Source organism: Microbacterium sp. 67-17, assembly GCF_001898325.1.
Taxonomy (GTDB): Bacteria; Actinomycetota; Actinomycetes; order Actinomycetales; family Microbacteriaceae; genus Microbacterium; species Microbacterium schleiferi.
The window spans coordinates 1-57,112 of the sequence record NZ_MKTR01000034.1 but is presented as its reverse complement, the minus strand read 5'-3'; the positions used below and the strand labels follow the sequence as shown (position 1 = coordinate 57,112).

At 66.3% G+C, this 57,112-nt stretch carries 55 protein-coding genes (1 of these 55 cut by a window edge); 39 read left to right on the top strand and 16 right to left on the bottom strand.

The genetic code is table 11. The features are described from left to right. Positions 1-980, bottom strand: the 5' portion of a protein-coding gene (gene cofD / locus BGO47_RS13405) for a 2-phospho-L-lactate transferase (RefSeq protein ID WP_292712649.1). It extends 31 nt beyond the left edge of the window; 980 of the gene's 1,011 nt are visible here — the first part of the coding sequence; it begins with the start codon at positions 978-980; the stop codon falls past the left edge of the window. A gap of 106 nt (positions 981-1,086) precedes the next feature. Between cofD and BGO47_RS13400 the strand changes: the two genes are divergently transcribed. The 8 genes from BGO47_RS13400 (at position 1,087) to rplI (ending at position 7,241) form a co-directional block, all read left to right on the top strand. Continuing rightward, the gene (locus BGO47_RS13400; RefSeq protein WP_292712647.1) at positions 1,087-2,451 is read left to right on the top strand and encodes a GAF domain-containing protein; all 1,365 of its coding nucleotides are present in this window, start codon (positions 1,087-1,089) and stop codon (positions 2,449-2,451) included. A gap of 148 nt (positions 2,452-2,599) precedes the next feature. After that, positions 2,600-4,150 carry an aldehyde dehydrogenase family protein gene (locus BGO47_RS13395; protein WP_292712644.1) on the top strand — a complete coding sequence of 517 codons (1,551 nt, stop codon included), beginning with the start codon at positions 2,600-2,602 and terminating at the stop codon, positions 4,148-4,150. A 115-nt stretch (positions 4,151-4,265) separates the two neighbouring features. Then, positions 4,266-4,664 carry a DUF779 domain-containing protein gene (locus BGO47_RS13390; protein ID WP_292712642.1) on the top strand — a complete coding sequence of 133 codons (399 nt, stop codon included), beginning with the start codon at positions 4,266-4,268 and terminating at the stop codon, positions 4,662-4,664. A gap of 85 nt (positions 4,665-4,749) precedes the next feature. Continuing rightward, positions 4,750-5,412, top strand: a complete 663-nt coding sequence (locus tag BGO47_RS13385) for a TMEM175 family protein (protein ID WP_292712640.1) — start codon at positions 4,750-4,752, stop codon at positions 5,410-5,412. 190 nt (positions 5,413-5,602) lie between these two features. Beyond that, positions 5,603-5,980 (top strand): 30S ribosomal protein S6, encoded by a 378-nt coding sequence (gene rpsF, locus BGO47_RS13380; protein WP_292713175.1) that lies wholly within the window; start codon positions 5,603-5,605, stop codon positions 5,978-5,980. A 5-nt stretch (positions 5,981-5,985) separates the two neighbouring features. Then, positions 5,986-6,480: a single-stranded DNA-binding protein gene (locus BGO47_RS13375; protein WP_292712638.1), complete on the top strand. Its 495-nt coding sequence runs from the start codon at positions 5,986-5,988 to the stop codon at positions 6,478-6,480. A 44-nt stretch (positions 6,481-6,524) separates the two neighbouring features. Further along, the gene (gene rpsR, locus BGO47_RS13370) at positions 6,525-6,779 is read left to right on the top strand and encodes a 30S ribosomal protein S18 (RefSeq protein ID WP_292712636.1); all 255 of its coding nucleotides are present in this window, start codon (positions 6,525-6,527) and stop codon (positions 6,777-6,779) included. Between the two features lie 9 nt (positions 6,780-6,788). Then, entirely contained in the window at positions 6,789-7,241 is a 453-nt protein-coding gene (gene rplI, locus BGO47_RS13365; protein WP_228179191.1) for a 50S ribosomal protein L9, read from the top strand. A 64-nt stretch (positions 7,242-7,305) separates the two neighbouring features. Here rplI and BGO47_RS13360 read toward each other — a convergent pair whose 3' ends face one another. Then, the gene (locus tag BGO47_RS13360; protein WP_292712633.1) at positions 7,306-8,262 is read right to left on the bottom strand and encodes a hypothetical protein; all 957 of its coding nucleotides are present in this window, start codon (positions 8,260-8,262) and stop codon (positions 7,306-7,308) included. An 86-nt stretch (positions 8,263-8,348) separates the two neighbouring features. Further along, entirely contained in the window at positions 8,349-9,365 is a 1,017-nt protein-coding gene (locus tag BGO47_RS13355) for a hypothetical protein (RefSeq protein ID WP_292712631.1), read from the bottom strand. 569 nt (positions 9,366-9,934) lie between these two features. Here BGO47_RS13355 and dnaB point away from each other — a divergent pair. The 5 genes from dnaB to BGO47_RS13330 all read left to right on the top strand — a co-directional run bounded on the left by dnaB (position 9,935) and on the right by BGO47_RS13330 (position 15,913). Continuing rightward, entirely contained in the window at positions 9,935-11,308 is a 1,374-nt protein-coding gene (gene dnaB / locus BGO47_RS13350) for a replicative DNA helicase (RefSeq protein WP_292712629.1), read from the top strand. A 109-nt stretch (positions 11,309-11,417) separates the two neighbouring features. Continuing rightward, positions 11,418-13,160, top strand: coding sequence for a P-loop NTPase fold protein (locus BGO47_RS13345; RefSeq protein ID WP_292712627.1), 1,743 nt, complete (start codon positions 11,418-11,420; stop codon positions 13,158-13,160). Continuing rightward, positions 13,160-13,915, top strand: coding sequence for a hypothetical protein (locus BGO47_RS13340; protein ID WP_171006166.1), 756 nt, complete (start codon positions 13,160-13,162; stop codon positions 13,913-13,915). Before BGO47_RS13345 ends, BGO47_RS13340 begins: the two co-directional genes overlap by 1 nt. Beyond that, the gene (locus BGO47_RS13335; protein ID WP_292712624.1) at positions 13,915-15,180 is read left to right on the top strand and encodes a hypothetical protein; all 1,266 of its coding nucleotides are present in this window, start codon (positions 13,915-13,917) and stop codon (positions 15,178-15,180) included. Before BGO47_RS13340 ends, BGO47_RS13335 begins: the two co-directional genes overlap by 1 nt. Beyond that, positions 15,158-15,913 (top strand): TatD family hydrolase, encoded by a 756-nt coding sequence (locus BGO47_RS13330; protein ID WP_137878374.1) that lies wholly within the window; start codon positions 15,158-15,160, stop codon positions 15,911-15,913. Before BGO47_RS13335 ends, BGO47_RS13330 begins: the two co-directional genes overlap by 23 nt. Here BGO47_RS13330 and BGO47_RS13325 read toward each other — a convergent pair whose 3' ends face one another. After that, positions 15,914-16,222 (bottom strand): MarR family transcriptional regulator, encoded by a 309-nt coding sequence (locus tag BGO47_RS13325; RefSeq protein WP_137878373.1) that lies wholly within the window; start codon positions 16,220-16,222, stop codon positions 15,914-15,916. A gap of 280 nt (positions 16,223-16,502) precedes the next feature. Here BGO47_RS13325 and BGO47_RS13320 point away from each other — a divergent pair, with 280 nt between their 5' ends. Genes BGO47_RS13320 through BGO47_RS13295 form a run of 6 tightly spaced genes read left to right on the top strand, consistent with a single transcriptional unit; the run spans position 16,503 to position 23,579 of the window. After that, the gene (locus tag BGO47_RS13320) at positions 16,503-17,228 is read left to right on the top strand and encodes a TnsA-like heteromeric transposase endonuclease subunit (RefSeq protein ID WP_171006165.1); all 726 of its coding nucleotides are present in this window, start codon (positions 16,503-16,505) and stop codon (positions 17,226-17,228) included. Further along, positions 17,225-17,527 (top strand): hypothetical protein, encoded by a 303-nt coding sequence (locus BGO47_RS13315; protein WP_137878371.1) that lies wholly within the window; start codon positions 17,225-17,227, stop codon positions 17,525-17,527. Before BGO47_RS13320 ends, BGO47_RS13315 begins: the two co-directional genes overlap by 4 nt. A gap of 25 nt (positions 17,528-17,552) precedes the next feature. Further along, positions 17,553-19,706, top strand: coding sequence for an integrase (locus BGO47_RS13310; protein WP_292712621.1), 2,154 nt, complete (start codon positions 17,553-17,555; stop codon positions 19,704-19,706). Then, positions 19,703-20,887 (top strand): TniB family NTP-binding protein, encoded by a 1,185-nt coding sequence (locus BGO47_RS13305; RefSeq protein WP_137878369.1) that lies wholly within the window; start codon positions 19,703-19,705, stop codon positions 20,885-20,887. The genes BGO47_RS13310 and BGO47_RS13305 overlap by 4 nt, the downstream gene beginning before the upstream one ends. Next, positions 20,887-23,307: a TniQ family protein gene (locus tag BGO47_RS13300; protein ID WP_137878368.1), complete on the top strand. Its 2,421-nt coding sequence runs from the start codon at positions 20,887-20,889 to the stop codon at positions 23,305-23,307. The genes BGO47_RS13305 and BGO47_RS13300 overlap by 1 nt, the downstream gene beginning before the upstream one ends. Beyond that, positions 23,304-23,579, top strand: coding sequence for an antitoxin Xre/MbcA/ParS toxin-binding domain-containing protein (locus BGO47_RS13295; RefSeq protein WP_137878367.1), 276 nt, complete (start codon positions 23,304-23,306; stop codon positions 23,577-23,579). The genes BGO47_RS13300 and BGO47_RS13295 overlap by 4 nt, the downstream gene beginning before the upstream one ends. Positions 23,580-23,754: 175 nt before the next feature. Here BGO47_RS13295 and BGO47_RS13290 read toward each other — a convergent pair whose 3' ends face one another. From BGO47_RS13290 to BGO47_RS13250, 9 genes are all read right to left on the bottom strand, one after another. Continuing rightward, the gene (locus tag BGO47_RS13290) at positions 23,755-24,555 is read right to left on the bottom strand and encodes a metallophosphoesterase (RefSeq protein WP_171006164.1); all 801 of its coding nucleotides are present in this window, start codon (positions 24,553-24,555) and stop codon (positions 23,755-23,757) included. A gap of 83 nt (positions 24,556-24,638) precedes the next feature. Then, positions 24,639-25,100 (bottom strand): zinc ABC transporter ATPase, encoded by a 462-nt coding sequence (locus BGO47_RS13285; protein WP_137878365.1) that lies wholly within the window; start codon positions 25,098-25,100, stop codon positions 24,639-24,641. Between the two features lie 357 nt (positions 25,101-25,457). Beyond that, the gene (locus BGO47_RS13280) at positions 25,458-26,291 is read right to left on the bottom strand and encodes an aldo/keto reductase (RefSeq protein WP_137878364.1); all 834 of its coding nucleotides are present in this window, start codon (positions 26,289-26,291) and stop codon (positions 25,458-25,460) included. Between the two features lie 43 nt (positions 26,292-26,334). Then, positions 26,335-27,123, bottom strand: a complete 789-nt coding sequence (locus BGO47_RS13275) for an IclR family transcriptional regulator (RefSeq protein WP_137878363.1) — start codon at positions 27,121-27,123, stop codon at positions 26,335-26,337. A gap of 47 nt (positions 27,124-27,170) precedes the next feature. Next, on the bottom strand, positions 27,171-28,406 hold the full coding sequence (locus BGO47_RS13270) for an FAD-dependent oxidoreductase (protein WP_137878362.1): 1,236 nt from the start codon (positions 28,404-28,406) through the stop codon (positions 27,171-27,173). Further along, positions 28,403-28,600, bottom strand: a complete 198-nt coding sequence (locus tag BGO47_RS13265) for a ferredoxin (RefSeq protein ID WP_137878361.1) — start codon at positions 28,598-28,600, stop codon at positions 28,403-28,405. Before BGO47_RS13265 ends, BGO47_RS13270 begins: the two co-directional genes overlap by 4 nt. 27 nt (positions 28,601-28,627) lie before the next feature. After that, complete coding sequence (locus BGO47_RS13260) at positions 28,628-28,936, bottom strand: hypothetical protein (RefSeq protein ID WP_137878360.1); 309 nt, start codon at positions 28,934-28,936, stop codon at positions 28,628-28,630. Continuing rightward, positions 28,933-29,520 carry a 3-phenylpropionate/cinnamic acid dioxygenase subunit beta gene (locus BGO47_RS13255; RefSeq protein WP_212742814.1) on the bottom strand — a complete coding sequence of 196 codons (588 nt, stop codon included), beginning with the start codon at positions 29,518-29,520 and terminating at the stop codon, positions 28,933-28,935. The genes BGO47_RS13260 and BGO47_RS13255 overlap by 4 nt, the downstream gene beginning before the upstream one ends. Next, a complete protein-coding gene (locus BGO47_RS13250) occupies positions 29,517-30,956 on the bottom strand; it encodes a Rieske 2Fe-2S domain-containing protein (RefSeq protein ID WP_137878359.1) in 1,440 nt (479 codons plus the stop codon). Before BGO47_RS13250 ends, BGO47_RS13255 begins: the two co-directional genes overlap by 4 nt. Before the next feature lie 125 nt (positions 30,957-31,081). On the opposite strand from BGO47_RS13250, the gene BGO47_RS13245 reads away from it, so the two are divergent. The 15 genes from BGO47_RS13245 (at position 31,082) to BGO47_RS13175 (ending at position 48,541) form a co-directional block, all read left to right on the top strand. Further along, the gene (locus BGO47_RS13245; RefSeq protein ID WP_137878358.1) at positions 31,082-31,810 is read left to right on the top strand and encodes a class II aldolase/adducin family protein; all 729 of its coding nucleotides are present in this window, start codon (positions 31,082-31,084) and stop codon (positions 31,808-31,810) included. Between the two features lie 13 nt (positions 31,811-31,823). Next, entirely contained in the window at positions 31,824-33,290 is a 1,467-nt protein-coding gene (locus BGO47_RS13240; RefSeq protein ID WP_137878357.1) for an aldehyde dehydrogenase family protein, read from the top strand. A 16-nt stretch (positions 33,291-33,306) separates the two neighbouring features. Further along, positions 33,307-33,852: a hypothetical protein gene (locus BGO47_RS13235; protein WP_137878356.1), complete on the top strand. Its 546-nt coding sequence runs from the start codon at positions 33,307-33,309 to the stop codon at positions 33,850-33,852. Between the two features lie 134 nt (positions 33,853-33,986). Beyond that, positions 33,987-36,086: a hydantoinase/oxoprolinase family protein gene (locus BGO47_RS13230; RefSeq protein WP_137878355.1), complete on the top strand. Its 2,100-nt coding sequence runs from the start codon at positions 33,987-33,989 to the stop codon at positions 36,084-36,086. Between the two features lie 11 nt (positions 36,087-36,097). Next, complete coding sequence (locus BGO47_RS13225) at positions 36,098-38,083, top strand: hydantoinase B/oxoprolinase family protein (protein ID WP_212742813.1); 1,986 nt, start codon at positions 36,098-36,100, stop codon at positions 38,081-38,083. After that, the gene (locus BGO47_RS13220) at positions 38,080-38,370 is read left to right on the top strand and encodes a hypothetical protein (RefSeq protein WP_137878353.1); all 291 of its coding nucleotides are present in this window, start codon (positions 38,080-38,082) and stop codon (positions 38,368-38,370) included. Before BGO47_RS13225 ends, BGO47_RS13220 begins: the two co-directional genes overlap by 4 nt. After that, a complete protein-coding gene (locus BGO47_RS13215; protein ID WP_137878352.1) occupies positions 38,367-39,158 on the top strand; it encodes an SDR family oxidoreductase in 792 nt (263 codons plus the stop codon). The genes BGO47_RS13220 and BGO47_RS13215 overlap by 4 nt, the downstream gene beginning before the upstream one ends. Before the next feature lie 350 nt (positions 39,159-39,508). Beyond that, the gene (locus BGO47_RS13210) at positions 39,509-40,594 is read left to right on the top strand and encodes a LacI family DNA-binding transcriptional regulator (RefSeq protein WP_137878351.1); all 1,086 of its coding nucleotides are present in this window, start codon (positions 39,509-39,511) and stop codon (positions 40,592-40,594) included. Beyond that, positions 40,591-41,883 carry a sugar ABC transporter substrate-binding protein gene (locus BGO47_RS13205; RefSeq protein WP_137878350.1) on the top strand — a complete coding sequence of 431 codons (1,293 nt, stop codon included), beginning with the start codon at positions 40,591-40,593 and terminating at the stop codon, positions 41,881-41,883. Before BGO47_RS13210 ends, BGO47_RS13205 begins: the two co-directional genes overlap by 4 nt. A 53-nt stretch (positions 41,884-41,936) precedes the next feature. Continuing rightward, on the top strand, positions 41,937-42,818 hold the full coding sequence (locus BGO47_RS13200; protein ID WP_137878349.1) for a sugar ABC transporter permease: 882 nt from the start codon (positions 41,937-41,939) through the stop codon (positions 42,816-42,818). A 1-nt stretch (position 42,819) separates the two neighbouring features. Then, entirely contained in the window at positions 42,820-43,674 is an 855-nt protein-coding gene (locus BGO47_RS13195; protein WP_137878348.1) for a carbohydrate ABC transporter permease, read from the top strand. Continuing rightward, complete coding sequence (locus BGO47_RS13190; RefSeq protein WP_137878347.1) at positions 43,671-44,675, top strand: nucleoside hydrolase; 1,005 nt, start codon at positions 43,671-43,673, stop codon at positions 44,673-44,675. The genes BGO47_RS13195 and BGO47_RS13190 overlap by 4 nt, the downstream gene beginning before the upstream one ends. A gap of 111 nt (positions 44,676-44,786) precedes the next feature. Further along, a complete protein-coding gene (locus BGO47_RS13185) occupies positions 44,787-45,710 on the top strand; it encodes a ribokinase (protein WP_212742812.1) in 924 nt (307 codons plus the stop codon). A gap of 615 nt (positions 45,711-46,325) precedes the next feature. After that, a complete protein-coding gene (locus BGO47_RS13180; RefSeq protein WP_228179189.1) occupies positions 46,326-47,399 on the top strand; it encodes an ImmA/IrrE family metallo-endopeptidase in 1,074 nt (357 codons plus the stop codon). Beyond that, complete coding sequence (locus tag BGO47_RS13175) at positions 47,396-48,541, top strand: hypothetical protein (protein WP_138174616.1); 1,146 nt, start codon at positions 47,396-47,398, stop codon at positions 48,539-48,541. The genes BGO47_RS13180 and BGO47_RS13175 overlap by 4 nt, the downstream gene beginning before the upstream one ends. Here the strand turns inward: BGO47_RS13175 and BGO47_RS13170 are convergent. The 3 genes from BGO47_RS13170 to BGO47_RS13160 form a co-directional block, all read right to left on the bottom strand. Next, on the bottom strand, positions 48,492-49,130 hold the full coding sequence (locus BGO47_RS13170) for a hypothetical protein (protein ID WP_171024261.1): 639 nt from the start codon (positions 49,128-49,130) through the stop codon (positions 48,492-48,494). The two genes, BGO47_RS13175 and BGO47_RS13170, sit on opposite strands and share 50 nt — an antisense overlap. Further along, complete coding sequence (locus BGO47_RS13165) at positions 49,120-49,446, bottom strand: helix-turn-helix domain-containing protein (protein WP_138174612.1); 327 nt, start codon at positions 49,444-49,446, stop codon at positions 49,120-49,122. The genes BGO47_RS13170 and BGO47_RS13165 overlap by 11 nt, the downstream gene beginning before the upstream one ends. Positions 49,447-49,623: 177 nt before the next feature. Beyond that, a complete protein-coding gene (locus BGO47_RS13160) occupies positions 49,624-49,947 on the bottom strand; it encodes a hypothetical protein (protein ID WP_138174610.1) in 324 nt (107 codons plus the stop codon). 290 nt (positions 49,948-50,237) lie between these two features. Here BGO47_RS13160 and BGO47_RS13155 point away from each other — a divergent pair, with 290 nt between their 5' ends. The 5 genes from BGO47_RS13155 to BGO47_RS13135 are packed head-to-tail and all read left to right on the top strand — an operon-like array spanning position 50,238 to position 56,696. Further along, positions 50,238-50,951 carry a TnsA-like heteromeric transposase endonuclease subunit gene (locus tag BGO47_RS13155; protein WP_212743498.1) on the top strand — a complete coding sequence of 238 codons (714 nt, stop codon included), beginning with the start codon at positions 50,238-50,240 and terminating at the stop codon, positions 50,949-50,951. Then, positions 50,948-51,259 carry a hypothetical protein gene (locus tag BGO47_RS13150; protein ID WP_138174608.1) on the top strand — a complete coding sequence of 104 codons (312 nt, stop codon included), beginning with the start codon at positions 50,948-50,950 and terminating at the stop codon, positions 51,257-51,259. The genes BGO47_RS13155 and BGO47_RS13150 overlap by 4 nt, the downstream gene beginning before the upstream one ends. Before the next feature lie 45 nt (positions 51,260-51,304). After that, positions 51,305-53,455, top strand: coding sequence for an integrase (locus BGO47_RS13145; protein ID WP_292712592.1), 2,151 nt, complete (start codon positions 51,305-51,307; stop codon positions 53,453-53,455). After that, positions 53,452-54,609, top strand: coding sequence for a TniB family NTP-binding protein (locus BGO47_RS13140; protein ID WP_138174604.1), 1,158 nt, complete (start codon positions 53,452-53,454; stop codon positions 54,607-54,609). The genes BGO47_RS13145 and BGO47_RS13140 overlap by 4 nt, the downstream gene beginning before the upstream one ends. Beyond that, positions 54,606-56,696 carry a TniQ family protein gene (locus BGO47_RS13135; RefSeq protein WP_138174602.1) on the top strand — a complete coding sequence of 697 codons (2,091 nt, stop codon included), beginning with the start codon at positions 54,606-54,608 and terminating at the stop codon, positions 56,694-56,696. Before BGO47_RS13140 ends, BGO47_RS13135 begins: the two co-directional genes overlap by 4 nt. Positions 56,697-57,112: the final 416 nt, after the last annotated feature.

Below are 57,112 nucleotides of genomic sequence, written 5' to 3'. Positions count from 1 at the left end.
TCGCCGGCCAGGGCGGCCGAGGTGTCGGCATCCCGCATCCACAGCGGAACCGCGCGGGTCGGGATGCCGTCCGCGACGAGTCCGTCGACGGATGCCGCGTCCTCCTCCGCGACGAGCCAGCCGTCCAGCACGCCACCGGCGCCGCGGGCGCCATCCGCGCCGCGAGCTGCGTAGTGGCGGGCGACGGCTGCGGCATCCGTGTCGACGCCGATGGCGGTGAGGCAGGCATCGGCCATACCGCGTACGACCCTGCCGCCGATGACCGGCGCGACCCCGACAACCGGAGCGGATGCCGTTCGGAGCGCGTCGCGCATCCCCGGAATGCCGAGGATCGGCCCGATCGAAACGACGGGGTTTGAGGGGGCGATCAGGATCACGTCGGCATCAGCGATGGCTTCGAGGGCCCCGGCGGCCGGTCGCGCCGTCTCGATTCCGGCGTTCTCGAAGCGCACCGCCGGGATTGTGGCACGGTGCCGGGTCCACCATTCCTGAAAGTGCATGCGCTGACCGTCGGCGGTGTGCACGTGGGTGTCGATCTCGTCCTCGGTCGCCGGAAGGAGCGTCGCTCCGAGAGGCCAGCGCGTCCCGAGCCGGCGGTACACCTCGCTGAGCGGCACCCCGCTTCGAAGCCAGGCGGTGCGCGCGATGTGCACGCCGAGGTCGAGGTCACCGAGGGTGAACCAGTCGGGTGTCACCCCCCAGGCCTGAAGCTCCGAGGCGACTCGCTCGGTCTCGTCGCGCCGACCCCATCCCCGGTCCTGGTCGTTCTGACCGCTCAGCGAATACAGCAGTGAGTCGTGGTCGGGCGCGATCCGCAGACCCGCCAGCCACCAGTCGTCTCCGGTGTTCACGACGACCCGGATGTCGTGGGCGGCATCCTCGGGAAGGCCTCGCGCTGCGGCATCCCGGCGTGCCCACTCGCGGACGCCGCTCACGAAACGCGCTCCGCCGACACCGCCAGAAAGCACCGTGATCTGCACGCAGCCACGCTACCCGGCGACAGCGCGTGCCGCCGCGCCTACACTGGACGGCACCGGCGCGCACAGACGCTCGCGCCCATCACGATCAGTGCCGATCGGAGTCCGCATGCCCTCGCCGTGGTCCCCCGGGTCGGGTACCACCCCCGACGCCTCGAGGCTGATCATCGAGCGCGCCCGCGAGGAGTTCGTGCTCGGAAACGACACTGACGCGCGGGTCGGTGATGTGCGAGGCGTCGTGCGCGAAAGCTGGCGGCGTTCGCGCGACGGACGTGTCGGCGTCGAGGGTCTTCCCCCGCTCGCGCTGAGCGCCGAGGAACTCGAACTGCTTCGGGCGCAGCATCCGCTCGGTTCGGTCATGGACATGATCCGGGGACTGCTGATCCCGGGAGCGGCCGAGGACTCGGGCGTGATCGTCGCGGTCGGGGATGCCGCCGGACGGCTGCTGTGGGTCGAGGGAGACCGCACGTTGCGATCCCTCACCGGTGACATGGGGTTCGTGCCCGGCGCCGACTGGTCAGAGAAGGCTGTCGGGACCGCCGCCCCCGGGACCGCGCTCGCGCTCGACCGGTCGGTGCAGATCCGCGGCGCAGAGCACTTCAACCGACTCGTCCAACCCTGGTCGTGCACCGCGGCGCCCGTCCATGACCCTGAGACGCGTCGGCTCCTCGGGGTCATCGACGTCACCGGAGACGACCCAGCCGCGTCGGCCCAAGCCCAGCTTCTGGTGGACGCGACAGCCCGCGCCGTCGAGGGTGAACTGCTCCTTGCGCGTCTCCGGGAGCGGGCTTCCGGCGCGCGGCGCACGGGGGAGACGGCCGAGGTCGAGGCACCCAAGCTTCGGCGAGCCCGGCCGGCTTCGGCATCCGTCGTGGCAACCCTTCGCGTGCTCGGTCGAGATCGCGCCCTTCTCGAGACCCTCTCAGACGGACACCTGCGGGTCAACGAGCTCACCACGCGCCACGCCGAGATCTTGCTGTGCCTTGCGACCCACCGCCAGGGCGTCTCGGCCGAAGCCCTCGGTGAACTCGTGTACGGCGATCCGGATGCGGGAACGACCCTGCGTGCCGAGATGGTGCGGTTGCGCAAGATCCTCGAGCGGATCGCGCCCTCGCTCGCTCCGCAATCCCGTCCCTACCGCCTCACGATGCCACTCGAGACCGACGCGCATCAGCTGCTCTCGCTTCTTGACCGGGGCGCGCACCGGGTCGCGCTCGCTGCCTATCGCGGCGATGTGCTCCCCGACTCGGCAGCGCCGGGCGTCGAGGAGTTCCGAGACACCGTGCGGGTGACGCTCCGAGAAGCGCTGCTCGCGGAGGCGAGCCTGGATGTGTTGCTCGCCTTTGCCGACACGGATGCCGGAGCCGACGATGTCGAGGTGCTTCGCCTGTGCCTGTCCATGCTCCCAGCGCGTTCCCCCAAGCGCGCTGGCCTGGTTGCCCGCATCGATCGTCTCGAGCGCGCCGAACCCTGACGCGCCACGCTCGGCAACGCCGGGAGCGCGGCATCCGTTTCACGTGCAACGGATGCCGGCAGAAGGCCTGCAACGGAATGCAACCTTGCCTCACCTACCGTCGACCCATCGCGACGACGGCCGTCGCGCGCAGTCGAAGGAGACTCACATGACGATTGTTGAAGAGGGCGTCTCAAGCGTGTACGCCGCCCCCGGCCAGCGCGGGGCGCTCGCCGACTACCGGGCCCGCTACGGCCACTACATCGGCGGCGAGTTTGTCGAACCGCTCAAGGGCCAGTACTTCGAAAACATCACCCCCGTCACCGGCAAGCCGTTCTGCGAGGTCGGCCGCGGCACCGTCGAAGACATCGACCGGGCTGTGGATGTCGCATGGAAGGCGTTCCAGAGCTGGAAGCGCACCACTCCCGCCGAGCGGGCGAACATCCTCAACAAGATCGCCGACCGCATGGAGGCGAACCTCGAGTCCATCGCGGTGGCCGAGACCTGGGAGAACGGCAAGCCCGTCCGCGAGACGCTCGCCGCCGACATCCCGCTCGCGATCGATCACTTCCGATACTTCGCCGGGGTGCTCCGGGCACAGGAGGGATCGCTCAGCCAGATCGACGAAGACACCGTCGCCTACCACTTCAACGAGCCGCTGGGCGTGGTCGGTCAGATCATCCCGTGGAACTTCCCGATCCTCATGGCCACATGGAAGCTCGCCCCTGCGCTGGCTGCCGGCAACTGTGTCGTGCTCAAGCCCGCCGAGCAGACGCCGGCGTCGATTCTGTTCCTGTTCGACATCATCGGTGACCTGCTGCCGGCAGGTGTCGTGAACATCGTCAACGGCTTCGGTATCGAGGCAGGTGCCCCGCTCGCGCAGCACAAGGGCATCCGCAAGGTCGCCTTCACCGGTGAGACCACGACCGGGCGCCTGATCATGCAGTACGCCTCGCAGAACCTCATCCCGGTGACCCTCGAGCTCGGTGGCAAGAGCGCGAACGTGTTCTTCGAGGATGTCGCCCGCGAACGCCACGACGACTATTACGACAAGGCTCTCGAGGGCTTCACGTTCTTCGCCCTCAACCAGGGTGAGGTCTGCACCTGCCCCTCGCGCGCGCTGATCCAGCGCTCGATCTACGACCAGTTCCTTGGCGACGGCCTGGAGCGGGTCGGCAAGATCGTGCAGGGCAACCCGCTCGATCCGGCCACGATGATCGGCGCGCAGGCATCCAACGACCAGCTCGAGAAGATCCTGTCCTACATCCAGATCGGCAAGGATGGCGGGGCCAAGCTTCTCGCCGGTGGCGAGCGCGTCGACCTCGGCGGCGAGCTCAGCGGCGGCTACTACGTCGCCCCGACGGTGTTCGAGGGCACCAACGACATGCGGATCTTCCAGGAAGAGATCTTCGGCCCGGTCGTTTCGGTCACCTCGTTCGACGGGTTCGATGACGCCATCCACATCGCCAACGACACCCTCTACGGTCTGGGTGCGGGCGTGTGGAGCCGGTCCGGTGACACCGCGTACCGCGCCGGCCGCGCGATCGAGGCAGGACGTGTCTGGACGAACACGTACCACCAGTACCCGGCTCACGCCGCGTTCGGTGGCTACAAGCAGTCCGGCATCGGTCGCGAGAACCACCTGAAGATGCTCGACCACTACCAGCAGACCAAGAACCTCCTGGTCTCCTACGCCGAAGGCCCCATGGGCTTCTTCTAAGCCGGACACGAGTCGTGAGACGGGACCTCGCGCGACGGACGGAGGTGAGTCTGTCGCGCGAGGTTACGTTTCACGCGCGTGGGCTGGTCGGGAGAGACAAGGGAGAGGAGACACCATGGTCAGTATCGGAACCTACGAACGGGTCGACGTCACCGACGAGGCCGCCGCGCTGCTGCGCGAGCTCGCGGGCCAGCACGGCCCGCTCATGTTCCACCAGTCGGGCGGATGCTGCGACGGGAGCGCGCCCATGTGCTACCCGGTCGGGATGTTCATGACCGGGCCGAGCGACGTGAAGCTTGGCATCCTCGAGGTGGACGGCATCGATCCGATCGACTTCTTCATGTCGCAGTCGCAGTTCGAGTACTGGAAGTACACGCACCTCACGGTCGATGTGGTGCCGGGTCGTGGTGCCGGCTTCAGTGTCGAGAGTCCGACGGGGATGCGGTTCATCATCCGGTCACGGATGCTCAACGAGGCCGAACTGGACTACTTCGGCCTCGGCCCGACCCCGTAGCTCCGCGGCCCGCTGCATCCACCGAGCCCCGCTGTCGTCTCAGCCAGAGCGCAGCGGGGCTCGGGGTGGGTAGTACGGTGTCGGCATGACGGATGCCGAGCCTCGCGCCACCGAGGAATCGAACGCCAACGACGAACTGCCGTCGGCGGAGCGCCTGAAGGCGTTCACCGACGCCGTCGTCGCCATCGCGATGACGCTGCTGATCCTTCCGCTCATGGACAGCGTCACGGACGCAGACGAGACCAGCACCGCTGCCTGGCTGGCGCAGGAGTGGCCGAGTCTGCTCACGTTCATGCTCAGCTTCGTGCTCATCGCGAACTTCTGGCTCACGCACCATCGGATGTTCGCCCGGGTCGAGCGCGTCGATAAGGGCCTGCTGTGGCTGACGATCCTGTGGATGTTCACCATCGTCTGGCTCCCGGTGGCCACCGCGATCACGAGCACCTTCGACGCAGACCCGATCGAGAAGCTCGTCTACGTCGGCTCGCTCGCCTTGACCAGCCTCGTTCTCACCCTCACCAGGATCTACCTGATTCGGCACCCGAAACTGCACCACGAGAAGCCGCAGCTGCTGTCCGAGGGGCTGGTCGTCGGCATCATCATCACCTCGCTGTTCGCGCTCTCGCTCCTGGTGATGCTCGCGATCCCCTCGCTCAACTACTGGGCGCTGTTCCTGCTCTTCCTCACGTGGCCGCTGCATTCGGCGATCATGCGTGCGCGGGGGCGGGTGCCCGGCCCCCGCGCATAGCCCGGAGCGCGGAATTCGCGCGGTTGGGCGCCGGATGCCGCATCCGATACACTGTGAAGGTTGTCCGGCATCCGCTCCCGCGGAATCCGTCCGGGCACGTGCACACACCCTCCTGCTGTCGGGAAATGCCCGACAGCCGTTCTAGTCCGAAGGAGGTGGGTCAGTGACGCACACACACCAGTACGAACTCATGGTGATCATCAACCCTGAGATCGACGAGCGCCAGGTCCCCACGACCCTCGACAAGTTCCTCGCGGTCATCACCAACGATGGTGGCTCGATCGACAACGTCGATGTCTGGGGCCGCCGCCGGCTCGCATACGAGATCCAGAAGAAGACCGAAGGCATCTACGCCGTCGTCAACTTCACCTCGACCAGCGACGCCGCGCAGGAGCTCGACCGCCAGCTCAAGCTGAACGAGCAGATCATGCGCACGAAGGTGCTGCGCGCCGAAGAGGCCATCGCCATGGTCGCCTCCGAAGCGAAGCGCGCCGAGGAGAAGGCCGCTCGCAAGGCTGCCGCTCCCGCTCGTGCCCGCCGCACCGAGACCGCTGACGCGAAGGCCTGACGATCATGGCCGGCGAAACCGTCATCACCGTTGTGGGCAACCTCACGGCTGACCCCGAACTGCGGTACACGCAGAACGGGCTTCCGGTCGCGAACTTCACGATCGCATCCACGCCGCGCACTTTCGACCGTCAGGCCAACGAGTGGAAGGACGGCGAAGCGCTGTTCCTCCGCGCGAGTGTCTGGCGTGACTTCGCCGAGCACGTCGCCGGCTCGCTGACCAAGGGATCCCGCGTCATCGCGACCGGGCGCCTCAAGCAGCGCAGCTACCAGGACCGCGAAGGCAACAACCGCACCGCCATCGAGCTGGAGGTCGACGAGATCGGCCCCTCGCTGCGCTACGCGACAGCTCAGGTCACGCGTGCCGCGAGCAGCGGTGGCGGCGCCGGCGGTGGCCAGTCCCGCGGCCAGGTCGCCGACGAGCCCTGGTCGACCCCCGGTTCCTCGAACGCCGACGCCTGGGCTGCCCCCGGCAGCTACGGCGACGACACCCCGTTCTAAGCACCACGGATGCCGCGGCATCCGTTCACACGTAAGGAAAACCCATGGCTGGAAAGTCAAGCGGCGATCGCCGCAAGCCGCGCAAGGGCGGCAAGCCGGTCGCCCCGGCAAAGGCAATCCGGGTCGGCCTCATCGACTACAAGGATGTCGCCACCCTCCGCAAGTTCATCTCGGAGCGCGGCAAGATCCGCGCCCGTCGTATCACCGGTGTCTCGGTGCAGGAGCAGCGTCTGATCGCCCGCGCGATCAAGAACGCGCGCGAAATGGCGCTCCTGCCTTACGCCGGCGCTGGCCGCTAAGGAGTCCCCATGTCGAAGCTCATTCTCACGAACGAGGTCGCCGGGCTCGGTAGCGCCGGTGACGTTGTCGAGGTCAAGGACGGGTACGCCCGCAACTACCTCATCCCCCAGGGATTCGCCGTGGCCTGGAGCCGCGGTGGCGAGAAGCAGGTCGCCTCGATCCGCGCCGCCCGCGAGGCGCGTGCGATCCACGACCACGAAGAGGCTGTTTCGCTCAAGCAGAACCTCGAGTCGAACAAGGTCAAGCTCGCCATCAAGGCCGGCGCCGAAGGCCGCCTGTTCGGTTCGGTCAAGCCCGCGGATGTCGCAGACGCCGTCAAGGCCGCCGGTTTCGGTGACCTCGACAAGCGCAAGATCCACATCACCTCGCCGATCAAGTCGGTCGGCGAGCACGAGGCCACGATCCGTCTTCGCGACGACGTGACCGCCGTGATCACGCTGCAGGTCGTCGCCGCGAAGTAATCGCGAGACGCCACGCCGGGGCGGATGCCGCAGACACGCAGTCTGCAGCATCCGCCCTTCTGCGTCAGCGGCGAGCAGGGCGTCGGGCGAGCAGTGTCGCGGCGACACCCGCGACGAGCAGTGCCGCCGCAATGCCCCACAGCGGCGCGGTGCCGCCGGTGCTGGCAAGGCCCGTTGCGCTCAGCGCTGCGGACTGGCCGCCGCCGGTGATCCCGCCACCCGGGTTACCGGGTTGGCCAGGGCTACCCGGGGTGCCGGGGTCACCGGGGTCACCGGGGTCGCCAGGGTCGCCAGGGTCACCAGAACCGGCAGGAGTCGTGGAACCGCCGGTCTCCGAGTCGCCGATCACCGAGATGGCGTTCCCGCCCAGGGTCACGGGGACGGACAGCGGAAGCGCGAACTGCGTGCCGCCCAAGATCCCGTCCTGCCCCGAGCTCAGCGGGGTAGCGGTCCCGCTGCCCGTGGGTGCGGTGGTGTCGGCATCCGTGCTCTGGCTGTCGCCGATGACCGAGATGGCGTTGCCCCCCACCGTCACCGGGACCGTCGCGTCGACGAGGGCCTGGGTGCCGCCGAGAATGCCATCCTCGCCGGAGGTCTGCGGGTTCACCGCGACCTCGGGCCCTGTCGGCTCTGTCGGCGCCGTGGCAGCATCTGTGCTCTCGCTGTCGCCCGCGACCGAGACGGCGTTGCCACCGACGGTGACCGGCACCACAACCGACACCAGAGCCTGGGTGCCGGATGCCGCACCGTTGTCTCCGTCAGTCGTGGCCGCAGGCGCGGAGCCCGCGTCGGTGCCGCCCGGGGCTGTGGTGGCAGAGTCGGTGCTCGATGAGTCGCCGAGCACCGAGATGGCGTTGCCACCCACGGTGATCGGCACCTCGATGCTCGGCAGGATCTGGCTGCCCGAGAGCAGACCGTCCTCGCCGTCGGTTTCGGCAGCTTGAGCCATTCCGGCCCCAGCGATGGCGATGCCGCCGCCGATGAGAACTCCGAGGAGCGCTCGCTTGATGAAAGTACGCATGAGAATCTCTCCTGATCGATGAATGGGGGAACGCGTGCCGGATGGCGCGCGTGGTCGCCTGCCGCACGAATGCGGCGCGACCCCCGTCAATCAGGAGAGACGTCGGTGGGGTAGACCGGGGCTGCCGGGACGGCATTCGAAGACACGGATGCCACGGCTCCGGCGCACAGCGTTGTCAGGGGTCGAGCAGGAAGGGCAGCGTGAAGGGCCCCGGCACCGGCGCTGGCTGAGCCGCCACCGACGGTGCAGGATCCGGGAAGGGTGGTTGTTCCGCCGCCGGGTGGAGTTGCGACGGCGGGTGGATGGCTCAGACCGGCAGGTGGATCTGTCGCGGACCCGCCCGCGCTCGCCCCGAGGGCACGCACGGATGGATCCCGGCTGTCACCCGGGGGCCTCAGCGCTGTGATGACAGAGGACTCCGCCGAGTCAGCGCCCGGGCCGGCGCCGGTCGGGACGGGCGCGGAGCCGGGAGCCGTCGGAGACACGGGAACGATGACACCGACGATGCCGTCAAGAATGCCGGTGGGGACCTCGGGAATAATCACCGCCGGACCCACGGAGTCGCCCACCACAGCCTCCAGGGCGCAGTCGAGTCGAGATGAAACGCTCGACACGACATCCATGACGGTCGACGCGAGGCTGGTGTCCACAATGACACCGGCGATCGGCACCTCAGCGGCGCCCGAAACCACGCCATCAGTGACCGACGCGACGGGCTCCGACTCAACCACCTCATCAACGGCGGTGACGGCGGTATTCGCCGCAGACCCCAGCTGGTCGACGGCCGACTGGGTCACACTCTCCGCACTCTCCACGACGGGCGGCACGACAGCTGCGGCCGGGGCAGGAGCGACAGTCTGCACCACCGTGAGCACCGGCTCGGCGACTTGCGCCGTCGTAGCGACGACATCAGTCAGCGTCGCGTCGATATCAGCGACTGTCGAGCTCACGGCATCCGTGACGCTGGCCACCGCGCCGAGCAGTCCTCCGGAGTCGGTGTCGTCATCGGCGGCGCTCGCGGCGCTCGCGCCCACGAGCGAAAGAGCGAAACCCGCGGCCAGCGATGCTCCGCCGAGCAGGAGCGCGCGACGGAGGGACCCCATCCGCCGATGCTGCGTGTCCATCACTCACCTCCGTTTGCCGAATGGGCCGGCCTGTGGACGCACGATTTGCGAGGCATGGTACGCCGATTCGCTTCGAGTGCAACCCCCTTGCTTCTGCAGGGTGCTGCACTTTTCGGTCGTCCTACTTGCACGTTCACGGGGTGGCTGGTATGAGAATCCCCCGCAGTTTGTACACAGTGAACGGTCCTCGGCTGAACCTTCAATCCCAGGTTCAACCACAACCTTGTCCACACTCTGTGTGAAAAACAAAGACCAGATCAGATGGATATTCGGAGGCCGATATCCGATAACCCCCAGGCTTTATCCACAGGCACTTCTCACAAGCTCCACGGCGTTTCCCGCACCTTATCCCCAAAGTTATCCACAGGCCGTGTTGCGGGTGTCGGACCCCATCCCTAGCGTGGTCCTGCCCGGTGGGGAGGCGATCCGTATTCGGCGCGGAAACCGGATGGCGGCACGGCCTCGGCACCCAGCCCAAGACGGTGTTCCCATCGAGCTGCGGGCAGTTAACGCACGACGGTCAACGTCATCACAGCGAAGGGGGACACATGTCGATTGCGGACATCTCGGAGGATCGGCTCGGCGGACCCCGCGAGCACGAGCGCACTCCGCCGCACGACATCCTCGCCGAGCAGAGCGCACTCGGCGGCATGCTGTTGTCGAAGGATGCCGTCGCCGATGTCATCGAGACCCTGCGGGGTGCTGACTTCTACATCCCCAAGCACGAGCTGATCTTCGAGGCGATTCTCACCCTCTACTCGCACGGTGAGCCGACGGACGTCATCACCGTCACCGACGAGCTCATCAAGACGGGTGAACTGCAGCGTGCTGGCGGCGCCGACTACCTGCACACCCTCACCTCGATCGTCCCGACCGCCGCCAACGCCGCCTATTACGCGTCGATCGTCGCGGAGCGCGCGCTGCTGCGCCGTCTCGTCGAGGCCGGGACCCGCATCGTTCAGATGGGTTACGCCGGGCAGGGCGAGGCGGTAGACCTCGTCAACAGTGCGCAGGCCGAGATCTACTCCGTCACCGGCGCCGACGCCGCTGAAGACTACGTGCCTCTTGAGATCGCGGTGGATGCCGCGCTCGAAGAGATCGAGGCTGCTCGAGGCCGCGATGGCAAGATGACCGGCATCCCGACCGGGTTCCAGGGCCTCGATCAACTCACCAACGGGCTGCACCCCGGGCAGATGATCATCATCGCGGCGCGTCCCGCTATGGGTAAGTCGACGCTCGCCCTCGATTTCGCACGGGCCGCGGCGATCAAGAACAACATGCCGACGATCTTCTTCTCGCTCGAAATGGGTCGCAGCGAGATCGCGATGCGTCTCATGAGCGCCGAGGGCGCTGTGCCCCTGCAGAACATGCGCAAGGGCACGCTCGACTCCCGCGACTGGACGACGATCGCCGCGACCCGCGGCCGTATCAATGAGGCGCCGCTGTACATCGACGACAGCCCGAACATGACCCTCGTCGAGATCCGCGCGAAGTGCCGTCGACTCAAGCAGCGCGCGGGCCTGAAGATGGTCGTGATCGACTATCTGCAGCTGATGACCAGCGGCAAGCGCGTCGAATCCCGTCAGCAGGAGGTCTCGGAGTTCTCGCGGGCCTTGAAGCTGCTCGCCAAGGAGCTCGGTGTTCCCGTGATCGCCCTGTCGCAGCTGAACCGTGGTCCCGAGCAGCGCGCCGACAAGAAGCCCGCGCTGTCTGACCTGCGTGAATCGGGCTCGATCGAGCAGGACGCCGACATGGTCGTGCTGCTGCACCGGGAAGCCGCCTACGAGAAGGACTCACCTCGTGCGGGCGAGGCTGACCTGATCGTCGCCAAGCATCGTAACGGCCCCACCGACACGATCACCGTCGCCTTCCAGGGCCACTACTCGCGCTTTGCCGACATGGCCCCTGGCGACTTCGGGTAGTGTAGGTTCCACGCCGAGATGACAGTTTCCACGGGTAGTTGGCAGACATCTGGCAGTTCTGCCATTTGCTGTGGACGACGTCACGCTCAACGCAGAGGAGGGAGGGGCGGTGACGAGGTCGGACTACCTGTTCGATGACAACCCTGCAACGCAGGATCTGACTGGACTACACGCGGTGGCGGTCGCAGTCGCGGATGTTGCCGTTGATGACCGGTTTGAGACGCTCACGGTTGGCCTGAACTCCCCTTGGGGCGGCGGCAAGAGCACGGCACTCAACCTGATCGAAGTGGAACTGCGGCGCCGCGACGACGTTGTCGTAGTCGTTATCGATCCATGGGAGTTCGTGGACTCTGGCGATCCGCGTGGCACGCTGATCAATCGTGTTCTGGAAGGTATCGCGGCAGAGCTGACCGCTGAGCGCCTCGCGAAGCGGCAGGGCGGTTCGGCGAAACTCACGGGTGTGGCCTCTGACCTGATCGACAAGCTGAACGATCTCCGCAAGCGAGTCTCCTGGAGCAAGGTCGCTCAGGTCGCGATCACATCCGCCGTGACTTTGACGCCGAACATCGCCGACTTGGTCAACGCTCTCACGCCTGAGCCAGCCAAGGCACCGGCCGCGAAGGGGATGCGCGACTTCCGCGCGGACTTTGGAAAGCTACTCGCTGGGATGGGTGATGGGTGGCGTGTCGTCGTGCTCATCGATGATCTCGACCGCTCGCTCCCCGACGATGTGCTCGGAGCGCTTGAAGCGATCAAGCTGTTCCTGAGCGTGAAGGGCATGTCCTTCGTGATTGCTGCGGACGACGACTTCATCCGGGAGAGCCTTCGCGACGCCCTCGATCGCAGTGGAGGAAGTCGAGGGCGTTTCGCCGACCGCTACACGGAGAAGATTGTTCAGCTGCCTTTCACATTGCCGCGATTGTCGTCGGCCGACGCCGTCGCCTACCTCGCAGCGCTCTTCGTTCAGGCGGACGCGGGCAGGGACTGCGCGGCGGCCGTTGCGGAGAAGGCTGCCCTCCGACGCATCAAGGGCGAGGTGCCCTATGTCGCAGCAAACCTTCACGAGTCGTTCCCGACGGAAGAGCACATACGGCTGGCGAACCAGATCGTTCGCGGAATGAGTACTTCACGTCGCGAGACCCCGCGGCAGCTCAAGCGGTTCCTTAACAACTTCGCCGTGCGTGCCGAGATGCTGGGGGCCCAGTTCGAGGGATTCCCGGTCGAGATCCTCATGAAGCTCTGGCTGCTCGAACAGAACCACCCCCATCAGTTCCGGGAGCTTGTCGGAACGAGCGAAACGCAGAGGCGACAGCTTCTCGGCGGGTGGGAGAGCGGAGCTATCGAGGCACCGGCAGAGATCACAGCATGGGCCAACGAGGAGCCAAAGGCGTCCGACGTCGGGGCATGGGTTGACCGGTATGTCTCATTCGCCACCGCCACCGTCGCAACGCTCCAATCCGCCGCGGTGCTGGACGACGAGCAGAGTTCCCTCCTCGCGCAACTCACAGATACGAGTGGCCTTATCAGGACGGAAGCTGTCAGCAGGCTCACAACGATGCCCTCCAGCGGAGACGAGGACGTTGCGCGGCACCTTGCGACGGCGATCGTCGGAGACCGCTCCTCGGCAGCTCTGGAGTCGTTGCAGGCGTTGGGCGTCAAGCGGCCCGATCTCCGTCCGATCATGAGCGCCGTGATACTGGACGAGTTCGTTCTGAACGCGCTCGATGCAGAGCACGTCCCGTGGCTGGCGGCATCCTTCCCAGAGGTCGTTGCCGCGCTTCGTACGCGGCCCGGTGCGACACCCGAACTGTTGGCGGCGATCAATGAAGAGTCCGATGGGGTTGCGCTCTAGTGGGTACGTCGGGAGCGTTCGGTGGGTCCGGCGCATGGTCGGGCACGGTTGATTCTCTGTATGACGCCGCAGACGCGTTGAACGTCTCGCCCGCAGCACCGATTGCGGGTGGCGTGCTGTCCGCCCTCGGCAAGTCGCTGTCTCGCGGCGACAAACAGGGCAAGTCCTACAAGGTCCAGGATCTACTTCGGGGCCGACGCAGCGACGGATCCTCGAGTTCCGGAGATGGGCGCGACAGCGGCGGTGCGACGTTCTCGCGGCAGGCCGCACGCGGATCCTTGGTACTGGACGCGCTGGCATCGATCCAGCAAGGTGACGTTCCCCACCTTGTCGAGTACGGCGTGGACTTTTCCTCACTGGAGGGACTCAGCGGTGTCCGGCTATTCACCGAACTCATCGCGCTCGTCCTGGGCCCGGCCTCTCATCCCGACGACGCTGCCCTCCAGCAGGCGCTCCTTGCCACCATGCGCTCCGCAGAACAGAGCTCGGACGCGTCCCTCGCGGACACAGTAGGGCGCTTCGTAACCGAGCTTGCCTGGAAGACCACTCTCGTGCAACTCTCCGCAAGCGAACGTCGTCTTTCAGTCGTACGCAGTGCCCTCGTGCAGCTGGAGCAAAAGGTGCGCACCTACATCGGTGGAAAGGTCAAACAGATCGCGGGCCAGCTCGTGAACGCCACGCCCCAAGCTGTGGCGGACTTCGCCTCTTCACTCGCCGCGAAAGCATGCCGAGTGTTCGGCAAGGGAGACGGCTAATGCAGACGCACGAGATCGAAGTTCTCCCTGCGGGTACTTCCTCCACCGGCGCGGGGCTCACTTTCGCATGGTCCACGAAAGACGTGTCGAGTGCGGACCTCGCCTCAACGATGACGTGGGATCTGGGCGAGTTTGCGGCCGCACCGGTCGTTGCACGCGACCTGTTTCGGATCGCGGCAGCCGCCTACCTCGCCGACACGGCTATCGCGAAGCCAGGGGTTTCGCTACACCGCAACTTCGAGCTCACCGTTCACGTAGAGCACCCCTCGTCGTGGAGTGGTAGTCCGATCTCCGACTTCGCTGACATTCTTCACTGGCTGACAGGAGATTCGTGGAGCATCATTCTGAAGCCGGCCACCGCGAGACTGCCGTTGGCTGTCTCGGAGCCTGCGGCACGAGTGCAACTGCTCTCCGGGGGTCTGGACTCGTTGTGCGGTGCCGTGATCGGTCTCCGGGATAGTGCGGCCGATGTTCGTTTCGTTGGCCACCGAGATGCGTCCAAAGCGGTGCGGCGCGCGCAGAACGCGATCGCCGACGCGATCGGTGGCCACCCGTACGACCGCTACGAGCTTTACGTTCGCGACTCAAAGCGCCGCAAGAACCACGGCCCACGCTCTCGCTCGCTGATGTTCATGGCCCTCGGAGTAATGACCGCCGCCGCGCACTCCGCTCCTGAGCTGTGGGTTCCGGAGAACGGGTTCACCAGCATCAACCCCCCGCTCGATGCGGGCCGAGGAGGCGCGTTGACCACTCGCTCGACGCACCCGTACACGTTCCACCTATTGTCGAGGCTGCTGACGACCCTTCTGATCGATGTCGTCGTCATCAATCCCTTCACGAACCTGACGAAGGGTCAACTGGTCGCCGCGGCGCTGCCGGAGCTGATGTCGGACCAATATCGAGACTCGGCTACCACGTCGTTCTCGTGCGCGAAAGGCGGAACCCAGTTTCACCACGGCGACTCCAACCACAACTGCGGTCTGTGCGTCGCATGCGTCGTGCGCCGCGCAGCATTTCTCGGCGCCGGTATCGACGACCCGACTCCGTATGACTGTGAGCTGCTGGACGGTGCCGATCTGGCCGGCCTTATCAAGCAACGTTGGCGGGACGTCATCAGCCTTCGCGACGTCTTCGCCTACGGGATCGAGGAGGATGCCATTCTCAGTGCGACGGTGTGGCCACCTGATACGGACCTCGACGCTGTTCTGCAGTTGGTAGATCGAGGCCTGGAAGAGTTGAGACGTGTTCCCCTTCCCGCACCTTGACTGCCACGCTCACATCGCACCCGATGTGACGGCAGCGCAGACTCGCACACTGCACGGCGCGCAGGTGTTTGCCATGACGCGCAGCCTCGACGAGTTTGATGCTGCGATCGAGAACCCCCAGGCCGGGTTGCTCTGGGGTATCGGTACGCATCCCGGCGTGCCCGCTGCTCTTGCTCAATGGTCGGAGCAACGCTTTCAAGATGCGGTTAGCCGCTCCATCCTGATCGGTGAAGTCGGGCTCGACCGACGGGGCGACGCTACTCAGCAGGGCGAGATCCTCGCCGCCATCCTTCGTGCTGCCCCACCGGCACTGATATCGGTCCACTCGACGGGGCGCACCAAGCAGGTCGTAGACCTCGTTGAGAAACACCCGCACCCCGGGGTCATCCTCCACTGGTTCACCGGCGATCGCGACGACGCGGCTCGCGCAGCGGATGCAGGTTGCTTCTTCTCAATCAACGCGGCAATGTCCGATGAGCAGATGACCGTACTTCCGCTCGACCGTGTGCTTCCAGAGACAGACTTTCCCTCTTCGAGATCTCGAACCCAGGCCCGCACACCGGGAGACACTGCAGCACTCGAACGAACGGTTTCCCGCCTTACGCGGCAAGGCGCGAGCGACGTGCGACGCGGTTGGTACCGCAATCTCGGTGCGCTCTCGACGCGAGTGGGGGTCAGACAACGGCTCCCCGCGGAACTACAGGAACTCATCGACCGAGCTGAAGCCAGGTAATCAGCCGCTTGCCGCTGATGCGCGCGCGTACTCACGAGCGGCGCGGATGTAGGGGTTGTCGTTGGCCTTATAGAGCGTGGTCTTCTCGCCGGGAACGCGTCCGATGTACTCGATGAAGTGCTGCGAGCGGAGCCGTTTGATCAGCGGGTGCACGAGCCCTCCGGGAAGGCCGGTCGCGTCGATGATCTGCTTGGGCGAGAAGGGCTCTCCCTCGTGCTTGCTGATCTCGACGAGCACGGTGTGCATGTAGCTGTTCCCGAAGAGCGCCTTGGACCCCTCGGGGGCAATCGGGTCGATCGCCGTCGTCATGCTCCGAGTGTCTCATATGCGCTGGAGAGTCCCCAGGCGTGCTCGGAAAGCTTGTTGTGTACGTGACATGGACAACCCCTGTAGAGTAGTGAATGTGACATTTACAGTGAACAGCTTTTTATTGATTTGATACAAAGCTGATCGCTGATTTTTGTCGCGTCCACCGATTCCGTGGGGGGCGTGGCAGGCAACAGCATGTCTGCATGCACACGTTGATTGAACCGGCCTCGAGACGGGGGATCGGTCGGGGCGGGTGCTGGATCTGGGACATGGTTCCTCGATGATTCGGTCGGCGTCGACGGTTCAGATCCGCAAGTCGGAGGACCTGGTCGACGTCGTTTCGATCGAGGATGTGCGCCTGCGCATGTTCGACGCTGCGGTTCCCTGGCGTCAGTTCCGTTGGTACAAGAACCAGGCGCACTTCTCGGGCAGCTACTGGTCGGCGACGATGGAAGCGCCGGTCGGCTACGAGTCGCGCCTCGAATACGCGAACTTGCTCCTGGTGGACTTCGACCCACAGGTCGAGTGGATTCTCTCGCAGCCGTTCCTGCTCGAAGGGGATGATCGCGGCAAGCGCCGCCGACATATCCCGGACTACCTGATTGCGGGCACCGATCAGTCCGTGTGTGTGGTTGACGTGAAGCCCGCGGAGAAGCTGTCGCTGCCCAAAGTGCGTGACTCGCTCGCCTGGTCGCGTCGGGTGATCACGGCACACGGCTGGGAGTACCGGGTGCTGTCCGAGCCCGAGCCGACGCTGTTCGCGAATGTGCAGTTCCTCGCCGGCTATCGGCGGCCATTCCAGTTCGTTGACGCCCATGTCGCCGCGGCAGTTCAGGAGTTGTCGATCCCTCAGCCGCTCGGGGAAGCGGTCCGTGCCGTGACTCCGATCGCGGGCGATGTCAGGTTCGCCCGTTCTCTCGTGCTGCATCTGCTGTGGACGCAGCGGCTGCGCACCGACCTCAGCACCAACCCTTTGAGCACGACCAACCTGTTGGAGCCGACATGAACACCATCGAGACCTTCCGCGCCGGCCGAGCCGACTCTACTGCCGCTGCAGAAGCGCCGCCGCGGGATGCGGTCGAGACTGGCGTCGATCGGGTGTGTGCGTTGCTCGGCATCCCCGCCGCGGCGCCCGCTGCGACCGATGACGCGGCGATAACAGCTGTCGTGTTCCAGGATGCCGAGGAGTACCTGAGGGAAGTGTTCGGCGAACGAACCGCTCGGGAGGGCGCGCAGACCGTGCAGGCTCGCCCGATCGTGCACCTCCACGTCGCCCCGCCGACCACTCCGCCTCGGGCAGCCTGACCCTGTCGATCCGAAGGAGAGCGATATGAGTAACACCTGGATGTTGAAGGCCGGGGCTGACATGGTCTACGACGGTGAGGCTTGCACGGTGATCGAAGTCTGCGACGGAGCTATTGTCACCCGAGGCAGAGATGGACGAATCCGCCGACTACGACTGCTCGATGTGCTTCGACCGCGCAGCGAAGGCGGTCTCGCACACATCCCAGGCCGGACCCGAGCCGAGGAAGAAGCCATCCCGCTCGGTGTGATCTGGGACGACGCGACCGACATGGCCCGAGCCACGTCGCTCGAACGCGCCGACCACGTCCGCGAGGTGCTCACCGGATACAAGAGCGGTAGTGCGGAGGTTGCCCGTGAGGGTGAGCCTCGCCTGGCCTTCCACCCGGAGCGGCGGATGGAGGAACGCATCGCAGCGAAAGCCGCCGAACTCGGCAAGGGGCACCGCACCGTTGCGCGATGGATCGCACGGTACAAGGAGGCAGGCGAGGTCGGCCTGATCGACAACCGCTTGGCGCAGCCGGGTCAGGCGCTGGTGAACTTCGACGACCGATGGGTGGACGCCGCGCGGGAGATCATCAACGAGCAGACGAACGAGTCGAAAGTCGCGAAACGCATCATCATCGCGCGCGTCAACTCCCGCGCGGAGCGCACGTTCGGTCCAGGCGCGGTCACCGCGCCGTCACGCAGCGCCGCCTACAAGATCCTCGACGAACTCTCCCGGGGCAGGGCAACGTTCTCGGGCAGCACGAAGCGGAAGCGCTCCAACGCCAATCGGCCGCCCGCCCCGTACGGTCGATTGCACGCCACGAGACCGGGACAGTACGTGTTCATGGACACCACCCCACTGAACGTGTTCGCCGTCGCACCGGTCACCGGCAAGTGGGTGTGCGCTGACCTTACCGTCGCGATGGATCTCTACTCCCGCTGCATTCTGGGGCTGCGTCTCACCCCAGGCTCGACGAAGTCCATCGATGTCGCCGGGGTACTGATGGAGGCTTGCCAGCCGTTCGACGCTCCGAACGAGTGGGATGCTCGGGCGCGCTGGCCGTACCACGGGGTGCCCGACACGCTGCTCGCCGACCCCACCCGCATCGGCATGCCCCGATTCGCTCGCGCGGGCATTCTCCCGGAGACGATCATCGTCGACCACGGCGCGCCCTACCTGTCTGAGCACGTCACGAGCGCCTGCGCCCGCATCGGAATGTCGATCCAGCCCGCTCGCGTCTACCAACCGACCGACAAGGGCCCCATGGAACGATTCTTCCGAACCCTCGACACGTTCCTCCAGGAGCTGCCGGGGTACAAGGGCGCGGACGTGGCCAGCCGCGGCGACGACATCGAGGGCGACGCGGTCTACACCGTCCCACAGCTTGAGCAGATCATCCGCGAATGGGCGGCCACCGTCTACCACCTTCGTCCTCATGGCTCCCTGGAGGACCCGATGCTTCCCGGTGTGAAGCTGAGCCCCGCCGAACGGTACGACCAGGGCCTCGCCGTCGCAGGACAACTGCGGATGCCGGTCGACCGCAGCGTCCTCCTCGAGCTGCTCCCGGTCGTCAAACGCCAGTTCAACCACTACGGGGTGGAGATCCACAAGCTCCGCTACACGGGCGAGTCCGTCGCGAAGTACCGCAACCGCGCCAGATCGATCCACCGGGACAAGGGCACCGACTGGCCGTTCGTGATCAACCCCGACGACCTCTCACAGATCTACTTCCGAGACCCCGAGGACAACACGTGGCACACCCTCGAGTGGGAGCACAAAGGCGCATTCGACACCCCATTCAGCCTCGACGCGCTCGAGTACGCGAAGAAGATCGCCATCAAACAGGGGCGTCCCTCCCAGGTTGAGGACGTCGCCGCCCAGCTGCTCGAGGACTGGGGCGCCGGCCGCGCGCTCACCCCGTCTGAACGGCGGATGAGCGCACGGACGGCCGCGCGACTCAATGACCGGGAGCCCGACCCGGACGGAGTGTGGTCGCTTCGATCAATCCAGCGGATTCTCGACGCGGAACTGACCCCGTCCCCTGACCTTACGGACGAGCTGACCGGGTCCGTGCGGGATCCGCGCCGGCGCGTCGAGGTGCCAGAGGGTGGCGATGACGACGACGAGGACGACATCGACGAACCCACTATCCGATCCGACTATCACTTCGAGCCGATGGAGATGATCCAATGACCGCCACCGCCCGTGCTTTCGAAGGGGCTTCAACGCGTCGGCAGCGGAGCCTGTCGACCTACGAGGGCTGGAAGGATTTCGCCGAGCGCCCGCCCCGAGCGCGCCCCGAACACCTCGCTCGGGACCAGGTCGAGGCGCTCGACCCGGAGGCGCGGGCACGGTACGACGCGGACCGGCGGGTGTGGCACGCGAACATCCTTCTGCGCACCCGCCAGGTCCACGGCGTGCACACCCAGCTGGCCGACATCCTCGACAGTAACCTGCAGGACTCCGACAGGGTCAAGTCCGCGGCCGCCCTGGACGCCCCGCCGGCGCTCGGCAAGTCCACGGTGGTGAACACATTCGGGCGGGACTTCCACCGGCAGCGGATCGCCGAGATCGGCGAACAACTCGACGCCGACGAGGACATCCTGCATCTCCCGGTGTGCCACATCACTGTGCCCGGCAGGCTGACCATCAAGGGCCTGCACATGATGATCCTCGGGTTCTATGCGCACCCTGCGACGGCGGGCATCCTGCACCGTTCGATGGCCGGCCGTGACCTGGCTCGCGCTGCCGCGGACTGCATCGAACGGCACGACACCCGCCTGGTGATCATCGACGACCTGCACTTCCTGAGCATGCGGACCCGAGACGGCGTGGAGGTCGCAAACCAGTTGAAGTGGCTGTCCAACGAGTACAGCGCCACCTTCCTATTCGCCGGCGTCGCCCTCCGCGAACGTGGTCTAGTCGGCGAAGGCGCGGTGGGAAGGGAGGCTGCAATGGCGCAGACATTCCGGCGGTGGACGGTGTTCAGCCTGGACCCCTACAGCCTGCGCACCAAGCACACCCGCGAAGAATGGTGCAGCCTGCTCTGGCACATCGAACAGGCACTGGTTCTCGCCGAAGGGTGCGACGGGATGCTCGTCGATATGTCCCGCTACCTCTTCGCCCGCACCACCGGCAACATCGGCTCGCTCATGGACCTGATCCGCCGGGGAGCGTCCCGCGCTATCCGCACCGGCCAGGAGAGCATCGACCGAACATTGCTCGACGACATCCGCATCGATGAGGGCGCGGAGACGGAGCGCGGCGAACTCGAAGCGCGCCTCGACAAGCAGGAGGCCGCACGTCGAGCACGGCGCCGCGCCAAGGAAGCACCCAAGCAGCAGCCCCACGCGGGAAAGAAGTCGGCCGCCTGATGAGCGACATCGCCGACGAGGTCCGCGTGCTGCCGTTTCGGGTGCGGCCGCTTCCGGATGAGCCGTTCGATTCGTGGGTGGAAGCGTTGGCGGCCGCGAACAGGGCGACGATCGCGGAGGTCGGGTGCGCGCTGGGCCTGATCGAGCAGCGTGATGGGACGGCGGTGTCGGCGACGTGGTGGATGGCGAACGCGTGGGCGACCGAGCTGACCGATGCGCAGGCGGGTCGGGTGGAGCAGGCGACGGGTATCCCGGCGGCGCAGTTCCAGGAGATGACGAGGATGCGGTTCGCGCGGCATGCGATCCGCCGCACACGCAACGGGAGGATCAGCGTCCGGTGCGCTGCCGCGGGGACGGCAGGCCGGTTCTGCCCGGAGTGTCTGGCTGACTCGGGTGGGCGGTGGCGGATGTCGTGGCAGTTCCCATTCGCGTTCGCGTGCAACAGGCATCGTCGGATCCTCGTCGACGCCTGCCCCGCATGCGGTAAGCATCCACGCCATGTAGGGCATCCGCTCGCCGTGATCCCCGTACCCGGCCAATGCCACAACAGGGTGCCCGGTGCGGGGATCGGGCCGATCGCCAGCCGTTGCCGCGCCGATCTCACCGTCGACGCGGAACGGATCCCCGCGTCAGAGGCGGTCCTGCACGCCCAGCGGACGATGATGCGGGTCGTGTCCACGGGGGAGGGCAGGTTCGGGATCTACGCGGATGCCCCGCAGCCCGCGGTTCGTGTGCTCGAGGACGTCCGCCTTCTCTCCCGCGCCGCCCGCGTCGCGCTGAACGACGGCCAGGTCGACGACACGGTGCTCGGCGCGCAGCTGCTCGACCATCTGCACAGGGGAGACATCGACACATCCTGGTCCTCGTCGTCGACCTCGGCCGCCTCGGCGGCGGGGACGGCGATCGCCATCACTGCGCTGGCCGACTCCGGTCACACGATCGATCTGATGCGTGGCCACCTCGCTGCCAGTACGTCCTACACTCTCAGCACCCCGCAGGTGCAGTCGCTGATCGCGGCGTCGTTCGGTCGCACCCGCCGCCCCACCGGGTTTCTCCAGTCCGCGGGCCTGTCCGATGTCGATGCGAGAGAGAGGGCACGAAAGGTGCCCGCCCAGTTATGGGACGAGTGGACCGCCATGCTCGCCCCAGGACGCATGAACAGGGAGATCGCCGCATCCGCTCTCGCCGCGGCCGTCGTGTTCGCCGGCACACGACTGACCCACGCCGCCGCCCTCGCCCTGTTGGACTCGGATGCGCCGGTGCGGCAGGTCACGAACGTGATGCGCGAGTTCGGGCGCGGACAGCATGAACATCTCGCACTGGGCGTGATTCTCCGCCTCGTCGCTTACCTCGACAGCCAGGGGTCACCGATCGACTACGCGCGCCGCCGCGAGCTCGACTGCAGCCCTCTGCTGCCCGAAGCGCAGTGGCGCGACCTATGCAGCGGGCACAATGTGCACCCAGGAGCGGGGCGCCGACACCGACACGCTCGTGCGTACCTGTTCCGCCAGATCACCGGGAACCCGCTGCGAGCAATGCCAGGAGACTGGGACGCGACCGATGTCACGGTCGCGTCTCAGACGAGGCTTGTGGGCCGCATCCCCGAGGAACTGCGCGTGGACCTTGCACGGGTTGGCGATGAGTTCCTCGCCGCCCACGGCATCGACGAACCGCTCGCATGGACGCCACCGCTCGCACAGTTCGACATCGACACAGCCGTGGACACCCCCGGCGAGGCATCGTGGCCTCCCGCCCGACCTTCGAGCGCTCGGATCGATGAAAGCGTCGGCGCGGACGGCATCGCTGATCGGTACCAGGCCGGTTCCAGCACTTACGAGCTCGCCGGACTGGCCGGGGTGTCCCGACAGACTGTCTCCCGGCTGCTCGCTGACCGATCCACCTCGACGCGTCGTGGCAGGCCGCCCATGCATGTGATCGACGAGCGGTGGCTGCGCCACCAGTACCTCGACCAACGGCTCACCATCGGCCAGATCGCCGCCCTCGTCGGATGCACCACACCGACGATCAGTCGCCGACTGCGGGACGCGGGGGTCCCGATCCGCCCCGCCGGGAGCGCGAGCGAAGCCGCGACCCTGCACCCGCACCCGCTCGCGGGAGCATCGCCGCTCCTGCGCCGCACCATCATCGGCCGGTACCCGATCGAGCGTGCCCGTCGCTTCCTGATCGCCGCCCGACACACCAGCATCCGGGCCGCGGCCACCGAAATCGGGACAACCCAAAGCACCCTCAGCAAGCAACTAGCACGGCTCAGCCGCGACGCCGGCGGTCCCCTCCTGACCGCAGGAGCCCGCGGCCGCCCCATGACTCTCACACACCTCGGCGCGCGCCTGGCCCGCGAGCTCGAAAGAGTACTGCCGGACGAGAGCGCCCGCCTCGAACCGGGAAGGAAAGCAGCATGACCGGCGAGAAGAGCACCACAGGCGGAGGCGCCCTGTTCGGCGACGATGCCGCGCGGCTCGGACGCGACATCGTCGAGAAGAGCATCGCGCACGACATCGCCGCCGTCCGGGAAAGGCTGCGCGAGCTCTGGACCGACCCCGCCATCGAGGTCTGGCTGACCAGCACCAACTCCCATCTCGATGGAGCCCGACCAATCGACGTACTTGCCCTGAACGGCGTCGAGACCGTCATGGGTGCCATCGACGTGGAAATAGCCGGCGGATCACGCTGAGGTGACGCATAGAGAGGCATGGACGTCACCGCCGGGGCCGAACGTGACGATCGTGCATTGACGGCGCGACGGCTGGATCCGCTTCCGACCTGAACCGCGACTCTCTAATCCGGTCCCGCCGGCGGCGAACTGTTCACACCCACGGCGCCGAGAAGATGCCAGCCGTGGTCCCCATTCAAGTGATGTTCGGGGGTGAGTCGGGGTAGGTGGAGTCGAGTGCTCCGAGGAGTTCTTCCATCGCGATTCGCAGTTCGTTATACCCCATCATGTAGAACAGTGCGTCGGAGTTCGAGGTTTCGCTGCCGTCGAGCTCTGCGATGGTCTGGCGGGCTTCACGGATCGCGACATCGAGCCACGGTTCGACGTCCGGCAGCCCGCGGATCCAGGCGTCGATGACGGTGAACGGGATGGGCGCGTAGCCGTGGGCGTCGACGCCGACGTGGAACTGGTGCCCGTTGGGTCCGTGGTCGCGGGCGTGGGTGTGGCCGTGCAGTAGCGGGATCCCGTCGTCCCACCGCGGCCGGTGTGTGGTGTGCCGGTCCGACTCCTGCGAGTCGCCCTTGTACGGGTAGTGGGAGGCAAGGATCCGGTACCCGCGCCGGATGCCTTCTATGACTTCCGGCAGAATCGTCCATCCGGCTGCCTCGTAGAGCGGCGCGAACCGTTCGATCGCCTTCTTCGACTGCGTCGCCGGCGACACCCGGTCATGGTTTCCGGGCACAAGGTACCGGCGACCGTGCAGCTGCGCGCTGAGGGCGATCGATTCTTCGATCGGTCCGAGCGCGACATCCCCGAGATGCAGCACCACATCTGACGGGCCGACGGTTTCGTTCCACCGGCGGATGAGTTCAGTGTTCATCTCGTCGACCCTGGTGAACGGACGTTCGGCGAGTCCGCTGATCCGAGCGTGGCTGAAGTGAGTGTCCGCGGTGACGAAGTCCACCTGGTCGAACTCGAACCACGGATACTCACTCACGTCCTCGCACCTGCCCCTCGGATGCTCGTTGTATTGCAGAATCTAGCGGTGTCTAGCGTTTCGATAGACCTCGGTAGATATCGCTAGAGTTCGTCGAGATCTATCCCGAACTTCCGGGCGAGATCGGCGAGCGGGATCTCTGCACTGTCGGCGGGCCGTCCCCGCACGATGCGGGCGATCTCCATTTCCTCCGCCGCATCCTCCGCATCTGCGATTTCGGCCAACTCTTCGATCAGCACCTGAACGGATGCGCCGCCGTTCATCGCGCGGCGGCGAATCTCGGCGGCAGCGTGGGCGAGGGTGTACATCCGCTCCCACGGGTGATCGCCGTGGCGGGCGGTGGCGACGGTGTCGCGGGTGTAGCTGCGCTCATCACCGGGGACGAGCCACCGTTCGGTGCCGTCGGAGGCGTGGAAGAAGTCGACATAGCAGTTCCCGCATGGCATCCGGTAGACGCCGGGCTCGGTGGGTGCGGACTCGGTGCTCCGCGCGATCATGTGCAGGACGACCTGCTCCCAGTCGTCATTGGCCTCATCATCTGACACAGCATCCCCCTTCGATGCGGAACCCACTAGTCTCGCACCCGCGTAGGGCGGTGTCTGCACCGTTCGCGGTAGGCGCGTTGGTCCCGCTAGGAGGTGGGATTCTGACCTTGTCCGGGTCGAGCGTTACTGGTTGTCCCTACGATGAGTTCAGCGGTCGACATCGGGTAGCCCTCGTGCCAGATGCCTCACGCGCACGGTGACGAAGTCGGCTAGGGCATCCGTGAGCTCACCGCTGAGGGCGCGAATTCGCGCTGTCGGCGTCGTCGGCTGGCGAGAAACTGATGCGCTGGAAAAACCGGAGCTTGGAAACGGAGTGGGCTCCCGCTCACCGACTCTCTTGGCTTCACTTCAGGCGAGTCAGTGCCCGTTGGATGGATCGTCGGAGTCGCGTGCGGCGTCTTCTCCGCGGTCGAGGGTGTCGAGAACGCTCATCTGGGCGGGGGAGAGTTCGAAGTCGAAGAGGTCGAGGTTCTGGGCGAGCTGTTGACTATTGGACGAGCGTGGGATGGGCACGATCCCCATCTGGACGTGCCATCTCAGCAGTACCTGGGCGGGTGAGCGGCCCAGGTGGTGGGCGATCGCGGTGACCTGCTCGTTGTCGCGGAGTGTTGCGCCTCGTCCGAGGGGGCTCCACGCTTCGGTGGTGATTCCCAGGTTGTCGTGGGCAGTACGGGGGAGTGTTCTGGCGATGTCGATGCTCAACTGGATCTGGTTGACATCGGGGACGTAGCCGGTTGCCGCGATGATCCGGTCAAGGTGTGCCGGTTTGAAGTTCGACACCCCGATAGCACGCACCGATCCCGCCTCGAGCAGGGCAACCAGACCCTCCCATGCGTCCACGTACCGGTTGAGCGCTGGTACCGGCCAATGGATGAGGAACAGGTCGAGGTAGTCCAGGCCGGTGCGTCTGAGGCTCTCCTCGTAGGCGGTTCTCACGCCGTCGACACTGTGGTTCTCCTTGTTGAACTTGCTGGTCACGAACAACTCATCGCGGGGGATTCCGGAGCGGCGGATGGCCTCCCCCACGGCATCTTCGTTGTCGTACTTGTGTGACGTGTCGATGAGGCGGTATCCGAGGTCGAGTGCGGTGCGTACGATTTGCTGGCACTCCTCGCCCACGAACGGCCACGTGCCGAGCCCGATCCGCGGGATGTCGACGCCGTGCAGCAGGGTGATCGGTGGGGGGGTCATCAGGGTGCTCCGAACTGTGTGGTGAATCGGGCACCCTGGTCGTTCAGCCGAGCACCTCGGCGAGCCGTTGCGCTGCGGTCTGAAGGGTGCGGGCGAAGTCTTTGGTCTTTCGTGCCGGTAGTCGGTGAATGGGCGCGGAGGCGTTGATCGCGATCTTTAGCCCGGATGCCGTCGGGACGGCGACTGCGACGGAGCCGACGCCATCTTCGCTCTCTTCTCGGTTCACTGCGTATCCCGCCTGGCGCACTTGTTCGAGCTGGGCCTCGAGTTCGGCGCGGGATCGGACCGAGTGGGAGGTGACGGGTTCGAGCTCTTGGTTCGGGTAGAGGGTGTGCAGTTGGTCTGTGGTCAGCTCTGCCAGCAGTGCTTTTCCTGTCGACGTGGCGTGGGCGGGCATGATTTTGCCCAGTCGCGAGGCGACTCTCACTGCGATGTCCGGTTCCGACACCGCAAGGAACCGCAGACGACTGCCCTCGAGCACTCCCAGGTGGCTGGTCTCGCCGAGTGCGGAGCTGACCTCGTTGAGGATGGGCTCCGCGAGGCGCTGAAGGTCCATCCTCTTGAACACGGAGAACGCGATCGTGGTGAGAGCCGGCCCGGGCAGGTAGGCCTTGGACGCGCGATCCTGTCGCATGAACCCGCGCCAGACGAGCATGGCGAGGATGCGGTGAGCGGTGGATGACGCGACACCGAGATGCGCGCTTGCGTCGGTCAACCTGATCTCGGGACGTTCGCCGAGCAGGAGGATGAGTTTCAGGGCGTTGTCGACGGATTCGATCGGATACTGCGGCGGGCTGGTTGGATCGGAGGAGTGGCTCTTGCGTTTCTGCACAACAGAAACCGTACCGGGTAACCTGGACCACGACTAGATGCATGGGCTTATGCGCGCGCGCGAGCGTCGGCGGATGTGGCGGCGAGGCGGGCGAGCGAGTCGCGGACGGAGGCGATGTCCGTCCCGTCGGCGATTGCCCTGCGGCAGGTCACGAGCGCTCGGGGCCAGTTGACGATCACCGCGCCGGTGAGCTTTCGGCCGTCGGCTGTGTAGGTCACCGCGAAGCGTCCGTCCTCGGGGGCGCCGATGAGTTCGTGGTCGGTCGCGCCGGTGCGGCCGACGACCTGGATTTTCCAGTCGTATTGATCGCTCCAGACGTACTCGATCGCCTCGTATGCGCGCTGCGCGGTGGGGTTGACGATGTTGTGGGCGACGATCGGCGCCTGGTCGGTGGCATTGGTCCAATGTTCGAGGCGGATGGTCTCGCCCCGTGTTGCGTCTGTCCAACGGCAGACGTCTCCGACTGCGTAGATGTCATCCACTCCGACAGCGGCGAGCCCGGGGGTGCAGAGGACACCGTTGTCCAGCACGAGCCCGGACCCTTCCAGCCACTCGGTGTTGACGACGGCCCCGATGCCCACAAGTACAGCGTCGACGTCCAGGCGGGTGCCGTCTGTCAGGGCTACGTGGAACCCGCCGCCATCGGCCCGCTCCACGGATGACACGGAATGTCCGAGGATCAGGTCGACCCCCTCCGTGTTGTGTTTGTCGCCGAAGATCTGTCCGACGTCGTCGTTCAGCACGCGTGACATCGGGGCCGGCAGGGGGTCGACCATGGTCACTGTCACGCCGGCCTTCGTCGCTGTGGCGGCGATCTCGGCGCCGATGAACCCAGCCCCGACGATGAGGAGTCTGCGGGCGGGGAGCAGTTCTGCGCGGAGGGCTTCGGCATCCGCGCTGGTCCGCAGCACGTGCATGCCCGGGCCCTCCCCCCACGGAGAGCGGCGGGCGCGGGCGCCTGTGGCGATGACGAGGGAATCGTAGCCGAGTTGTTCGCCGTCCTCGAGGGTGACGAGCTTCCTCGTGGGGTCGAGGGCGGTGGCGGCCGCGCCGTACCGGACCTGAACATCTATGGCGGCAAGCTCGTCTGCGGTGGTGAGGGCGATCTGCGCGAGTGCCGCATCGGGAGCCAGGTAGCCCTTGGATAGCGGCGGCCGGTCGTAGGGGTGGGCGACCGCTTCTGCCTCCACGATCACGATCTGCCCGGTGTGCCCGGCCGCGCGCAGCGCCTGGGCGGTTTTCACACCGCCGACGGAGGCTCCGACGATGAGGGCACGGTTCATTCGTCCACGACCATCAGAGCCGAGACCGGGCAGCTGCGGGCGGCTTCCTCCACGCGTTTGCGGTCGTCTTCGGGCACGTCCACGCGTAGCAGCACGACGAGCCCGTCGTCGTCGATGTCGAAGTAGTCGGAGGCTCCGACGACGCAGTTGGCATATCCCTGGCAGGCGCCGAGGTCGGCTTTGACGACAGGCACGGGCACTCCTTGTCTTGTGGGTGGACGTCAGCCCCGGCTGTCCGGGAACATAGGTTCGAACGGTGAGGCGATCATCGCCGAGAAGGTCTGGGTGGTCTGCCAGGTGAGCGCTTCCAGCTCGAGCGGGTCCACGGCGATCCACTGGCCCGATTTGGGGGACTCGATCAGCAGACGGGACCCGTTGCGGGTCTCCACGTGTGAGACGCGGATCTCACTGAACTCGTTCGCAATCGTCAGCGGCACCCCGACGGTGCGTTCGACCAGCCGATCATGTTCGAGGGCGGCGCGCCGGGCGTTGTCCCGGTCGATGTCCTCGCCTTCCCATTCGAGGGTCACAGGAAGATCGCCAGATTCTGGGTATGTAGCACTGACTCGTCGACCAGGATCACCCGGCGGGCCAGCTGGTAGGTGTCTCCGACGCGGCGGAGCACGTCTTCGCGCTGCGCAGACACGAGCGATGCCGGGTTGGTGTCGCCACGGCTGCGGAACAGCAGCACGGCCGAATCGGCGATCAACTCGCCGGTGACATCCGTGTCGAAGGTGCGGATATTCGTGACGTAGTGACGCAGACGCGAAGGGGGATCCTCGGTCCACGCGTGCTCTGTGAGGAAACGCGCCACGCGCCTGCTGAGGGAGTACTTGTTCTCGTCCCAGTGCGCCATCCCCGGACTGGTCGAATAGCCCGCGCCGAGAGCGGTCGTGACCCGCACCGGCATCAGGTAGTGGATGTCCTCAGTCAGGGTCTCGAGCCAGTCCTCGTATCTCTGATCGTCGAGCGTGTAGGCCTCTTCGATGAGCCAGCGCGAGGCGTCGAGGTGCCGGGGGTCACCGAATCCGAGCGACACGCCGGCCTTGCGTGCCGGGGTGGCATGCGCGCCGAGCACCGACTGGGAGGAGAGGTCGGCTCCGATGAGGCTCACGCGGACGCCTCCTTCTGCACGCCTGCGGCGGCAAGAGCGTTCTCAGCGGCGAGCACGGACGGTGTCTTGCGGATGAGACCGACGACGACCGGGCGGGTCGGCTCGGCGGGCTCGTTCTCGAGGTAGTCCGCCCACCGGTTGAGGAGGTGGCGCTGGTTGTACTCCCCGTAGCCGACGTGAGCTTCCCCGGGTCCGGCGAATTCTTCGGCGGTCAGCGGCTCCACCACGGGGGTGCCGTCCTTGAGCATGCCCATGCGTCCGTTCAGGAGGAGCCGCCGTGCCATGGAGCCTTTCGCGGTGTTGGTGAGGGACACCCAGTTCTCGACGTCGTCCTGCTCGAACATGCCGGTGGAGCCGAAGCACATCAGGTAGGCCTTGTAGCTGAGCTCCTTGAACTCCTCGGGAGCCTCGGCGTCGACGGCGAACCAGGAGAGCACCTCGGTCTCGTTCTCGCTGATCGGCTGCCACAGCCGGATGGAGATGAACGGCAGCACATCGTCGCCGTCCTCGACCTTCGGCCAGTTGTGCACGAAGCTCATGTTCGGGAACGCGGAGGCCGCAGAGATCATGAACCCGTTCTCGCCGATGACATCCATCTGCTCCTGCGACCAGACGGTCTTCATCCGGTCGATCATCTCCTGCGGGTAGCCGACGTATCGCAGCTTCTCCTCGAGAGTGCCCGGGGGCAGCTTGTAGGTCGTGCCCCCGCCGTTGCCGGCCCAGTAGGTGTTGCCGTCCTTGCGTTTCTCGGCCTTCGGCTCGCGGAACAGCCCGATCTCCACCACCGACGTGTGCGTCTGCGGGGTGTGGTACATGTCGCCGGCGAAGTTCTCGGCGCCGATCTTCCAGTTCGCGTTCACCCGCCACCGTTGCGGTCCGCGCAACTCGATGCCGGAGGGTGACTGCCGGGTGTAGTAGTCGAGGTAGAAGGTGAAATCGCCCAGATACTCCCGCAGCGGGGGAGCGTAGGGGTCCATGCTGATGAAGATCAGCCCGTTGTAGCTGTCCAGGCTCGGAGCAGGCAGGAGCCTGGCGCCTTTGCGGCTGAATCCCTCTTCCCCGCCGTACGCCTCCTGATGGAAAGGGAGCCCGATGATCCGTCCATCGTTGCGGTATGACCAGCCGTGATACGGGCACCGGAAGTGGGACGCGTTTCCGATCTCGGCCCGGCAGACTTGCATTCCGCGATGCAGGCACATGTTGAAGTGCGCTTTGATCTCACCCTTCTCGTCGCGAACCACGATGAACGAGTCGTCGAGCACCTTGCGGACCACGTAGTCACCGGGCTGCGGAATCTCCGACTCGTGCGCAACGAACAGCCAGGCCCGGCTGAACAGGTTCCTCTTCTCGAGCTCGAACACGTCCCGGTCGTTGTAGATGTGTGCGGGGATCATCCCTTCCCGCACTTCGTCGAAGATGGTGGATTCGGTGGTCATCGGGCCGTCGCCTCAGATCGTCGTTGAAAGAAGAACTATCTGTCTCGCAGAGAACGTAGACCGTTTCCGATCCAACCTCAAGTTGGATTCTGGCAGACAGAGATGGATTCTGCTAGCGTCGAAGTGTGCAGAGCTGGACGGACGAGCGAACGGCGGTCGCCAACGCCTGCCGGGTGCTCGCCTATCGCGGGCTCGTCTCCGACGTGCTTGGGCACGTCAGCGTGAGAGTCGGCGAGGATGCTGTGCTCGTGCGCTGCCGCGGGCCCAAGGAACGCGGTCTTGCGTTCACCACTGCGGAGGATGTGCACGAGGTCGGCCTTGATGGTTCGCACGATCTGCCCGACGGGTGGTCGGTGCCGAACGAACTCCCGCTGCATCTTGCCGTGATCGCGGCCTCGCCCGAGACCCGTTCCGTGGTGCACGCGCATCCGCCTGCGGTTGTCGCAATGACGCTCACGGGCGTCCCGTTGCGCCCGATCGTTGGCGCCTACAACATCCCGGCCATGCAGTTGGCAACCGCGGGGATCCCGGTGCATCCGAGCTCCGCGCTCATCCGCACCCGTGCGCGGGCGGACGCGATGCTCGCCAGCATGGGCCACTCCCCGGTGGTGCTGCTGTCCGGACACGGGCTCACCGCCGCCGGGGCAACAATCCAACAGGCCGTGATCCGAGCCCTCAACGTCGATGCCCTCGCCCGAATGCACCTCAGCGTCCTGTCGACGGGGGCGGTTCCTTCCGACATCGATGACGGCGACCGCGACGACTTGCCCGATCTGGGATCGGCATTCAACGACGAGGCCGTGTGGCGGTATCACCTCGCCGCACTCGAACACGAGGCACGATTGAGCCCGTGAGACAGGAGTCCCCATGAACCCCGATCCCCGCGGCCAGGGCGCCATCAGCCAACGGGAGTGGCACGTCCTCGTCGACGGTGAGCACCTCGCCGTCGACGCGCGGTACCAGGTGGAGAACCCGGCATCCGGCCGGATGCTCACCACGGTCCCGGACTGCTCAGAAGCCGACGTCGACCGGGCAGTCCGCGCCGCCCAGGCGGCCCAGCCCGCGTGGGCGGCTACACCGCCGCGGCAGCGGGCCGCCACGCTTCGAGCATTCGCCGACCACGTTCGCCGGCATGCCGAGGAACTGGCGATCCTGGACGCGATGGACGGAGGATTCACCCTCTCCATGATGCGCCGGGACGTGGAGGCGGGACTCGAACTGATCGACATCTTCGCGGACATGGCGCTGCAACTGGGCGGGCGGACCGTACCGCTGAGCGAGAACCTGCACTACACCACACACGAACCCTACGGTGTGGTGGCGCGGATCGGCGCATTCAACCACCCGATCTTCTTCGCCCTATCCAAGATCGCCGCGCCGTTGATGGCCGGCAACGCCGTCATCCTGAAGGCCCCGGACCAGACTCCGCTGTCCTCGCTGCGGCTTGCGGAACTGGCAACCGAGGTGCTGCCCACGAACCTGCTGATCACGATCAGCGGTCGAGGAGCGGTAGCGGGTCGGGCGATCGTTCGGCACCCCGATGTGCGCCGAATCGGGTTCATCGGCTCCACCACCACCGGGCAGGCGATCCAGCGGGACGCATCCGAGACGGGTGTCAAGCACGTCTCGCTGGAGCTCGGCGGCAAGAACGCCCAGATCGTCTTTGCTGACGCCGACCTGGAGAAGGCGGCCCAGGGCGCGGTGAGCGGGATGAACTTCACCTGGACGGCGGGACAGAGTTGTGGGTCCACCAGCAGGCTCCTCGTGCACAGATCGATCGCGGAACCGGTCACCGCCCGCGTGGCCGAGCTCGTCTCCGCCATCCGCGTCGGACACCCGCTCGACGAGCTCACCGAGATGGGGCCCCTCGTGTCCGAGGCCCAGCTCGACAAGTCCGAGCACGCCATCCGCACCGCCGTCGCGGAGGGCGCCCGCATCGTCGCAGGCGGAAGCCGCCCTGAAGGGCTTGCTGCCGGCGGGTGGTACCTGGCACCCACGGTGCTGGCAGGAGTGACGCCGGGTTCCTTGGTCGAACAGAATGAGATATTCGGCCCGGTCCTGTCCGTGATCGTGTTCGACACCGAGGAAGAAGCGATTCGGATCGCCAATGGCGTCGAGTACGGACTGACCGCCACGGTCTGGACCTCGGACATCACCCGCGCGCTCACCGTGGCTCACCGGGTGGAGGCGGGGTACGTCGTCGTCAACGGGGGCAGCCGACACTATTGGGGCTTGCCGTTCGGGGGGACGAAGGCGTCGGGCGTCGGGCGGGAGGAGTCCATCGACGAGCTCCTCTCCTACACCGAGGTCAAAGCGACCACCGTCGTGATCTAGCTAGAGACGTTCAGCGATGGGGGAACCGCTCGCGCTGCCCGTGCTGGTGTACATCTCCCGGCGTGCCCTGCCGGGCAGGGAGGACGACCTGTTGCAGTGGGCGGACGCCCTGTGCTCCGACGCATCCCGGTTCACCGGCTACCTCGGCTCGAGCGTGCGGACAGCGCCTGACCCCGACGGCGCCACGTTCATTGTCGGAGTGCGGTTCCGTTCGGCGATGAACCTGCTCGCGTGGGAGAAGAGCGAGCAACGGCACCGGCGACTCGAAGAGGGCTCCCCCCTCACCGCGGGCCGCCCCGTCGCGATCAGCCTGCAAGAACTCGAGGCGGGACTTGCGGGGGAGCCCGGTCGCATCGTTCCCAAGTGGCGGACAGCGCTCATGGTGTGGCTGGCACTGTTCCCGCTCGCCCTGCTCTCCGGTGCTGTCCTGCTGCCGTGGCTGGCGGCACTGCCCTGGCCGCTACCCACAGCGATCTCGACACTCGCCACCGTCGCCGCAGTGATCTGGATCACCCTGCCACTGGTACACCGGGCCTTCCGCATCCGCATCAGGCGCCACTAGCCGGGCACGCGCCCAATCACGACTCTACTGTGCAGAAAATGACTATGGACAAAGGAAACACCTTCGTGGTTGAGTGTTGACCGATGGCTTCCCGGGCCGTCGATCAACGATGACGCAAGTCCAATGGAGGCCTTATGACGTATGTAATCGGAATCGACATCGGTGGCACATTCACCGACGCCTTCGTCGCCGACGAGAGCGGACGGGTCGCCGCAGCCAAGACCCCGTCGACCCCCCCGGATTTCGCTCACGGGTTCCTCCAGGTCGTCGACGACCTCGCCGACTCGCTGGGCATCCCCACGAGGTCGCTGCTCGAGCAGACCGACTACATCGTGCACGGCACAACCACGACTCTCAACGCGCTCGTGACCGGCGATGTCGCCAGGGTCGGGTTCCTCACCACCGCCGGTCATGCGGACTCGATCACGATCATGAACCTGGAGGGTCGATACGCGGGCCTGGGCGCGGACAAGATCCAGGACATGGTCCGCACCAACAAGCCGCAGCCGCTGGTGCCACCGCACCTCATCCACGAGATCGACGAACGTGTGGACTACAAGGGCACCGTCGTGGTCCGGCTGGACGAGGCCGCGACCCGAGAGTCGGTCCGTGCGTTGCTGGCAGAGGGCGTGGAGGCCTTCGCGGTCTCTTTCCTGTGGTCTTTCCTCAATCCCGTCCATGAGCAGCGGGCGCGGGAGATCATCCAGGAGGAGGCCCCGGGCCGCTACGTCGCCCTCTCGAGCGATGTCAGCCCGCGCATCCGCGAGTTCTCGCGGAGCGTCACGACGATCATGAACACCCAGGTCGGGCCGCGACTGCGCGCCTACCTGGAGCCGCTCGAGGCGTCGTTGCGGGACCGGGGGCTGCGCGGCAGCCTGCTGGTGATGCAGGGCAGCGGAGGATGTGTCACCGCGGAGGACGCTCCGGCACGCGCGATCACCACGATCGGTTCCGTGCTGACCGGGGGAGTCGTCGGCTGCACTCGGCTGGCGGATGAACTCGGTCACCGTAACGTGATTTCTACCGACATGGGCGGCACGACGTTCCTGACCGGGCTGGTGGTCGACGGGGAACCGGTCTCCTCGACCAGCACCGTCCTGAACCAGTACCAGGTGAACGTGCCCATGGTCGATGTGCACACCATCGGCGCTGGTGGGGGTGCGATCGCCTGGGTCGATGCCGGCGGGAACCTTCACGTCGGCCCCCGCAGCGCCGGCGCCCGGCCTGGACCGGCCTGCTATGGCGAGGGCGGCACAGAGCCGACCGTCACCGATGTGGACCTCGTGCTCGGGATCGTCAACCCCGACAACTTCCTGGGCGGCAAGAAGAAGCTGCACCGTCACCTCGCGGAGGAGGCGATCCGGGTGAAGATCGCGGAGCCGCTGGGGATGTCGGTGGAGAGCGCGGCCGCCGCCGTCTACGCGATCCAGAACGCGCAGACCGCCGACCTGGTGCGGAAAGTCGTCGTCACCTCCGGCCGCGACCCGCGGGACTTCGTGCTCTACGCGTTCGGCGGCGCGGGCCCTATGCACTGCGCCGCCTACGCCGCCGATCTCGAGGTGCAGCAGGTCGTCGTCCCTCTCGGGACTGCAGCGGCCGTGTTCTCTGCGTACGGCTTGGCGGCGTCGGACATCGCGCTCACCGCCGAGATGTCGCAGCCGTCAAACTTCCCCCCGGCCGCGGACGAGTTCACCGGGGTGTTCGAGGAGCTGGACCGTGAACTGGACGCCCGGCTCGCGGCCCAGGAGCTCAAGTTCGCGAGTGTGATCCACAACCGCGAGGTGGATATGCGCTACACGATGCAGCTCGCCGAGGTGACCACACCGGTGCTGGAGGAGGTGCCGGATCTGCCGGGGATGGACCGGCTGGCCGCGCAGTTCGGCGACCAGTACGAACGGCTGTACGGGAAGGGCGCGGGCTTCGCTGACGCGGGTCTGCAGCTGATCACCTACCGCACCCGGGCGATCGGAGTCCTCCCCATCCGGCCGCGGCTGAACGAGGCGAGCCGCTCACCGGAGCCGCCCGCACCCGGCAGCCACCGCCAGGTGCTGCTCGACCCGCTGACCGGATGGGAGGAGGCGGCGATCTACGACTACACCGCACTGGCCCGCGATCACGAGATCCCAGGGCCTGCCGTCGTCGAAGCGCCGACCACCACGGTCGCTATTCCCCGAGGATGCCGGGCGGTCGTGGACCGGCTCGGAAACCTCGTCATCCACTACGCATCGAACTGAGGGAGCACATCGTGCCGATCATCCCCGTCGCGGGTTCCGAGGAATTCGCCAACCAACCCGTCACCGCGGACGAGACCCGCCGCCTGCTCGCCGGCAAGATCGCCCTCCATTCCGTGGCACCCGACCTCGTCGAAGGACTCGACCCGTTGACGTACGAGGTCATCAGACACCGCCTCACCTCCATCACCGAGGAGATGGGGGAGGCGCTGAAGAAGATGTCCGGATCCGTCGTGGTCACCGACTGCAACGACTTCGACGCCGCCATCATGGACGAGGTCGGCGATGTGGTCCAGGTGGGCCTGTACAACACCGAGCTGGCCGCATCCCTGGACATGGCGGCGAACTGGACGCTGCGCAACCGGGTGGACTCGCCCGGTATCGCCCCCGGCGACATGTTCCTGTGCAACGACCCCTGGGTGGGCGGCGGGCTGCATCAGAGCGATGTGAGCCTGTTCGCCCCGCTGTTCCATGAGGGTGAGCTGTTCGCCTGGACGGGCGCGGTCGCCCATCAGGTCGACCTCGGCGGAGTGTCCCCGGGCAGCTGGTCGGTCGGCGCGACCGACGTGTTCTGGGAGTCCGTACCCACCCCGCCGGTGAAGATCGTGGACGGCGGAGTGATCCGCAAGGACGTGGAGGACGTCTACCTGCGTCGATCCCGCGTCCCCAAACTCGTCGCCCTGGACCTTCGAGCGAAGATCGGCGCCAACAACGTCGCGCACGAACGCCTTCGGGCGCTCATCGCACGGTACGGCGCCGACACGGTCAAGGCCGTGATGCGCCGCACCATGGACGACGCCGAACGGCGGCTGCGCGCCAAGCTGCTCGAGATCCCCGATGGCACCTGGTCCGCGGTAGCCCACCAGGACTCCGCCCGGGCCGGAGACGACGGCGTCTACAAGATCGTGCTCACCCTCTCCAAGACCGGCGACCGGCTCACGTTCGACTTCACCGGCACGGACCCGCAGGTGGAGGGCCTCATCAACTGCACCTATGCGGGCCTGCGCGGGGGGATCATGCCGATCCTCCTCACCACCCTGTGCGGAGACATCCCCTGGGCGCCCGGCGGGATCTACCGCTGCCTGGACATCATCAGCGAACCCGGCACGATCAACAACTGCACCTTCCCCGCCGGCATCGGGAAAGCATCGGTGGCATCCGCATGGGCGACCCAGAACGTCGTCACCGAATGCCTGGCCGGCCTGCTGGACACGCACGTCGAGCACCGTCAACGGCTGATGAGCGTGTGCTGCGGAACCTGGGACTTCGCGCTGCTCGCCGGCGTCGACCAGCGCGGCGGCGGCTTCGTGACCATGCTGTGCGACTCCATGGCCGGCGGCCTCGGCGCACGCACCGACTCCGACGGCGTCGACACCGGCGGGCTGGCCTGCATCCCGATGGGACGCATCGCCGACTCGGAGATGAACGAGTTCGCCTTCCCCATGCTCTATCTCTGGCGACGAGAGGAAGCAGACTCGGGCGGTCCCGGCCGCCACCGCGGCGGTGTCGGCGCCTCCAGCTGCTTCATCCCCTGGGACAGCCCGATCGGCGGAGTCCACCTCGTGGTGTCCGCCCCGGGCAAGGCCCTCCCCCTGGCAACCGGGATCAGCGGCGGGATGCCGGCCGGCACCCAGTACGACGTCCTCGTCCGCAACAGCCTCGTGCAGGATCTCTTCGCGCAGGGCAGGATCCCCCGATCCATCGACGAGCTCGGAGGAGACGAGCAGCTCGTCCCGACCCATCACGAGACCGATCTCGGCCCCACCGACGTGTACTTCACCCACTGGCAGGGCGGAGGAGGATACGGAGACCCGCTGCTCCGAGAGCCGGAACTTGTCGCCGCCGACGTCCTCGCCCGCAAGGTCAGCCCGGCCGCCGCCGCCCAGGTGTACGGCGTCGTGCTGGACGGTCACGCGACCGTCGACCACATCGCCACCAACGAGACACGCAACCGCCTGCGACACGACAGGGCCGGAATAGAGGAGGGGGTGGCGCGATGACCACGAGAATCGACGACAACCTGCTCCTGGACGGCGCCATCGTGACATGCCGCCACTGCGGCACGATCCTGGGAGACGACCACGATCCGATCAGGGACGCGGTCGTACGCGAGTCCGAACCGAGCGAAGCCGGCCCGGGGGTGAGAGCCGCGGCCACCAACTTCGCCACCCGGCGGATCCTCCTGCGCCGCGCGTTCTGCCCATCCTGTCTGGTGCAGCTGAAGTTCGAGATCGTCCCCGCAGACGAAGCATCCTTCCGGTCAAGCCGGGTCGGAGCCGGCCTGTGAGCGACGCCGGGAGCCCGAGGCCGTCGGCGGCCCGCTCGCTCGCCGACCGCGTCGTCGTCATCACCGGCGGCGGGCAGGGAATCGGGCGCGCGTATGCCCGCGAGATCGCGGCGGACGGGGGAATCGCCGTGATCGCCGACGTCAACGAGACCACGGGGCGCTCCGTCGAACAGGAGATCCTCGCCGCCGGCGGGGAGGCGGTCTTCCACCCCCTCGATGTCAGCGATGCCGGCAGCTGCCAGGCGCTGGGCCGGTTCGTGTCCCAGCGCTACGGCAGGGTCGATGGTCTGGTCAACAACGCCGCAGTGTTCTCCACGATCACGATGCGGCCGTTCTGGGAGATCCCCGTCGAGGAGTGGGATCGGCTCATGGCGATCAATCTGCGCGGACCGTGGCTTCTCACCACCGCCTTGCTGAACAGTCTTAGAGCCTCGCCGGCAGCGTCGATCGTCAACATCTCCTCGGACGCGGTCTGGCTCGGCCGCGGCGGGTACCTCCACTACGTCGCAAGCAAGGGCGGCGTCGCAGCGTTGAGCTTCGCCATGTCGCACGAGCTCGGCGCAGACGGCATCCGGGTCAACACCGTCGCGCCCGGCCCCACCTACACCGAAGTCGAACGCGCGACCGTGTCCCCTGCGCAGAAGACCGCCATGCTCGAACGTCAATCGCTGCACCGGGAGGCGCATCCCGAGGACATGGTCGGCGCGGTGCTCTTCCTCCTCTCCGATGCGAGCGGATTCATCACGGGCCAGACCCTCCACGTCAACGGGGGAATGCTGCACGCCTGATCGGAGATCGGGCTGGGAAAAAGCCAGGAAAGACCGTCGTTGCCACGCTCTAGAAGCAAGGCGACGACGGTCTCTCTGTTGCTGATCGTTGGAATCCGGTATGACCGGCCCGGCCCACTATCTCCACCGACGACAGCATCATGGGCTTGCTTTATCTGCTCAACAGAACTAATCTCTGAGAAGTGCTACGCGCGTAGATGCGTCATGTTGCAGATTGGAATGCAGTCGATGAGGATGCTTCCCCGCTCGTCGGAGGCGGTGGCGACGATTGTCCCAGCGGATGCCACCTCTAGGCAGTGCGCCGCGCACTGGTCGACGCAACCTGCCCACGACACGCGGAGTGCACGGAAATGACGTTTGTCACCCGCGCCGACGTCGCCGCACGTGCGGGCACCTCGGTGGCGGTCGTCAGCTACGTCGTCAATGACGGCCCGAGATCCGTCGCTCCTGCCACCCGCCAGCGCGTGCAACGAGCCATCGAGGAACTGGGGTACGTTCCCAATCGCAGCGCGCAAGCACTGGCGGGCTCACGAACATTCGCCTGTGGTCTCCTGCTCCCGGACATTTCCAACCCGTTCTTCGCGTCACTGGCGCACGCACTCCAGGACGAGGCGATGCGGCATGGCCTGACGTTGCTGCTGGGCGACTCGGGCGGGGACAAAGACCGTGAACAGCGACTGCTCGCCACCTTCCTGGAGCAGCGTGTTCGTGCGCTCATCGTGGTCGGCGTGGACGACTCGCCGCACCTGGAAGCGGCGACACGCTATGGGGTGCCTGTCGTGATGCTCGACCGTGGCAACAGCAGTCCGGAGTTCTCTTCGGTATGCATCGACAACTACGCGGCGGCCCGACACGGTACCGAGTTTTTGATCGAGGCCGGACACCGCCGCGTCGGGTTCGTCGGAGGACCGCACGGACTCGGTGTTGCGGCGCAGAGGCTCGCCGGGTTCCGAGCCGCGTTGCAAGACCATGGCATCGAAGAAGTCCCCGCGTGGAACTTCTCGGGTGAGTTCTCCAAGCAGAGCGGCTACGAGATCGGATCGACGATCAGTCAGCTGCCGGATCGGCCCGATGCGGTGTTCGTCTCCAGCGACCAGCAAGCGATCGGCCTTCTCGCGGCTCTGCTGGACCGGTCGGTCAGGGTGCCCGCCGACGTGGCGATGGTCTCCCTGGACGGCACCGACGACGGCCGGTACACGCGGCCGCCGCTCACCTCGGTGCTGCAGCCGGTCGACCAGATCGCCCGGCAGACCATGGACATGGTCACCGGCTCCCGGCACACAGCCCCCAGCCGTGTCACCATCCCGCACCGGCTCATCCTGGGCCGGTCGAGCGGGTCGGCTCGTGAAGCCGACCCCGCACACAGCCCTCCTCACCCTGGAGGAGACCTGGAAGCACACACCGCAGTCAACACACAGCAAAGGAGCTACGAATGAAGACAACTCGATGGGCCGCGGCGGCGGCAGTATTCGCCACGGCCACGCTCGTCACCGCGTGCACCGCCAGCGGAACACCCGACTCCTCGGAGGGCGGCGACGTGACCATCACGTTCCTGCACATCTTCGGGGAAGGATTCGACGACGCGATCGCGGCCTTCGAAGACGCCCACCCCAACATCACCGTGTCCTCCGAGTCGGTGCCCTTTGACCAGCTGGTCTCCCAGACGCAGGCCCGCCTCGGCTCCGGAGACACCTCGATCGATGTGATCGCAGTCGACCCGCCCCGTCTGCCCGCCATGGTCACCGACGGATATCTGCTGGACGTGAGCAGCGACTTCGCAGATCCCCCGGTGAGCCTTTCCGAGCCTGGCGTCCAGTCGGTGACGTGGGAGGGCAAGCAGTACTCGTACCCGCTCTGGTCCTCAGACGGATTCCTGCTCTACAACAAGGCGCTGCTGGAGCAGGCCGGCATCACCCCGCCGTCCAGCGACGATTCGTCACGACTGACATGGGAACAGGTCCTCGCGGACGCACAGCGCGCCAAAGAGGCAGGAGCCGCGTACGGGCTCGGATTCGAGCAGGTCGACCGCTACTACCAGCTGCAGCCGCTCATCGAGTCCTTCGGGGCGACAAGCGGGCTCGGCGGGGAAGGCAATCTCACCCCCGACGTCAACTCGGACGACTGGAAGAAGTGGGGGAAGTGGTATCAGCAGATTCACACGAGTGGTCTCGCGCCGATCGGAGTGGACGCGACGCAGATGCCGGAGATGTTCACAACCGGTCAGATCGCCTACTTCGTGGCGTCATCGTCCAGAGTCAAGCAGTTCCAGGACTCTCCGCTGGCTGACGGGTGGGGCGTCGCCCCTCTGCCGTACTTCGCAGGCGGCGAGATCTACACACCCACGGACAGCTGGGCAGTCGGGGTGAGCGCCTACAGCGAACATAAGGACGCCGCGGAGGAGTTCGGCCGCTTCCTCTCGATGTCCACGGACGGCGGGAACCTCATCAGCCAGATCTACACGTTGCCCCCGGTGAACCAGGACGTCTATCCGGACTTCATCGCCGGCCTGGAAGCGATCGCGCCCGAGCCTGCCAAGGCGATGGATTCCCTCTTCCCTGTCGACTCGGAAAAGCACGCCCTGCATCGTCCCTCCAGCATCGGATACGTGGAGTTCGAAACGGTCATGAACAAGGCGTTTTCCGACATCCGCAACGGTGGCGACGTGAGCGGCATCCTCGATTCAGCGCAACAGCAACTCGAATCCCAACTCGCCCAGTACCGGTGAATTGGGTGGGGTCGGCCGCTGAGCCGACCCCACCCCTCTGAGGAGAGCAGCACATGTCCGTCACCCGGACCGTCACATCCCGTTCACGGACCCGAACACGCCGGTCCGCGCTGACCGCCCTGGCCTTTCTGGCGCCCGCGGTCGTCGGAGTCGTCTTGCTCCGCCTCTGGCCTGCCGTGGAGGCGCTGGTCGGCTCCTTCACTAGCCGAAGCGGGGATGTCAGCTTCGGAACATTCGAACGGCTTTTCAGTGATCCGACCTTCATCGGATCGCTGAAGGTGACCCTCCTCTTTTCCGTCGTCATCAACCCGCTCCAGATCGCCCTGGCGCTGCTTCTCGCCGTGCTCCTGACGCAGACAGTCCCCCTGGTCGGCCTCTGGCGCACGTTCATCTTGCTTCCCGTCGCGGTCCCGCAGATCGTCTCCGCGATCATCTGGGGCGTGCTCTTCCGACCCGACGGCCCGTTCAACAGTGTGCTCGTCGCACTCGGTCTTCCGGCCGTCCCGTGGCTCACCAGCCCGGACATGGCGCTGTGGTCCATCGTTATCATCTGCAGCTGGGTCGGCGTCGGATACTGGATGACGTTCCTCGTCGCGGGCATCAAAGACATTCCCGAGACGCTGTACGAGGCGGCCCAACTGGACGGCGCCGGTCCATGGCGGAGATTCACGAATATCACGCTGCCAGGGCTGCGCCGCCCGCTTCTGTTCGTGCTCGTGGCCGACACGGTCGCGAACTTCCTCGTGTTCGCGCCGGTCCGGCAGCTCACTCGAGGAGGCCCCGAGGGTTCCACCAACCTCATCATGAACACGATCTTTGAACGCGCCTACCAGATCGGCGATCTGCCCGCAGCATCCGCTGCCACCACGATCCTGGTGCTCATCGTCGTCGTGGTGGTCGGCATCCAATTCCGCCTCCTCCCAGGGAAGGACTGATATGACCCTCGATGTCTCGACGGCCAGAGAACGGCGATACGGCCGGTGGCTGCTGCTGGCTGTGCTCCCCATCGTCGCGGTGTCGCTGCTGCCCCTCTTCTATACGTTCATCTCGTCCTTCCGCCCCGGAAGCGAGATCTTCCAGTACCTCAGCCCGCTCTCCGTCCACACGTTCTGGCCGAAAGAACTCACGCTCGAGAACTATGCCACTCTCTTGTCGGGTACCTTTCTGCCCGCGCTACTCAACAGCGTGATAGTCACGACCGTGACTGTCGTGATCGGGCTGACTGTGGCGTCGCTCGCAGCATTCGGGCTCGCAGTGTTCGACTTTCCGCTCAAGAACGCGCTGTTCGTGGCACTGGTATTGAGCTTCCTGATCCCGTTCGAAGCGGTTGCCATCCCGCTGTCCTCGATGTTCCGTGACCTGGGTCTTGCGAACACCTACGCGGGCCTGATCCTGCCGGGCATCGGCAACGGGCTCGCGATCTTTCTCCTACGACAGTTCTTTCTCGGGATACCTCCGTCATTGTCCGAAGCCGCCCGCATCGACGGCGCGTCGTGGCTCAGAGTGTTCTGGACGATCTACCTGCCGCTGTCGCGCCCGTCGCTCGTGGGGGCGGGACTGATCCTGTTCGTCTTTCAATGGCAGTCGTTCCTCTGGCCGTTGATCATCGCCCCCAGCCCCACGATGAAAGTCGCCCCGATCGCGATCGCCGACCTGGCCGGTGAGGCGGAGATCGACTTCGGCGCTATGTTCGCCGGCGCACTGCTTACCGCCGCCCTGCCCCTGATTCTCCTTCTCGTCTTCCAGCGGCAGTTCACCAACTCCCTCGCCTCCAGCGGAACGAAAGAATGACCCTTCGTCACCATCTCATCATCGACTGCGATCCGGGCAGCGGGGTCCCGTTCTCCGACGTGGACGACGGGCTCGCGCTAGCCCTTGCGCTCGCACACCCTGACGTGCACGTGGACGGAATAACGATCGTCGCAGGGAACACGCCACGGGAACTCGGCTATGCATCCGCGGCGGAGCTCGTATCTCTTGCGAAGACGCATACGCCGATCTTCGTCGGCGCTGACGACCCTCCCGGCGGGGACGACACGGTCTGGAGGCCGCTGCTCGACGACAGGCGCGACGCGACGGCCTGGAAGAGCGAGTACGGCGGCTCCATCTTCCTCGCACCCACCGGGCACACAACGACTCGAACGGCTGTCGATTTCCTCGTGGACACGGTGAAGGCATCACCGGGTCAGATCACGATCGCAGCATTGGGGCCTCTGACCAACATCGCCGCCGCGATCCGCCGCGATCCGGGATTCGTTCGCGCCGTCAAACACATCGCCGTCATGGGCGGAGCGTTCCTTCAGGACAGCTTGCCGCAAGAGCTCAACTTCGGATACGACCCGGACGCCGCGCACATCGTCATGACATCAGGGGCAGACCTGTCCCTGATCCCCTTCGATGTCACATCGACGACGTTGCTCACCCATCAGCAGCTCGAGCTGCTCGATGAGGACGACCCGCTGCAGGCATTCCTCAAGGCCACGACCTCGCCCTGGATGAGGTATACCGATTCCCGGTTCGGGCTCGGCGGCTGCTACCTGCATGACCCCCTCGTCATCGCCAGCCTCATCGACCCGAGCCTGGTCACCTGGAAGACCGCATCCGTGGACGTCGTCCTGGCCGATCCGGTGGCGCGCGGACGACCGATCCGTTGGGACCCGCAAGGAACCATCTTCGGCGGAGGGTCCCAAGTACTGCCCCATATCGGGTCCGCGCATGTCGCGGAAAGCGTCGACCGAGCGAGATTCGCCGGACTCCTCGTCGACACCCTCGCAGGTTTCCGTGTGCGCTGAACGCCGACGGGGCTGTGCACAAGCGCCGGCGCGGCTGACCCCGTAGAGTGCCGTCGGTCGATCTGACCCACCAGCCATGCCAGGCCCTTGCGCAGCCACTCGACATTTCGAGTGTTGACTCAATCCAATAGGAGGTTTCTCATCGAAGGCTTGCCTAGCACCGACGTGGCAGTCGTCGGATCCGCGAACCTCGACTACGTCGTTCATGTTCGTCGACCACCAGCTCCGGGCGAGACGGTCCTGGGGAAGCGACTATCTACCTACCCCGGGGGCAAGGGACTGAACCAAGCCGTCGCTGCCGCAGCGATCGTCCGGACCGCTCTTGTCGGGGCCGTCGGGAACGACCCGGCAGGTGATCAGCTGCGGCGCGCGCTGAATCAAGTGCACGTCGACACGAGGTTCCTCCACTCCGTTCGAGAGGCTTCAGGGGTGGCCATCGTGCATGTGTTCGATGGGGCAGAGAACAGCATCACGGTGATCCCCGGCGCGAACGAGAGCCTCACCGCGGACGATACGACTGCCGCCCTCGCAGTCCTCCGCCCGCGAATCGTCATTTCTCAACTTGAGGTACCTCTCGAGTCGGCCATCGCCACAGCGCACTGGGCCAAGCAGAACAACGCACGCTGGATACTGAACCCGAGCCCACTCGACCGACTGATCAATGCATCCCCAACGCAAACGATTCGTAGCCTTCTGCGATCGGCGGATCCCCTCATCGTCAACGCCGCCGAAGCGTCGGCGCTACTGCGAACGCCCACCGGTGCCACATTCAGGGAACTTGCCGACGAACTCACTTCCCACGCGTTATCGGTAGTCGTAACCAATGGGGCCCAAGGTTCCTATGTAGGCGACATATCCGAACTAATCCTCGTGCCTGCCGACCCGGTGCAGGTCGTCGACACGACCGGTGCCGGCGACGCCTTCGCAGGAACCCTCGCCGGACACCTTAGCGCTGGTAAGGACCTAGCAACTGCGGCAAGACTCGCGAGTCGTTCAGCCGCACGGATTGTGGCGACTCCGCGCTCTGATCGCTGAGAGTGAGTTTCGTATCGCTCTACCGAGTTCGACACCGGTCGCGTTGTTGGCACCTCCAGCGACCACGATCGATAGTGTGGCGGCCGCCTTGGCCAGTGCAGCGGGCTGCAGGGCGGGCACTGGGCGCACTCCGTCTTCACAGGACGCGCCCAGTACATGGGCGATTCGGTCTGCGTTCAGCTGCCGGACGATGGACCGGTGGATTCGACTGCGTGCACTGTAGCGATCCTGCCGGGTGATAGGTGCCGGGCATGCGTCTTGCGATCACCGACAGTCGCTTGAGAGCTACACAGGATCCTCTTTGCCATGCGTAGGAATGTGCCATATCGCGTGGAATCCTGGCCCTGAATCCGTTGCCAACTACCGTGGAATCGTGGGGTTTCATGCCATCTCGAGCTGGAACCTACAGGTAGTAGTTGTAGGTTCCACGTGAAGATGGCCGTTTCTGTGTCAACTTGGCCCGCACTTGGCCATTCGGCCAAGTGCGGTGGATGGATTTGGCATCGACGTGATCGGGCGGCTCATCTCCGTCGACCCGGTCTGGCGTGGGGTCGCGGTCAGAGTGGGCTGTTCACATCCAACACGCGAGAATATTTCTGCACATGGATCGCGCGATTGTCGGAGGCGCTGACTAAGATGGGAGTCATGGCAGAGTTTGCTTCTGATCGCCGGACCGGCCGGGTGATGCTCGGCACGGTCCGAGTTGCGCGTGGGTGGACGCAGGGTGCGTTGTCCGAAGCCACGGGGATCTCGCAAGCGGTGCTGTCGAAGGCGGAATCCGGGCTGGTGGAGTTGGACCCCGACCGCCTGGAGAAGCTGAGCGGTGTGCTGCGTGTTCCACCGGTGCTGCTGACGGTCCCGGTGGATGAGGGAGCGGCGCCGTATGTGTTCCATCGCAAGCGCTCCACGTTGCCCCTGTCGGTGGCGAACCGGTTGCGGGCAGAACTGGAATTGCTGCACTTGCAAGTGACGGGGCTCGTCGCGGGAGACACGCCGGTGCGGCTGGTGCGGCACCCGCTTCCGCCCGATGGCTTCGATACTCCGGAGGAGATCGCGCAGGAGGTGCGTGCGTCGATCGGTATCGCGTCCGGTCCGCTGGAAGACCTCGTGCGCTCGCTGGAGGATGCCGGGGTTGTGGTGGTGAAGCGATCGTTGGGGTCGGAGCGGATCGATGCGATGGTGAGCTGGCCGGAAGGACAGCGACCAGTGGTGCTGCTGGGAGATCACATTCCGCCGGATCGGCAGCGGTTCTCGCTGGCGCATGAGCTTGCGCACGCGGTGATGCATCAGGTGCCGTCGGAGACGCAGGAGTCTGAGGCGGATCGGTTCGCGGCGGAGTTCTTGATGCCGGCGCAGGATGTGCGCATGGATCTGGCGGCGGCACCGGTGACGATCCCGGGCTTGGCACGGTTGAAGTCGAAGTGGCGGGTGTCGATCGCGGCGCTGCTGCGGCGTGCGGTGGATCTGGATGTGATCAGCGAGGGCCGTTACCGGCAGTTGAACATCGAGCTCTCCCGCGCCGGATATCGGAGCGTAGAGCCGGTAGCGATCGCCGAGGAACATCCTGGTCTGATCGACCGGGTGGTGCAGCAGCGGCTGAATGAGGGTGAGAGCGTCGCAGAGCTCGCGCGCGACGCGTTCCTGGTTCAGGACGAGTTCGAAGACCTTTACGTGAGGAGCGCAGCATGACCGATCGGGCCAACATCGAGGTGGTCGACAGCTCTCTGGTTTCGCGGACGACGCGTGAGTCGCTCGCCGGTGCCACGCTGGTCGAGCGCACTTTGGGCGGGCGAGTGTTCACGATGGCTGGCGGTGAGACGATGCAGACCGCCCCGCACGTGAACATGGAACACGGCGGCATGGTGTTGTCGGGGCCGACGGCTCTTCAGACCGCCTGGCGCCTGCGGGCGCGGCATCAGGATTTGGTTTTCCTTATCGAGCCGACTTCGGTGCTCGCTCCGGCGACGGCCGAGCGCCCGTTGATTATCGATGAACCGGTGGATGCGCTCATCGCGCCCACGGTGGAGGAGACTCTCCAGGCGCAGCGCGATGCAGGCGCGGCGGTCGCGGTGATCCCAGCGGGGTTTGTGGACGTCGCAGACCCGGGGGCGCTTAAGGCGGTCCTCGCGGCTGCGGACAATATCGACCGCGACGACGTGATCCTCCCGTTGGCCGTCCATCAGAAGTGGTCGACGCCGGATCACATCTCGCAGTTGATCGCGGTCGCCGCGCGGAGCCGTCATCCGGTGGCGTTGGCGCTGGGAGCGAAGGCGGGTGATCCTCTGAATCTCAAGGGGGCGCCGGAGTCGTATCGCCGGTTCTTCGGCGAGGTGAAGGGTGCGGTGCCGTGGCGGGCGGACTTCGCTGGCATCGATGCGTTCGCGTCCGGCGCTCGCGCGGCCGTGATCGGGCAGATCCCGAGCCTGCGGCGCCTGCCGGTGCCGGGCAGCCGACCGTACTCGAGTCGCCCTGGTGATCGCACGCCGCACGTGCTGATGCCGGAGCTGATGCGATTCGCCCGGTCCAGCGAGATGCACCTGAAGTGGTTCGCCAGCGCGACTCCGTGGCCGTGCCCGTGTCGCCACTGTGAGGGACGCGCGGTGGACTCGTTCACCGGCTCCGATGAGGATCGGCTCCGGGCTCACCTGCACAATCTGGCCGCGCTGGACGAGATCGCAGGTATCGTCACCTCGATGGGGACCTCTCAAGTGGCACGGTGGTGGAATCAGCGTCTGGCGGAGGCTGAAGCGGAGCATGTTCGGCTCGCCCAGCACACGGGTGTCATGATCTCGATGCCGCCGACACTTGCCCGGTGGCGGTCGCTGAGCTGAGCGCCTGGCCGTAGATGCGCTCAGCGAACAGCCAGGAGGCGCCAGTGAACCGGGCGGGCTGGAAGGGCGCCGACGCGGCGACGGTCCGCTCGCCGTTGGCGTCGGCCACCGTAACGCCGACACCGTAGAAGGTTGCTTCGAGCAACAATATCTCGTCGAGCCGTCCAGAGGGGACGACGAGTCGACGACGCCCGTAGGGGGCGAATGTCGTCGCCAACTGCAGGGTGCTGCGACGGAACGGGCCGAACACCGATATCAGCCGCACCGTCACGGGAGGCTCCGCTCTTCGGATGAGAGTGGACTGGCTGCGGGCGACGGCGCGCTCTTCGGCGAACCCGCAGCGGACGGCTCGCCGAGCCAGGCGCCGCTCGTACGCATCGAGGCCCGCGAGGGCGGTGGGCTGATCGACGGGGAGCGTCAGCAGGAACCGCAGAGTGTCCAGGTCTTGTACAGACCCCGCCGCGTTTGTGGCGCGGCGGCGCTGGATCTCCGGGAGGTGAAGCTCGAGGTCGACGTGGACGCGATGGGCACCGGTTTGCCAACTCACCCCGGACGTCCCGGCGACGGTCGTGGAGGGGCTAGCTGTCATAGGGGCCTCCGATGCCCAGGGTGTCAGTCACCTCGGACGTGAGTTGAGATGCCGCCTGCCATACGAGATGGTCGCGACGCTGGTAGGCGAGGGTGCGTTCTCCCTCGAGATGGCCCACGACCTCGATGAGGCCGGCGCGTTTGAGTCGTGCGAGCATGCCGTGCACGATGCTCCCGGCCAGGCCCGTGGCCCGTTCGATGGCGGGAGCGTTGAACGTTGCGTCCGGTGCCTGCGAGATCTGCCACATCACGGAAAGCATGTGCTCGCTGCCGAAGACCGCCTTCGACAGCTCGGCCGCGCGGGCAAGGGTTGGCACCTACCCAGTCTAGATCAAATTCAAGATTCATGAAACATGGAGAACGCACCAGTGTGTGCTCTGGACGCCGCACCTTGCGAATTCGGCAGCGGTGGCACGTGGTGGCGCGACGCACGTCGAACACGTCGCTCACCGGTCGTCGCGACCGAGCTGTGGGTCGATCCGGGGCGCCGTGGGTTAGCTGGCGGCTCGATGCTGCGGGATCTCGGGCGCAGCTTCGGCGTACTCGCGGGCGGCGCGCATGTAGGGGTTGTCGCGGACCTGGTACAGCGTGGTCTTCTCCCCGGGCACACGGCCCAGGTACTCGATGAAATGCCTGGACTTCAGCCTCTTGATGAGCGGGTGGATGATCCCGCCGGGCAGTCCGGTGGCGTCGATGATCTGCTTCGGGGAGAACGGTTCATCGCCGTGCCGGGTGATCTCGACCAGCACGGTGTGCATGTAGCTGTTCCCGAAGAGCGCTTTGGAGTCTTCGGGGGCAATCGGGTGGATCGCCGTCATGCTCCGAGTGTCTCATATGCGTCGGACGCCGCCGACTGGTCGGCGGAGGTTTGTTGTGTATCTGACAGGCGCAACATCGAGCTTGGTAGTGAATGTGACATTTACTAGTGATTAGCTGTTTAGTGATTTAGTACAAAGCTGCTCACTTCTTTCTGTGGCGTCGGTGAGTTCCGCTGCGCGGTCGCGGGGCAACAGCATGTGTTCATGCGCACGCACCGCTGTCAGGTTCCGACCGGGGACACGGGCGATGGTGAGCTGCGGGCCGGGGAGCCGGGTCGGGGATGATCGCGGTGGCGTCGACGATCCGGATCCGTATGATGCAGGATCACGTCGACGTCGTTTCGCTGCCGGATGCCCGGTTGGGGGTGTTCGCGGCGGCGGTGCCGTGGCGTGAGTTCCGCTGGTACCGCAAGCAGCGTCACTTCTCCGGCTCGTACTGGTCCGCGACGATGCAGGCGCCCGTGGGGTACGAGTCGCGGCTGGAGTACGCGAACCTGCTGCTGTGCGACTTCGACCCGCGAGTGGACTGGATCCTGTCCCAGCCGTTCCTGATGGAGGGCGACGATCACGGCACGACCCGCAGGCACATCCCGGACTATCTGATCTCGCACACAGACCGGTTGGTGTGCGTTGTCGATGTGAAGCCGGCGGCGAAGCTGCAGGTCCCGGCGGTGCGGGACTCGCTGGACTGGACGCGGCGGGAGGTCGAGGCGCATGGCTGGGAGTACCGGGTGTGCTCCGAGCCCGATCCGGTGCTGCTGGCGAATGTGCAGTTCCTCGCCGGGTACCGGCGCAGCTTCCAGTTCGATCCCGGGCAGGTCGATGCCGCGGCGACCGTGCTGGGAGCCGCTGTGACGTTCGGGGAAGCGGTGCGTGCCGTGACTCCGATCGCGGGAGAGCAGCGGTTCGCCCGTTCCCTCGTGCTGCACCTGCTGTGGACACAGCGTTTGCGCACGGACCTGTCCCACCTGTTGAGCACGACGAGCGTATTGGAGCTGACATGAGCGCACGAGACGACCTTCGACCTGGCACTCCCTCCCTGCTCTTCGAGGAGGCTGGCCCGGAGCGGTCGACGAGATCGGAGCGCGACCGCGAGGCCGACACGGCGCGAGCATGCGAGGCGCTGGGCATCCCCGTGGCCCTGCCGGTGCCCCCGCAGTCACCGAGAGCGGACAAGGAAGCGGCAGCCCAGCTGCTGCGCGCCGTTGAGGAGTACCTGCGGCAAGTGCTCGGTACGCGCGTCGTGCAGCCACCGGCGCGGCATCTTCGCGTGACGGCGGAGAGCGGCTCATCCCTCCGTGACACGGCCTGAGTCCCGGCACCCGATCCCCGACTACTCACTTTGAGAGGAAGCATGATGATGGATAGCTGGATGCTGCGACCTGGGATGGACTTCGTCTACGACGGGGAGGCGTGCACGGTCGCGGAGATCGCTGACGGGGCGGTGATCATCCGCGACCGCACGGGCCGGCACCGCCGACTCCGGATGGTCGACGTGCTGCGCCCCGCCGCCGAGGGCGGCAAGGCCCACATCCCTGGCCACACGCGGGAAAGGGATGCTACTCCGCTGGGGGTGCTGTGGGCGGACGCTACCGACTCCGCGAAGGCACGCACCATGGAGCGCGCCGACCACGTCCGCGAGGTGCTCACCGGATACAAGTCCGGCACTCCGCAGATCCCGCGGGAGGGTGAGCCGCGCCTGGAATACCACCCGCAGCACAGTCTGCGACAGCGGACTGCGGCGAAGGCGACCGAACTCGGGAAGGGCGAACGGACCGTGCGCCGCTGGGTGGCGCAGTACCGGGAGTCCGGGGAGGCGGGCCTGATGGACTACCGGTCCTCCCAAGCCGGAAACGCGCTGACCGGGTTCGACCCGCGGTGGATCGCTACCGCGCAGACGGTCCTGGATGAGCAGACCCCCGAAGCGAAGGTCTCCAAGAAGATCATCATCGACCGGATCAATGCACGCACCGAGCGCGTCCACGGCCCGGGGACAGTGAAGCGCCCCTCGCGCGCGAGCGCGTACAACGCGCTGGCTGAGCTGGATCGAGGCCGGGCCACATTCACCGGCCCCACCAAACGCAAACGGTCGACCGCGAACCGACCCTCCGCACCCTACGGGCGGTTGTCGGCGGTCCGGCCGGGCGAGTACGTGCTGATGGACACCACGCCGCTGAACGTGTTCGCCGTCGCCCCGGTGACCGGGAAATGGGTGTCAGCGGATCTCACGATCGCGATGGACCTGTACTCGCGGTGCATCCTCGGACTGCGGCTCACGCCGGGTTCGACGAAATCGATCGACGTCGCCGGCGTGCTGATGGAGGCGCTGCAACCGTTTGATACGCCCACGGATTGGGGCACGTCCGCTCGCTGGCCGTACCACGGTCTGCCCGACACGCTGCTGGTAGACCCGACCCGTACGAAGGTGTCCCGGTTCACCCGCGCCGGCATCCTGCCGGAGACGCTGGTCGTCGACCACGGCGCCGCCTACCTGTCGGAGCATCTCACCAGCGGGTGCGCCCGGTTGGGGATCTCGATCCAACCCGCCCGGATCTACCAGCCCACCGACAAGAGCCCCGTGGAACGATTCTTCCGCACCCTCGACGACCTGCTGCAAGAGCTGCCCGGCTACAAGGGCGCGGACGTCGCCGGACGCGGCGAGGACCCCGAAGCAGAGGCCGTCTACACGGTGCCGCAGCTGGAGCAGATCATCCGGGAATGGGTAGCCACCGTCTACCACCTTCGTCCCCACAGTTCGTTGGAGGATCCAAACCTGCCCGGGGTAAAGCTCAGCCCCGCGCAACGATACGAACAGGGCCTGGCTGTCGCGGGACAGCTGCGTCTGCCCACCGACCGGAACGTGCTGCTGGAGCTGCTGCCGGTGGTGAAGCGGCAGTTCAACCACTACGGGGTGGAGATCCACAAACTCCGCTACACCGGCGAGTCGGTCGCGAAGTACCGCAACCGGGCCCGGTCGATCCACCGCGACAAGGGTACGGAGTGGCCATTCTTCGTCAACCCCGACGACCTCACCAGAATCTACTTCCACGACCCCGAGGACCACACCTGGCACACCCTCGAATGGGAGCACAAGGGCAGCTTCGACACCCCGTTCAGCCTGGACGCGTTGGAGTACGCGAAGAAGATCGCAATCCGGCAGGGTCGCCCCTCCCAGGTTGACGACGTCGCCGCGCAGCTGCTGGAGGACTGGGGCGCCGGCCGTGGTCTGACGCCATCGGAGCGGCGGATGAGCGCCCGGATGGCCGCACAGCTGAACGACAAGGAACCGGACCCGGACGGGGTGTGGTCGCTACGCACCGTGCAACGGATGCTCGACGCGGAACTGACCGCCTCGTCTGATCTCGGAACCGAGCTCACCGGCTCCGTCCGCGACCCGCGCCGACGCGTCGACACGCCCGAGACCGGTGATGATGACGACGAGGACGACATCGACGAGCCCACCATCCGCGGCGACTACCACTTCGAACCGATGGAGATGCTCCGATGACCAGCCCGACGAGCGCCCCGCAGCAGCCGCCCCGCCAACGGAGCCTCTCCACCTACGAGGGCTGGACAGACTTCGCCGAACGGCCTCCCCGCGCTCGCCCTGAGGAGCTCTCGCGCGCCCAGCTGGAGTCGTTGCCTGCTCGCGATCGCGTCGTCTACGACTTGGAGCGGCGGGTGTGGCACGCGAACATCCTGCTGCGCACACGGCAGGTAGAGGACATCGAACTGCAGCTGGCGGACATCCTCGACTCCAACCTGCAGGACTCCGACCGGGTGAAGTCAGCCGCAGCGATCGACGCCCCGCCGGCGCTCGGGAAGTCGACCGTGGTGAACAACTTCGGCCGCGTGTTCCACCAGCAGCGGATCGCGGAGGCCGGGGGATGGCTGGACGCGGACAGGGACGTGCGGCACCTGCCGGTGTGTCATGTGACGCTGACGGGGCGGCTGACGATCAAGGGCCTGCACATGATGATCCTCGGCTTCTACGCCCACCCCGCCACCGCCGGCATCCTGCACCGCTCCATGGCCGGCCGGGACCTGGCCCGGGCGGCGGCGGAGTGCATCGAACGGCATGACACCCGGCTGGTGATCGTTGACGACCTGCACTTCTTGAACATGCGCACCCGCGACGGGGTCGAAGTCGCCAACCAGCTGAAGTGGCTCGCAAACGAATACAACGCGACGTTCTTGTTCGCCGGCGTCGCCCTCCGCGCCCGCGGCCTGGTGGGTGAAGGGGAGACCGGCCGGGAGGCGGCGATGGCGCAGACCTTCCGCCGATGGACCGTCCTCGGGCTCAGCCCCTTCACGCTTACCCACAAGAGGGGCAGGGAGGAGTGGGACCGGCTGCTATTCGGCGTCGAACAAGCTCTCGTCCTCACCGGTGCTCGCCCCGGGATGCTGGTCGACCTGTCCCGGTACCTGTTCGCCCGCACCACCGGCAACATCGGATCCCTCATGGACCTGATCCGTCGCGGCGCGTCCCGCGCGATCCGCACAGGGCGGGAGGTCATCGATCGGGAACTGCTCGACGACATCCGCATCGATGAGGGCGCGGAGACGGAGCGCCGCGAGCTTGAGGCGAAGCTGGATCAGCAGCTGCGAAACCACCAGGCACGCCGCCGCAAGAACCAGGACGGCGAGGCGGCCGCCGCATGACCACGACGTCGACGATTTCCTATGAGGTGCGGGTGCTGCCGTTTCGGGTGCGGCCGCTGCCTGATGAGCCGTTCGACTCTTGGCTGGAGAAGATGGCGGCCACCTATGGGGCGACGATGAACGAGATGGCCTGCGCGCTCGGCCTCATCGAGCAGCAGGAGGGTGTGGCGGTGTCGGCGACCGCGTGGATGGCGGACAGTTGGGCCACCGCGCTGACTGATGAGCAGGCGTCGCGGCTCGAGGCGTCGACGGGCATTCCGGCGGATCAGTTCCAGGAGATGACGAGAATGCGGTTCGCGCACCATGCGATCCGGTACACCCGGCGGGGGCGGATCAGTTCGCAATGCCCGGCGGCGGGGACCGCGGGACGCTACTGCCCGGAGTGCCTGGTCGATTCGGGTGGCCGGTGGCGGATGTCGTGGCAGTTCCCGTTCGGGTTCGCCTGTTTTCGCCACCGCCGCCTGCTCGTGGACCGGTGCCCCGTGTGTGATCGTCCTGCCCGGTACCGTGCCCACCCGCTCGCGCTTGTTCCCGTTCCTGGCCGGTGCCACAATCCCGTCCAAGGGCCGGGACGGGGCCCGCAAGCGAACCGGTGTCGGGCCGACCTCACGGCCGACCCGACCCGCACTCCAGTGTCGCGGGCGGTCCTGGATGCGCAGCGGGCGTTGATGCGGATCGTTTCCACCGGCGGGGCAGGGTTCGGGATCTATGCGGAGGCGCCGCAGCCGGCGGTCGCGGTGCTGGAAGACACTCGGTTGCTGTCCCGTACCGCCCGGCACGCGATTGCCGCCGGCGATCGCCTCGACATCAGTCCGCTTGGTGAGGAGCTCGTGGCGCTGTTTAGGGCGAGCGAGGATTGGACGACGGCAGTACGGGCACGACCGGATTCTGCCGTCGGGGCCGCCGTCGGCACCACCCTCGCCGTCACCGCACTGGCGAAGCCGGGCAGTGTCGCCGCGCTGCTGCAGGGGCGGCTGGCTCAGAGTTCGTCGTACACGGCGCACACGCCGCAACTGCAGACCCTGATCGCGGCCGCGCTGGGGCGTCGTCGCCGGCCGACGGTGTTCCTGCAGTCCGCACCACCGTCAGGGGTCAGCCCGGTCGAACGAGCGCGAAAGGTACCGGCACAGTTGTGGGGCGAGTGGATCACCCGGTACGCGCCGCAACGGGTCGGCAGTGAGGTGGTGGCGTCGGCGTTGGCGGCGGCGGTGGTGTTCACGGGCACGAGGCTCACACACTCCGCCGCTCTTGCATTGCTCGATCCGCAGGCGCCGGCCCGCCAGGTGACCCATGTGATGCGTGACCTCGGTCGCAGCTCTCATGACGTGGGCACCCTGCACGCGATCCTCCGGCTGGCCGCGTTCCTCGATACGCATGACGTGCCCGTTGACTACGCCCGACGTCGCGCCCTCGACTACAGCGGGATCCTCCTCGAATCCCAGTGGCAGGAGGTGTGCCGGGTGGCGGGGGTATCGGCTGGGGGTGGACGACGATGGCGTTTGGCCCGGGCGCTCCTGCACCGGACACTGTCGGGGAATCCGATCCATTCGATCCCGCCGGAGTGGGATCAGGCAGGGGTGACCGCGCCGGCCGTCGCCCGCTTCGCCGATGGACTGCCGTCAGCGGTGCGGACGGGACTCGACCAGCTCGCCGCGGACTTCCTTCTCGTCAACGGCATCGATGAGCCCGTCACATGGACACCCGAGCCTTCGGACGGTGTCCCGGACGCGCCTGCGGCGTGGGCGCGGAGCCGCCCAGCACGATCAACGGCCGCGGACGTGATGCCTCCCGATGTGTTAGCGCGGGCGTATGCGGCGGGGGCGTCGACGTACGAGATCGCCGCGGACGTGAACGTGTCCCGGCAGACCGTGGGCCGCATCCTCGCCGACACGGGCACCAAGTCGCGTCGCGGACGACCCCCCACCTTCACCCTCGATTCCGATTGGCTACGCGACCACTATGAGACGCAAGGGAGGACTATGGCACAGATCGCGCACCTTGCCGGATGCAGCGAGATGACCATCAACCGGCACCTGCACGCCGCCGGCATCACCGTCCGCCCCCGCGGGAAAGCAGGGACGTCATGACAACTGAGAAGCGAACCTCCCGTCGGCTGCAGCAAGCCGCCAGGGAACGCATGAAGGCGACCGGAGAGAAGTACACCACGGCACTGCAAGCACTCATCGATGCGGCGCCGTTGCCGAGCACATCCTCGCCGACCGCCCCACGCGAGACACTGACATCCTCCCCTGGCGAGGATCATCCTTCTGACGACGCCCGCGCCCCTGGCTGGGCTCGGCGGCGGTATATCTGGGATGACCGCTGAGGGGAGCTGCAGGGTGGTGTCGAACGACGGTGAAGTGTACGAGAAGCCGTGGTCGGCACCGCACCTCGCCTGGAGTCCCGCGGGGTGGTGGTCTTTCGGGCCCGCGGCGTCGTGACCGCGACGGGGTGAGCCATCGTGCGATGGTCAGTGAGAACGACCAAGAACTCACACAGAAAG

Bases quoted from the DNA above. Each gene is read 5' to 3' on its own strand.
- BGO47_RS13400 (WP_292712647.1), top strand. From the start codon at position 1,087: ATGCCCTCGCCGTGGTCCCCCGGGTCGGGTACCACCCCCGACGCCTCG.
- BGO47_RS13395 (WP_292712644.1), top strand. From the start codon at position 2,600: ATGACGATTGTTGAAGAGGGCGTCTCAAGCGTGTACGCCGCCCCCGGC.
- BGO47_RS13390 (WP_292712642.1), top strand. From the start codon at position 4,266: ATGGTCAGTATCGGAACCTACGAACGGGTCGACGTCACCGACGAGGCC.
- BGO47_RS13385 (WP_292712640.1), top strand. From the start codon at position 4,750: ATGACGGATGCCGAGCCTCGCGCCACCGAGGAATCGAACGCCAACGAC.
- rpsF (WP_292713175.1), top strand. From the start codon at position 5,603: ATGGTGATCATCAACCCTGAGATCGACGAGCGCCAGGTCCCCACGACC.
- BGO47_RS13375 (WP_292712638.1), top strand. From the start codon at position 5,986: ATGGCCGGCGAAACCGTCATCACCGTTGTGGGCAACCTCACGGCTGAC.
- rpsR (WP_292712636.1), top strand. From the start codon at position 6,525: ATGGCTGGAAAGTCAAGCGGCGATCGCCGCAAGCCGCGCAAGGGCGGC.
- rplI (WP_228179191.1), top strand. From the start codon at position 6,789: ATGTCGAAGCTCATTCTCACGAACGAGGTCGCCGGGCTCGGTAGCGCC.
- BGO47_RS13360 (WP_292712633.1), bottom strand. From the start codon at position 8,262: ATGCGTACTTTCATCAAGCGAGCGCTCCTCGGAGTTCTCATCGGCGGC.
- BGO47_RS13355 (WP_292712631.1), bottom strand. From the start codon at position 9,365: ATGGGGTCCCTCCGTCGCGCGCTCCTGCTCGGCGGAGCATCGCTGGCC.
- dnaB (WP_292712629.1), top strand. From the start codon at position 9,935: ATGTCGATTGCGGACATCTCGGAGGATCGGCTCGGCGGACCCCGCGAG.
- BGO47_RS13335 (WP_292712624.1), top strand. From the start codon at position 13,915: ATGCAGACGCACGAGATCGAAGTTCTCCCTGCGGGTACTTCCTCCACC.
- BGO47_RS13325 (WP_137878373.1), bottom strand. From the start codon at position 16,222: ATGACGACGGCGATCGACCCGATTGCCCCCGAGGGGTCCAAGGCGCTC.
- BGO47_RS13320 (WP_171006165.1), top strand. From the start codon at position 16,503: ATGATTCGGTCGGCGTCGACGGTTCAGATCCGCAAGTCGGAGGACCTG.
- BGO47_RS13315 (WP_137878371.1), top strand. From the start codon at position 17,225: ATGAACACCATCGAGACCTTCCGCGCCGGCCGAGCCGACTCTACTGCC.
- BGO47_RS13310 (WP_292712621.1), top strand. From the start codon at position 17,553: ATGAGTAACACCTGGATGTTGAAGGCCGGGGCTGACATGGTCTACGAC.
- BGO47_RS13305 (WP_137878369.1), top strand. From the start codon at position 19,703: ATGACCGCCACCGCCCGTGCTTTCGAAGGGGCTTCAACGCGTCGGCAG.
- BGO47_RS13300 (WP_137878368.1), top strand. From the start codon at position 20,887: ATGAGCGACATCGCCGACGAGGTCCGCGTGCTGCCGTTTCGGGTGCGG.
- BGO47_RS13295 (WP_137878367.1), top strand. From the start codon at position 23,304: ATGACCGGCGAGAAGAGCACCACAGGCGGAGGCGCCCTGTTCGGCGAC.
- BGO47_RS13280 (WP_137878364.1), bottom strand. From the start codon at position 26,291: ATGACCCCCCCACCGATCACCCTGCTGCACGGCGTCGACATCCCGCGG.
- BGO47_RS13270 (WP_137878362.1), bottom strand. From the start codon at position 28,406: ATGAACCGTGCCCTCATCGTCGGAGCCTCCGTCGGCGGTGTGAAAACC.
- BGO47_RS13250 (WP_137878359.1), bottom strand. From the start codon at position 30,956: ATGACCACCGAATCCACCATCTTCGACGAAGTGCGGGAAGGGATGATC.
- BGO47_RS13240 (WP_137878357.1), top strand. From the start codon at position 31,824: ATGAACCCCGATCCCCGCGGCCAGGGCGCCATCAGCCAACGGGAGTGG.
- BGO47_RS13235 (WP_137878356.1), top strand. From the start codon at position 33,307: ATGGGGGAACCGCTCGCGCTGCCCGTGCTGGTGTACATCTCCCGGCGT.
- BGO47_RS13230 (WP_137878355.1), top strand. From the start codon at position 33,987: ATGACGTATGTAATCGGAATCGACATCGGTGGCACATTCACCGACGCC.
- BGO47_RS13220 (WP_137878353.1), top strand. From the start codon at position 38,080: ATGACCACGAGAATCGACGACAACCTGCTCCTGGACGGCGCCATCGTG.
- BGO47_RS13210 (WP_137878351.1), top strand. From the start codon at position 39,509: ATGACGTTTGTCACCCGCGCCGACGTCGCCGCACGTGCGGGCACCTCG.
- BGO47_RS13205 (WP_137878350.1), top strand. From the start codon at position 40,591: ATGAAGACAACTCGATGGGCCGCGGCGGCGGCAGTATTCGCCACGGCC.
- BGO47_RS13200 (WP_137878349.1), top strand. From the start codon at position 41,937: ATGTCCGTCACCCGGACCGTCACATCCCGTTCACGGACCCGAACACGC.
- BGO47_RS13195 (WP_137878348.1), top strand. From the start codon at position 42,820: ATGACCCTCGATGTCTCGACGGCCAGAGAACGGCGATACGGCCGGTGG.
- BGO47_RS13190 (WP_137878347.1), top strand. From the start codon at position 43,671: ATGACCCTTCGTCACCATCTCATCATCGACTGCGATCCGGGCAGCGGG.
- BGO47_RS13175 (WP_138174616.1), top strand. From the start codon at position 47,396: ATGACCGATCGGGCCAACATCGAGGTGGTCGACAGCTCTCTGGTTTCG.
- BGO47_RS13170 (WP_171024261.1), bottom strand. From the start codon at position 49,130: ATGACAGCTAGCCCCTCCACGACCGTCGCCGGGACGTCCGGGGTGAGT.
- BGO47_RS13160 (WP_138174610.1), bottom strand. From the start codon at position 49,947: ATGACGGCGATCCACCCGATTGCCCCCGAAGACTCCAAAGCGCTCTTC.
- BGO47_RS13150 (WP_138174608.1), top strand. From the start codon at position 50,948: ATGAGCGCACGAGACGACCTTCGACCTGGCACTCCCTCCCTGCTCTTC.
- BGO47_RS13145 (WP_292712592.1), top strand. From the start codon at position 51,305: ATGATGGATAGCTGGATGCTGCGACCTGGGATGGACTTCGTCTACGAC.
- BGO47_RS13140 (WP_138174604.1), top strand. From the start codon at position 53,452: ATGACCAGCCCGACGAGCGCCCCGCAGCAGCCGCCCCGCCAACGGAGC.
- BGO47_RS13135 (WP_138174602.1), top strand. From the start codon at position 54,606: ATGACCACGACGTCGACGATTTCCTATGAGGTGCGGGTGCTGCCGTTT.